This is a genomic window from Streptomyces boluensis, from assembly GCF_009908195.1.
GTDB lineage: Bacteria > Actinomycetota > Actinomycetes > Streptomycetales > Streptomycetaceae > Streptomyces > Streptomyces boluensis.
Genome location: NZ_JAAAHS010000001.1, coordinates 57,672 through 99,049, shown reverse-complemented (window position 1 = coordinate 99,049; position 41,378 = coordinate 57,672). Strand labels below are relative to the sequence as shown.

The window sequence follows — 41,378 nt, the reverse complement described above, 5'->3', positions numbered from 1 at the left end:
GTCCCGCGCCGCCGCCCGTGCCGTCGGTACCGCCCGCCCCGCCCCCGTGCCCTTGGTGCCGCACGTCCTGAGACTCCCTGGGCGGAAGGACCTCAACCAGTGGCCCGATGGTCATGGAGTGAAAGGATCGGGTCATGCATCGCGTTGGCGTTCTGGCTCTGGAAGCCGTCGTCCCCTTTGAACTCGGCATCCCCGCACGGATCTTCGGCGCCGCCCGCGACAGCGCGGGCAACCGGCTCTACTCCGTGACCACGTGCAGCCTGGACGGCCGCCCCGTCCGTACCGAGGCCGACTACGAGCTCACCGTCTCCCACGACGCCTCCCTGCTGGCCGGCGTCGACACCGTGGTCATCCCGCCCTTCCACGCGCTGGGTTCCATCCGCGAGGAAGGGCGCCTGCCCGACGCCCTGCGCGAGGCTCTGGCCGCCATCCGCCCCGGAACCCGGATCGTGGCGATCTGTACCGGCACCTACGTGCTGGCCGCCGCGGGACTGCTCGACGGGCGCCCCGCCACCACTCACTGGCGCGAAGCCGACCGCCTGCAGCGCATGTTCACCACCGTGCGCATCGACCCCGACGTCCTCTTCGTCGACGACGGCGACATCCTCACCTCCGCCGGGGTCGCCGCCGGCATCGACCTGTGCCTGCACATCGTCCGCCGCGACCACGGAAGCGACATCGCCAACGAGGTCGCCCGCTCCTGCGTCGTACCGCCCTGGCGCGAGGGCGGCCAGGCCCAGTACATCAAGCGCCCCGTACCCGGACCCGCTGCCGCCGGCACCGCCCCCACCCAGGCGTGGATCACGGAACGCCTCGCCGAACCCGTCACTCTGGCGGACATGGCCGCGCACGCCAACGTCAGCGTGCGCACCTTCACCCGACGCTTCCGCGACGAGGTCGGCACCAGCCCCGGCCGGTGGCTGGTCCGCCAGCGCGTCGACCTGGCCCGGCACCTCCTGGAGACCACTGACTGGCCCGTCGACCTGGTCGCCGTCCGCGCCGGATTCGGCACCGGTGTCTCCCTGCGTCAGCACCTTCATGCCGCGATCGGGGTCACGCCCCAGACGTACCGCCGCACCTTCCGCCCCACACCCACACCCGCACCAGCAGCCTGACAAGCCGCCGCCTGACAAGCCGCCGCCTGACGAGCCGCAGCGCGATCACCTCCCGGCGCCCTACCGGCGCAGAACGCGGACATCCCAGTCGCCACCACTGACTCCGCGCACCTACCCCCTCGCAAAGTGACCTGCCTCACAACCTGTCACACGTGCCGGACGAGCGGTGTCCTGTGCCCGAACCCCTCGAAACGAAGGAGACACCGTGACTGGGAACACCGATGTGGTCGTGATCGGCGGCGGGTACGCGGGCGTCCTCGCGGCCAACCGTCTGACGCAGCGCGACGACGTGACAGTGACGCTGATCAACCCGCGTCCGGCCTTCGTCGAGAGGGTCCGCCTCCACCAGGTGGTCGGCGGGTCCCACGCGGCGGTCGTCGACTACCGGGAGGTCCTGGGCGAGCGCGTCGAGCTGGTGGTCGACACCGCGGCACGGATCGACGCCCCCGCGCGAACCGTGATGTTGGCGAGCGGCGGCACGGTCGGCTACGACTACCTGATCTACGCGGTGGGCAGCGGCAGCGCCGACCCGGACGTCCCCGGCGCCGCCGAGTTCGCGTACCCGATCGCCACCCTGGAGGAGACCCAGCGGCTGCGGCCGGTCCTCGACGCCGCGCCCGCGACGGCCGCTGTGACGGTGGTCGGAGCGGGTTCGACCGGCATCGAGACCGCCGCCGAGCTGGCCGAGCTGGGCCGCCAAGTGACCCTGGTGTGCGGCGGGTTGCTCGGTCCGTATCTGCATCCGCGGGTTCGCCGCTCGGTCGCCAAGCGGCTGGCCAAGCTCGGCGTGACGGTGCTCGAAGGCTCCGGTACGAAGGTGACAGCGGTGACCAGCGACGCCGTACGCCTCGGTGACGACCGCACGCTGCCGAGCGCGGTGACCATCTGGACCGCCGGGTTCAGCGTGCCGGACCTGGCCACGCGCAGCGGGCTGAGCACCGACACCTTGGGCCGCCTGCTCACCGACGAGACGCTGACGAGCACGGACGACGTACGCATCGTCGCGGCCGGGGATTCGGCGGCGCCGTCGGACCTGCCGCTGCGCATGAGCTGCCAGACCGCTCGTCCGCTGGGAGCACACGCCGCCGACACGGTGCTCGCCCGGATCGCGGGGACGCGGCCCGAGGCCATCAGCGTCGGCTACTTCGGCCAGTGCATCGCTCTGGGCCGCCGCGCCGCCACCGTGCAGATCGCGGCCAAGGACGACACCGCGAACAAGTACTCCATCGGCGGGCGCCTGGCCGCGGGCATCAAGGAGCGCGCTTGCCGGGGCGTCGTCAAGGAACTGGTGGACGAGGCGCGCAAGCCCGGCTCGTTCACCTGGGGTTTCAAGGACGACAAGCGCCAACAGCTGCTACGGGCCAAGCAGAACGAGACCGCCCTCCACCGCTGAACCACTCCGCTGAACCAGCACCGCTGAACCACCACCTCAGCACCGACACAACGACACAACGACACAACGACACAAGGAAAGAGAAAGCCCCCATGAACCTCGCTCTCTGGATCGCGACGGGACTGCTGGCCGCGGTCGCCCTGGTCGGCGGCATCACCAAGGCCTTCGTACCCAAGGAGAAACTGGCCGCGCACGAGGGTGGGAGATGGACCCGGGACGCCGGCGCCGGCTTCGTCAAGACGCTCGGGTTCCTGGAGATCCTGGCGGCGGCCGGCCTGATCCTCCCGGCCGTACTCGACATCGCACCGGTCATAGTGCCGGTCACCGCTGTGTGCTGGATCCTGCTCATGATCGGCGCGATGATCACGCATGGCCGCTTCGGTCAGTACAACCTGGTGGTGCTGAACGCGGTCTATCTCGCGCTCGCCGCCTTCATCGCGTGGGGCCGCTTCGCCCTGGAGCCCTTCACCAGCTGAGCAAGGACATGCCGCCCCGACAGGTGGGCCGGGGCGAGACGGATACCGACGAACGAGGGACCGAGACATGCCCGACCGTGCCACGAACGCGGCGACCGAGACGTTCGTCGCCCACCGCAACCTGCTCTTCACCGTCGCCTACGAGATGCTCGGATCGGCGGCCGACGCAGAGGACGTTCTCCAGGAGACCTGGCTGCGATGGATCAAGGTCGACCTGGACCAGGTGCGCGACCAGCGCGCCTACCTGGTCCGGATCACGACCCGGCAGTCGCTCAACCGGCTGCGCACCATGAAGCGCCGCAAGGAGGCGTACGTCGGCCCCTGGCTGCCCGAGCCGCTGCTCACCACGCCGGACGTGGCGGAGGACGTCGAGCTCGCCGAGAGCGTGTCGATGGCGCTCATGCTGGTCCTGGAGACACTGTCGCCGACCGAGCGCGCCGTCTTCGTGCTGCGCGAGGTCTTCGAGGTCGAGTACGACGAGATCGCGGCCGCCGTCGGCAAGAGCGCTGCGGCCGTCCGCCAGATCTCGCACCGCGCCCGCAAACACGTCGACGCCCGCCGCCCCCGCCAGGTGGTCTCCGTGCGCGAGACCCGGGCGGCACTGGAATCGTTCCAACGGGCCCTGGAAACCAGGGACTTCCAGGGACTGCTCGACGTGCTCGCGCCCGACGTCGTCGTCGTCAGCGACGGCGGAGGCATCAAACAGGCAGCGCTGCGGCCACTCATCGGCGCCGAGAAGGTGGTCCGCTTCCTGGCCGGCGGCATCGGCAGGACCAACGCCACGATCACCCTCGGCCCGGCCGTGGTCAACGGCAGCATGGGCTTCGTCTTCCACCTCGACGGCGAGATCGACGGCGTCATGGCAGCCCGCGTGGAGAACGCCCGCATCACCGGCCTGTACTACGTCCGCAACCCGGAAAAACTGGACCGCGTCGGCTCGGAAACCCCACTCACCTTGCGCTGAACCCGCCCCACTGCCCCGGCCCGCATCCGCCACGCCCTGGCCGAGACCCCATGAAGGAGAGCCTCGGCCAGGCGGTCGATGCCCCCGGTCCACGATCCCGCCACGGCCCGAAGCCGCCTCCCGAAATGGCCCCCCAACGCACATCGGGCCCGGTACTGAATCCTCAGTACCGGGCCTGATTTGCTGTTCCAGCTGTCAGGCTGGCGGGGATTTGAACCCACGGCCTCTTCGTCCCGACTGAGGGCCGAGCGTGATCGTTAACAGGTTGGATCGGGATCTTTCCTGCTCAGGCGCTTGGTGTGGGGTGGCCTGGAGTGGCTTCGGTGGGTCTCTGGGAGAAGGTCATCTCCCAGATTTCTCCCAGACCGGCGGCTGCTCGGTGGCAGGGAGCCACGTGTACCGGGATTGCCTCAGCACATTTGCTGAGGAAGCGGCCCGCCCTCGTACCGCCGCCGTGCCGGAAGGCGCGACGGCGGTGACCAGCCGGTCTAGCTGTGTTGCCCGTTGCGGCGTCGGATCCACCAAGTGAGGGCGGCTCCTGCTGCGGCCAGGGCGGCTGCGATGCCGGCGATCAGTCCGACCGGAGTGCTGTTACCTGTGTCGGCGAGGTCGCCGTCAGGATTGGTCGGAGCGGCAGTGGGCTTGTCTCCGGGCTCCTTCGTGGGAGTGGGCTTGTCGGTCGGTTCCTGGGTGGGCGTCGGGGTCGGGTCGGGCTCGTCCGTCGGCGTGGGAGTGGGGCTCGGCGCGGGATCGTCGCCGAGGTCGCCGGCGCTGTTGCCGCCCATGTAGCTGGTGGTGGTGTCGCGGTGGGCGGTCTCGTCCCGCACCGAGGTCCGCGTTGTCTTGTCCAACTGCGGGTGCTCCAGGCCGAACTGGACCTTGGAGATGTTGCGCTTGGGAGACTTGGAGAAGTCGACGCCACCCATCGACAGGATCCAGACCTTGCCCCCGTAATCGCGCTCGAAGGTGTAGTCGCCGTCGTTGTACGACTTCACGTACTTGTCGAAGACGGTCTTCTTGTCCCAGTCCCTGTTCGCCCCGCGGAGCGGCCAGCGCTTCACATCGTTGCTGTTGATGATCTTGCGGAAGTCGGTGGCCTTGTTCTTGTCCTGCTGGCGGACCCACTCGGCGGCCACGCGAGAGGTGTAGACGCGGCGCAGATCGGCGTAGGAGGGGTCGTTGTTCACGCGGCGTTCCAGCTCGGGCAGGATCATCGACTTGATGAGCGCTTCGGCCTGCTTGGTCTGCGCTTCCGTGATCTTGCACCGGGCCGGAGGCTCGTCCGGGCCGGAGGGCACCTCCATGTTGACCTTCAGGGGCGCGTCCAGGATGTAGATGCCCCCGTCCTGCTCCCGCACCTTCGCGGGCTCAGGGGTGATCCACTGGCGGATGACCGGAAGGCAGGGCGCGCCGTCTGCCGTACGGGGCGCGGCTCGCCAGAAGCGTTCCCCGCGCTCGTACTTGTCGGGGTTCATGGCGTCGGCATAGTCGTGCTTGAGTGTCAGGTCCGATTCGAGCAGGACACGGCCGGCATCAGTCTTGGCGAACGTCTTGTCCATGACGACGTCGGGCTGGACGGGGTTGAGGTTGACCCAGAACTTGTCCGGGGTCAGGGCGAGCCAGGTGAAGAACGCGTCCGAGGCGAGCTGCAGCTTGGCCTTGCCGCCGTACCCCGGGGTCTTGTCGGGGTCCTTCATGTAGTCGGCCTTGAAGGAGTAGTCGACACCCTTGCCCTTGACCGGGTTGCCTACATAGCGCAGTTCCAGGGTGGAGAAATCCACGCCGCCGGGGCCCCGTCCGCCGGGGAACGCGCCACGAGTGCCGGACTTGTTGGCCAGTTCCTGCTGGCGGCGCGCGTCATTCGGTGTCGGTCCCGAGTTGCGAGCGGCGCTGTTGACCGGGCCGCGCCCGCCCTTCTGCGGGTCGGGGTTCATGATCGGGTCGTACTTGGTGTAGACGTTCGGCTTCCCGATCTGAGCCCGGCCGGTCGAGCGGTGCTCACGGGCCCGTACCTGAGTGCGGCTGGTACCGCGCTCCTTCTTGAGCTCGTCGTCCAGTTCCTTGATGGCGCCCTTAGTAGGGTCCTCGGTCGTCATCCCGGTGACGTAGGTGAGGCGGTGGTTCCTGTACTTGGGGTCGCGCAGGATGGTGCGCTCGGCGGCATGCTGATCGGACCGGTGCGCGCCGTTGGACTTGAACTCGGCGAACTCCTTGGTCCGACGGTTGTACGCATCGAAGTCGCGGACCACCTTCTCGCCGGTCTGGGGGTCTTTGACCGTGACCTTGACCTGGCACAACCAGTCGGGCCCGACCAGGTTGAAGTCCTTGACGACCTTTGCCTCGAAGGCCCTGCCACGGGCGTTGACGGCCTGGTTGCCGATGTACTTGACGGTCAGCCAGTCGCCCCACTTCCGCGTGGGATGCGTATTGCTGGTCAGCTGCCGGTAGTAGCGGGCGTAGATCGCCATCGCCTTGTCGCCGGGGTTGCCTGACGCCTTGTACGCCTTGTCCCACTTGTCGACGTCGGCCTGCGTCTTGCCTGCCTGCTTGAGCTGGGCCTGGGTCGGCGCCTTCAGGTCGTCGTAGGCGGCGTTGGCATTCGCGTAGTCATACCCGGTCTCAAGTCCGGCGGGCAGCTCGCTGAAGTTCCCGGAGCCGGGGATCTGGCCGTTGCCGTTGGTCTCCTTGCCGAGCCATTTCTTGTCGCAGCGCTTGCCTCCGGTGATGTCGGCGTGCGCTCCGCTGATAGGCATGCCGGGCAAGCCGGTCAAGGTCACCGCGCACGCGGCTGTGAACGCCATCGCCAGGCGCGCGGTCAGCCGCCCTCGACGTCGCGGTGTCGTGTCTATGACATGACTCACGATGCAGTTGTCCCTCGTTCTGATGGGGGCAGTTGAGGGTCACGGGTTCGTACTGCCGGTGCTGGTGGGCCCCCGTTGCACGCGCCCGGCAGGGTCTCAGCCTAAGCGTCTAAGTGGCTTGCCACTAAAGGGATTTGATGGTGTCTTGCCGTCAACTGCCTTTAGCTTCGAAGAGGTTCGTGTGGACACATGTCGCCCTCGTAGGGTGTCGCGTATGAGTGAACCGATGGAGCAACTGGAGGGGTGGCTGGACGAGCGAGCCACAGCGTTCGGGGAGTGGGTGGGCGAGACCGGTGCGCCAGGAGCGTGGGACTTCAGCCCGCCGTCGCTGGACACGCTCGAGGAGCTTGTCCGGAAGCGCTTCGCGGGCGAGGAACAGATCCTTGCCGAGCGCGGCAGCGCGTTCATCCAGGGCGCGGTGTGGTACGCCGGTGAGACCGTACGGCGGGCGCGCGCAGGCGTGATGTGGGGCTTCGATCCATGGGAGCCCGGCACCGACGAACTGCCGGAACTGTTCGCCTCCGAGCTGGGCGTCGTCACGGACAGCCCGTACCTGGTCCGCTCGGGCCAGGGCAGCGACAAGGGCCGCTATCCCCTCGGAGCAGTCATCAGCCTGGTCTGCACCACGGACGAGGGGGACCATCCTGTCAGAACCCATCTGCGGGATCTGTTGGACGACTGACTGGGCGATCGTGCGCGGGGAGGCATCCCTCGTCGGGCCATGTGCCCGAGGTCGCCGGTAGCGGTCCTCGACCGACTGCTTGGAGCTTGGCACTGAGAGATGAGGACACTGGCGGAGCACTGGGTGCGCGACTGTACCGGGGGCTCTGCCTTAGCCGGCTGTCGGGCAGATCGAACGATGTCGCTCTGTCCGTTTCCTGCGTCGGCTGTGCACAGGCAAGCAGCCGCTTCTCCAGCATCGTGGTGGGCTCTGAAAGTGGTGACAGCGACGGCATTGATCGTCGGTAGGGTCTCGTCGATTGCCCTAGCCCGTACTCAGATCGGATCGCTCGATCTGCTGAAGCATGTGATTCATTGCGCCTTCGCTGTCACCCTCGGCGAGCTGCCAAATCGACCAATGAGATGGCTCGAGCAGAGCGCACAACGTCCAGGCGTCGGCGTCGGAGGCCGGCTTGCACTGCTGATCTGCGTACTCGTAACGGTCCGAAAGGCCGTTGATGCCGGGCGAGTAGAACTTCAGAGTGGCAGCACGAAGATCAGAGACGCGTGCGCTTCGGAGAAGTCCACGAACGTATGCAGGGTCAGTCATGCGGGCAGCAGACGCCGGCATCGCTTGCTGAGGGATCACTGCATCAACCAGAGGAAGCATCATGCTGCATGCTTTGGCCTGGGTTTCGAAGATGCGGCCCATCTCCTCCTGGCTCATCGGCCGACCGAATGCGCTCGAAAGGATCTTCCCAACATCCCGCAACGACGCCGCTGATGACCGGCGTCGAGGATCCAGCTCGGCCGAAGGGAGCAGTTCGCTCAGGAGCGTCTCGACACTCTCGTCCGCTTCCTCAAGGTGCGACGCGAGGGAGACCACGAACTGCCGCATCGATTCCATGGCCTGGAGCCAGTCCCCATCCAGATGTTCACTGGCGTTCTTCTCCCCCTTCGTGGCCAGCTTCGGCATCTTGAAGCCACGCTTTTCCATGCGGTCAAGTGCTTGTTCGAGCTGGCCGCGAAGTTCCTCGGCAGCCTGCGGCTCCGGACTCAGCGCGAGCAGATACCAGCGGACCCCGGGGCATAGATGTCCAGTCTTCGAGCGGGCCAACGCAGCGAGGAACATGGCCTGTTCGGCTTCTTCGTCGGTCACCCCGCCTCGACCGGGTAGCGGGATCAGCTGATCCATCCGGTCACGGCGGAGGCGTTCCTCCGTGTAGCCGCCAGCTCCTACGCCGTGCCGCTCGAGCGCCGTGTGAACCGCAGGTAGCAATTCGAGCAGAGCCTCGGGAGGCTTCTTCGTTCCCATGGGCTCACCCTAGGGAGGGTGGGCAGCGTCCCCTGTGGGATGCAGATTTTTCGACGATCCCCACTCCCTCCTCCTGTGACGCCAAAGTGGCCAGTGGGGCCAGGCCACCTGCAACGGAAGGAGGGAAGGAGTGGAGATCGTCCTCGCCGCGGCTATCACCGCAACCGCGACCGTCTTCGCCGCCTTCATCACTACGAGGAAGAAGTAACGCACTGGGGTCCGCGTTCTCGATGACGCGGACCCCAGTGGCTTCCCCTCTCGCATGGGGAGCCGCGCTGTGAACGCCGAAGGGCTTGAACGACGCCATCTGCTCGGCCGTCATGTTGTGCACCACTTATTCGTTGGCGGCGGCAGAGCCACGGCAAGTTCACGAGCGCGCACGACGGCAAGGCGAGCGGGCGTGGTGATCCGGTCTCCAAAGCTGAGGCCCACTGGAGACCCCGACCAAGATCGGCTCCCAGATTTCTCCCAAACGATCACCGCAAACGCAGCAAGGGCCCGATCCGTTTCCGGATCAGGCCCTTGACCTGCTACTCAGCTGTCGGGGTGGCGGGATTTGAACCCACGACCTCTTCGTCCCGAATGAGGTTCGGTCGGGGATCTTGCCTGCGTAGATGACGTTTCCCCTGGTCAGGAGGTGGTGTCGATAGGTCTCGCAGGGCGCGGCGAGGGCTCGGGGAGCAGGTCGGCTCCCAGATGGCTCCCGCGCCGTGGAGTGTCGGCGTCGCAGCCATCCTGTGGTGCCAGCTGACCCACGGCCTAGGTATTAAGGAGGGCCTGCAAGGTCGTGATGGGTGCTGTTCCGTGATCTCTATCGGTCCAGTTGTCCCTGTTCAGGGACTTGCCAAGCTCGCCGACATGCTGCGCAATCCGACAGGGTGCTCTCCCGTCCGCTCACGCAATGTCGACCCTGCACACGAGGTCAGGAGCTGACTTGAGCCGCTTCTGCATCTCCTCGATGCGACGCCGTGCCGCCTTCGCTTCCCTCTTCGCGTCGGCGCTTCCTCTTGCGCTACGACCCATTCCCCAGCTGGTCAAACCAAGTCGGCGTGCCAAGCGGTGTTGTGGGTCAGGTATCGGTAGCCGACCCACTCCTGTGCCAGGCGCTGGCCGGCGACGAGGAGACCGATCACCTTCGCCCGGTGCCCCGCAGGCATCCACTGGACCAGAGCATGAGCCTCCCCCGCATCGATGGCCCTCTCCTTCGCATCTCGTGCGCGTCCAAGCTCCAGTAGCGCGCCGTAAAGTCGCTCAGTGGGCTGGACCGTTGGAAGGCCCCGCTCGCTGGCGGTCTTGGATGCCGCGTACGGGATGCGGATCCCGCTGAGATCGAGGTCGCCGAAGTAACGGATCTCCGCAATGCCATGCTGGTCTGCAAGTGTGTTGACCGATGCACGGAATGTGCCGCCGAGCCCCCAGGCGACGTACCCCAGACGGTGGTTGTCGGGGAGACTGTGCACGAGAGACCACCAGGTGGCCGAGTTCTCGACCACGAGCAGGATGTCTCCACCGCCGACACGTTGGTAGTAGCCGTCCCCGATTTCGGTCAGGAACGTCTCTGTCAGCAGCGGCGGGTGCGTCGTGAACGTCCGCAGCGTCGTGTGCAGCCGGTCAGAGTCGCCGAAGATCGGCCCCGAGCGCAAGGTGTCGAAGGTCTTCTCCGGCATGGGAAAGTCAGCTTCGCTCCCGTACGTTCCGAAGATCTCCAGAGCCCGTTCCCGGAGCGGCACAGGGAAGAGGTCCGGATCGCTCATCAGCCAATGGTTGACGGCCACGTACGTGGAGCGCTGCTTCGGGGTGGCCGTCGGCCACTCCCTGGCGAGCCGGTAGAGATCGGGGTGCCAGTGCGGCATGGGCGGTGTGGGGGGTCGCGGGGGTGCGGTGGCGCACAGCCAGATCTTGAGAGGCAGGGAAACCCCGTCCCGGGTGCGTTGTTTCATCTGCTCAATCAGGCCTTGCTCTTCAAGTTCGTCCAGCAGCCTCGACATGAGCAGGGGTTCGAATTCGCCGTCCGGATTGCGGTTGTTCACCTTTCGGAATGCGATCCAAATGTCGTCCAGCACGACGCGCGTTCTGCGTGTGCCTTTCCAGCCCGCCGCGGTGGCACTGGCTCTCAGGTGCCGGATGAACTCACTCTGCCTGTGCTTCATGGGTGGGCCCATCCTCCGTCTCTCGCTTGAAGATTCTGGTGGTGGTGACGTTGCCCGTGCCGTCCGACTCGGGCAATGCGTCGAGCGTCTCCTGGATCCGGTCGGTCACGGTCAGATACTTGCGCCCCGCCCGGAGATCGGCGTCGTTGCGCAACCTCAGGATGAGGGGGAAGCGTTTCCGCGTGCCGTCGTCGGACAGCCCTGTGGTGTAGATGAGTTGCACGCCAAGTGCCTCGGCGACCTTGCGTTGGAGGGCGAGCAGATAGTCCGCGTTGGCCCGGCCGATCGGATTGTCGAGGAACAGGACACCCGAGTGTGTGTCCCTCTCCCTTCCCCGGTTGCTCGCCCGCAGGGCGGCCATGGTGCAGTACAAGAGGATGGCCGCCGTGAGGTGCTGCCCGCCCGAGAAGACATCTTTGATCTCGGAGACCCTGATGCGCTCGTTGCGCAGCACGGCGTCGGGCTTGAGCATGTCGATCCGGAACCCTCTGGGCACCGCTGCCCTCACCCCCGCGAGCAGCAACGACATCCCGTCCCTGCGCACAGACCGCCCGTCCGCGGTACGGCCCTTCGCCGCCTCATCGATGACCTCGCCGATGTGCAGGTGTGCGGTGTCGTCCTGGGCCGGGGTGAAGCGGAAGCGAAGGAATTCCTGAGCGGCCCAGTCGTCCAGGCTCGCCGGCAGCCGCGACATCCGCTGAGCCTGGCGCAACAGGGCCAACGCCTTGTCGACCTGGGCCTTGAGGTTCCGCACGATCAATGTGCGGTGTCGCTCCGTCTGGTCGATCTCCTCGTTCAGGGCGCGCAGGCGCGGCCTGAGAGCGTCGGACCACTCCGTGGCACGGGCCGCCACCGTTTCCCAACCTGCGATACGAATCTGTGTCTGCACCCGAACGTGCAGGTCTTTAAACTCCACGGCGCCGGCGTGGTGTGTGAGCCTCTCCGTTGCCGTCCGTAGGGTCTGTTCGTCGGTGTGGGCATTCGATTCGCGTGTCCTACGTTCCTTGGCCAGCCGGGTGGCAAGCTCCTGGGCAGCGTCCGCGTCCCCCTCGTAGGGGGCGATGTCAGCGGCCTCGCCGTCGCCCTCGGACACGTCCTTGGCCAATCCGTCGACGATAAACTGGAATGCCTTGGCGGATGCCTCAGCACCCTCCAGTTGATGCCCGAGGCGGGTGTGCGCTTCCTGTTGGTCCGCCACCTTACGAACGCTCGACGTCTCCTGTCGGTCGGCCTCCTCGACAGCTTCGGCACAGGATTCGATATCGGCCGGGTATTCGGGGAGCTTCACCCGGGTTGTCACGCGCCCCTCGGCAGTTGCCAGTTCGTCCGCACAGCGGGAGGCGGCCACTGCCGCCTTGCGTACCACCCTTTCGGTTTCACGCACCGCCTGGTCTGCGCTCTGCAGAGCCGTCGCCCGTGCCGCTTCGTCGGAGCCCTCGGGGCTCTTCAGCAGTGCGGCTGCCCTGCCGCGGAGTTCCTCGGAGAGCTTGAAGTAGCCTTGCTTCGCTTTGGCGGCGCGTTCGTTGGCTCGCTCACGCTCTTCCAACAAGTCGCTCCCGACCTGAACACGGAGATATCGTGCCGCGGCCTGGTCGTACGTGCTCCGGAGCAAGGCTGAGGAGAGTTCGGGAACGGGATCGGAACGGCGCACGTCCTCGCTCCCGGGCAGTTTGGCCCGTTCGTCGTTGACGAAACGTACGGTGCGTTGGTACTCGTCGGATCTGCGTTGATGCTCTGTGACGAGCTTCTGCAGCTCGGCGGCCTCTTCCTCCGCCTTCCCGGCAGCTTCCTGACGCTCCCGCATCCTCTCCTTCTCAAACGTTGCCTGCTGCGTCCATTCCGGCAAGTGGCCGTTACGGTCGGCGAGTTCCTTGAGGCGTTCGAGCCGTTTGGTGAGCAAGTCCCGCGTCTCACGCAGAGGCGGCAGCTCCTCCTTGAATTTCTGCCGCCGGTCCTGGAGTGTCTCCAGCACTTCCTTGCGTTCGGTTAGCCTCGCATCGACGGCTGTGAGCTCGCGCACCGCGCCCGCATGTTCTTCCGTCAGCGCGGTGATGCTGCCTTCGGGGTAGCGAGTCCGCCAGTCCGTGAGAGCGTAGGTCAGGTTGCCGTCCTGCTCGATGAGGGCCGTCAGCTCTGCGGCCTGAGCACTGCGTACGGCGTGCCGGGCGTCGATCGCCTTATGCTCGACGGCCGCCGCGTCCACGTCGTAAAGGGCGGGGTGAGGTGGCATTACCGCCTCGACGCCGTCTGCCAGCTCGGCCTCGGGGTCGGTAAAGGTCCTGGTTGTCGCAACCGACACGAAGACAGTCGGTTGGGGACGCAGTGCCGTGAGCACTCCCCGGGCCCGGTCGATGTCGTCAGGATCATGGAGGAGGATACCCGCGGCCAGGTGCGGCAGTCGCTCCACGATGTCTCGTCGCCGGTCGGTATCGGGGATAGCGGCGAGGTAGCGCCATCCCGGGACCGCGACCACTTTGGCGTCCTCAAGGGCCTTGCAGGCGTCGGAGACCACTTGAGCAGGCGGCAGGAGGTCGCCCGCGGCCAGGGCGAGACGTGCCTGTGCGTCGATGGACTCGGCGACCCTCAGCTCGGTCCGTTCTCGTTCGGCTTCACGGCGTGCGGCGTTCAATGCCTCCACGAGCGGGGCGACGTCGCGTTCGAGGTCGATGTCCGGCACGTCGAGGACCGCCGCGAGCCGGGGGTTCGTCTCCAAGCGCGCTGTTTGTGCCCGGGCCTCCTCCAGCCAAAGGGAGAGCTGCTTATGGCGCCCACGCAGGTCGCCCGCCTCCGACTCGGCCTTCCGTAACTCCTCTTGCGCGAGGGCCTCTCGGTCTGCGAGTTCCGCCCATTCTCGTTCCAGGTCAGTGACGCGCTGGGCTGTGTTGTCGCGTTCTTCCTGAACGGTCTCCACGGTCCGGGGCAGCGAGGCGGCGTCATGCAGCACAGCGTCGGCGACAGCTGCCTCGATGTCCTCACGCAGACGCGTGATCAGCTGGTCGAATCTGGCGGCCTCATGTTCGGCCGTCGTGGCGTCCCGGTGCGCCGCGCGGGCACACTCTTGTGTCGCGCTCTTCTCCTTCTCCCGCACCGAGGCCTGCTTCAGCTCGTCGGAGGCGCTCCGGGCAGCCTCGTCAGCCGTCGCCCATAGGCTGCGCGCCAGGCGGCGGGCCGCGATGTCGCGCTCTTCCAGTGCCGGGCGTGCCTTCTTCTCCTCGGCGCCGATGAGATCGGTCAACGCCTTGACCTGGGCGATGCTGTCCTCGTACTCATGCACGGTCGACGTCTCTCGCCACGCGTTGACGAGGTCTCGTGCCCGGGATAGTCCCTTCTCCCTCTCTGTCAGCTCCCGCTGAGCCTTCTGGTGCTTCAAGTCGGCCAGGTGACGACGGAGCTCAGCGACGATGGCCTTGGCGCGTTCGGCGGTGGCCGTCAGCTCCTCAAGTTCCACTTCCGACTTGACGAGCTTTGCTTGCTGCTCGAGCACCACGTTGTGCTCGTTTCGCGCACGTACCCGAACTCGTCCGCCCAGTTCCGCGACGTCACGAGCGGCCTGTTCCGCCCGACGCCGCGACTGCCGTGCATTTTCGGCCTGTTGAGCGATCGGACCCAGAAGATCGAGCGCGCCTGCGACGAAGTCCCGCTCAGTAAGAAGCAACCCACGGCCGGCGAGCCGCTCCACATGTTCGGTGACCAGCGCAGCCAGAGCCTCCATCTCATCGGACTTGACGATCGCCCGCAGCAGGAAATCGACGAACTTCACGTCCGAATCAAGCTTGAGCCAGTTCGCCGCTTCACCTTCGTCGACGTTCATCTCCCGCTGATAGCGGAAGAGTTCGGGGTCAAGCTCAAGCAGCTGCAGCCGATTCGTCCAATCGCCCTGATGTCGTGTCCAGTACAGGGCCAGGCTCTGGTCGGCCGCGTACGCTTCCTGGAGCTCGTCCCGGTATGTATCCAGGGTGCACGACTTCGTACCGACCGCCATAGGGAGGGTGCCGAGGTTGATCTCGTCACTCGGTCGCAGGCAGTACCAGCGTTCGCGCAGGTTGTCGGAGACTTCGGAGGCGACCTGGTTGCGCCAGGCCAGCACCTTGCCGGTGAGCAGCAGTTCCCCGGTGAGAGGGTTCATCCACTCCAGAACGATGTGGGAGACGTCCTTGGGCATGACGAACTTCTCCACGACGCGCGAATTGGTTGTGCCCACGGTGTGGCGACGTCCGGGAAGGACGACGGAGAAGACGAGCTTGAGCAGAACGGACTTGCCACCCCCGTTCTCCAGCAGAACCAGACTGGCGGGCGAGGGCCGGTGGGTCGTGGCGCCGGTGTCGAAAAGGGCTCCTTGCTCAGCGCCCACTGGGCGTCCCGCGCCACTGAGGTCCAGAGTGACGTCGTGGAAGCGGGCACCGGCCGGTCCAACTGTTCTTAACCGGACACGAGACAGCTCGTACATGGATACGGTTCTCCTAGTCGTACAGAGTCTCGGCATCGGTGGTGCGAAGCGTTCCGGTCCCAGTGATGGGAGGCAGCACCCCCAGTTGCGTCAGTTCCTCGTAGGCGCGTGTACTGGCCAGTTCACGCACATGAACCTGGTAGCGGTGGGTGGCGAGGAAGATCTTCTCCCCGTCCTCGGAGTCGGTTCTGCCCTGGTGGAACATTCCACGGTCCACTAGGTGCACGAGAGCCCGACCAATGATGGTGAGGGTGGCTGATGCTCCGGATCGTCCGGCCTTGGTGGGGGCGACTTCGGGCCGGCGCTCGTAAGCCCGCCAGGCTCTCTCTAATTGCAGTGCATCGGCCGGTGGGTCCTGCGACTCCTCGTTCTCGGCGACGCGTTCCGCCAGCACCCGGCACATCGACCGCACGAGCCTGTCGATGGACGACACCCGGACCTTGCCCTGATAGCCGTCATCGGCCAAGTCTTCGGGCCGAGGGAAGGTCAGGGCCGCGACAGCCAGGTGCGTGATGCCGTACAGAATGCGTTCGGCCTCACGGCTCTCCCGCATCCGCACCTGCCGGGCGTACTGGTCCATGCGAGTCTCGAAGGCTGATCCCGGTAACGCGGTGTGCACCATTCCGGCGCGTGTGGTGACCGCGATGACCCTCAGCCCCATCCCCGCCGCGTACCGAGCGACGAGCGTCTCGAAGTCCGGATCCTCGGCGTAGCGCTTCACCAGCGCCGCGTAGGCACTGTCGCGCACAGGCAGGACCTTGGGTCTGAAGCCGTAGCCGATGAGCCTGCCCGCGGCCTCCGCGTCGTCGGCGATGGTCTCGAAGGTCATGATCGTCCGCTGTTCCTCTCCAGACGGTCGGCGTCCAGAGCCGCTCGATCGAACGCCGCAGACGTCAGCAAAAGGTCGTCGCCCTCGAACCCTTGACTGTCCAAGGGGGTCCCTGCCGATACGGCTAGCAGGACGCGGTCGGCCCCTTCGCTTAACGCCGCACCCAGTTGCGGGCTGAAGGCCCGCAACGCCAACAACACCAGCAGATCGGGAAGTTCTGGATCAAGCGCGGCGGCCTCCTCCAGCAGTTCAGACAACGGTCGTGCCTCGTCGGTCAGATCGAGCAGGGATTCGGCGACGCGCTGCTGCTCTTCGGTGTACCCGCGCACTTCCACGACCGGGACGAGCTCCGGCTCCTCCTCCTCGCCCGTGAATCGGGCTCGTTCGGGTGACGGAGCGAGCAACGCAGGAACCAGCGTGGCCAGACAGAGTTGGTCATCAACCGTCGGCCCCACGGAATGCTCGTAGAAGGACCGCACCGGACGGGAAGCATCGGCCAGTGTGAGCCCGAGCACTGGTTGAAGGAGGTCGCCGTACACGTCCACCGGAGCTCTGAGGGCGGTGCCAGAGAACTGTTGGCGGTCCTGTTCGTTGAGAAAGAGTGTGCGAGCGCCCCGCAACCGGGTCTGCAGCCGGGTGTGCCGGCGAACGCAATCCTCCAAAATGTCTACGAGGTCGGCGGCCCGTCTCTTGCGGACCGGATCCTCAGACTGGTCACGTTCGGTAGAAACGGACCGGACGATCGCGGACTCCTCCTGGAGCCGGTGGTCGACGTGGTCCAGAGCCTCGTTGAGGAGTTCCGGTATCTCGTCCGACCAGTCGACCGTCGTCACATTGCGGCTTGTGGCGTCGAGTTGGGCACGGATGATCTCCGCGTACTGGATGGTGCGGATGCGGGCCTGCTCGGCCACGGCCTTCGCGTCGGCCAGCCGCCCTCTGCCGATGAGATTGCGCAACCTCACCTCGGCGGCGATCTGAGCTGACTCCACATCGGTGTCCAACGCACCGATCAGAACGTTCAGCGCCTCGTTGGAAGCACGCAGATACAGGTCCCCATTGCTGTCCGAACGCTCCTCGATCAGCTTGAAGTCCCACTTCCTCAGCGCATACGCGCCCGCCCCGTCCACCTCTCCGTAGTAGCGACGGAAGCCTCTGTCCGTGTCGCGAACGTTGATCAGGGAGTCGAGCACCCATCGGGCGACCCGCATGTGCTCATCGGCCGGGCGGTCCGGAGCCTGCCAGCCGACGAAACCCGCAGCCCTGAGCAGGACCTGCTCGTGGTTCGCCCCAGTGTCGTAGTCCATCGCGATAGCGACGTGATCGATGATCTGCAGAGCCACCTCGGCCATCTGGTACTGAGCGCTGTTCAACCAGAGTTGCTTCGCCTTGCGAATGTCGAGGTCGTGCAAGGGTGCCGTGCAGGCCAGGGCCTTGAGCCTGCGCGTGAGCCCTTCGTCGGCCCACAGTTTCCGATCGCCCCCGTGGTCATTCATGGCGTCACTAGACATGCTCGCAGCTGGCGGATGCCACCTGGTCCACACGGGTTGGCGAGAATCGCAGAGGTGCCCCTCGTTCAAGACCTGCCAGTAACTTCTGACCCTATGGGCTCATTTACTGCGGATTTCCTCATGGCGAGCCCTCACACTTGTCCATCACCCCTCAAACGACACCTCGGCATATTGACTGAATCACGACCTATCGGGATGGAGGTTCAGTTGAGGCGTTCTGCAAGAACGAGCTTGCCTTTCGGCGCGGTGAATCCAAGCAGCACCTCTCGCGACCGGCCTCAACTCCATCCGTCTAGGCGGCACGGCGCCATCGAAGTGCTGCTTCAAGCGAACAAGGTCCGCCGGAGTCGCCGACTGATTCTGGGTGGTCACAAGAACCTGCTCAAGAGCTCGATATGGGAAGTAAGGGCACAGTCCAGGGCCGTCACTCCGCGGACCAGCGACTCGTTGAGCGGCTGACCTGATACCCCTACTCGTACGCCCACGCGCGGCCAGTCTGCCTGTACTCCTCCACTGGAATCGGGGCGACTCCAGCCCTCATCTGGGCTGTGTACACCAGGCCGTCGAGGTGGTCGATCTCGTGGTGGATGAGGCGGGCGAGGCCGCGTTCGTACACCGTGGTGACGGTTTCGCCGGTCAGGGCCGTGGTCTCGACGGTGATCTTCAGGGGGCGGGGGACGAGGCCGCGGACGTCGAAGAAGCTCAGGCAGCCCTCGTACTGCTCGTCCAGCTCAGCGGAGCGGTCGATGATCCGGGGGTTGAGCAGGGTGACGGCGGGTGCGTCACCGGGCGGTTGGACTACGGCGGCGGCGCGGCCGATACCGATCTGCGGGGCGGCGATGCCCATGCCCTTGGCGAAGGGGTGGACTTGGCCGATCCGTTCCATCGCGGCGAACAACTCGTCGGTGATGCGCTCGGCCTCGTCGCGCTCGGCGGGCAGGGTGAAGGTGCGGGCCGGTTCGGCCAGGATGCCGACGCCGTGCTGGACGACTCCGAGGTCTCGCATCTGCTGGCTGGGCTGCACGTCAATCACCTGAAGTCCCCTTGCGCCGTGTTGTGTTCGGGCCGTGCCCGGAACCTCCACTCAAGACGGTACCGAGCGTGGAGGGCGGGCGTGGTCGTGATCCAGGTGAATTGCCTCAGTCCACCGTCGTCGCTGCGGACGGGCGGGGTCCGCAGCGACGAGGCTTCGGCCGTCATGGAGGTCTCGGTGCCCCACACGACGGGGTCGAGAGCGGCGGGGAAGGCCAGTTGGACTTCGAGTTGCTCGGTGGGCAGACGGATGGCCCGCTGGAACCAATTGCCCAGGCATGGGCCTGCCGGTCATCTCGCCCCACCTGGGCTCCAACGATCGAACCGGCTGCAGTCGCCGCCGGTCTGTCCCTGACACCTTCACGCAAGACCCTCGGACACAAAGCAGCGCCCGAACTCACCGGAGTGGGATCCGGCGTCGTGCGGCAGGTCGGACGGGGCCACCGCCGACCTGCACGCTGCAGACCGTGTGGGACTCGAACCTCCAATCAATGGAACCCGGAAAGATCACGTCGGGCGATATCGGCCTCCGGCCCGCCGTCTGGATCGCCTGCTCGGTGTGGTTCATGGTGGCGCGCCGTCTGGCCAAGACCGGCGAATCCGCTCACGTTGCCGCACCGAGCAGGCCCTTCAAGGCGCCTACGAGTGCTGACGGTGAGGCCGTGCCCCGACCACACAGCTCTGACACACCTGCATCAATCGCCTGAAGGCAACAATGAGGGTTGTCCTTCTCGTATGCCGCCCTCCTAGGGGAAGGACTGACCTCCTACTTACTTGTGGTTGCGGGATGAATGGCCAGTCCAGACGGTGTACAAGCCGCCGAGAGCCACGGCGAGAACCGACATCCCCTCGGCGTCGATCGACCGACTCATGATGAGCACTACACCGACCGCGAGAACGCCGATGAACGCTGTGGCGTCGGCGCCGAGTTGCGTAGGCTGGGTGGGCATCAGTGTTCCTCCAGAACGCTGTGGTTGGGCGCGAGGACGGTGGATGCTTGCCGGCGCTGCCGTCCTCGCCTCCGAGCACCGGGCGGCGCTCGCTGGGAACCATTCTGAGCGGGCCATCGGAGGACGGGCGGGGAGAGCGATGACGTCTTGGTCCGACTGATCCGCGCGCGTGCGCGCACGCGGAGTGTGGATGGTCGGACCAAGACGTCATCGCCTGCGGTAGGGGGACGACTTTGACGGAGACGACGCAGAACCAGCAGCGGGGCAGGAAGCGAGCTGAGAGGCTCAGAGTCCTCGTCCGGGAGCGGGGGCTCCCGGAGGTTCTCGCCGCGACGGAGAAAATGTGGTCCAACGGCCACGCGCCCAACGAAATTAGCCTTCGAACTCTTTATGTCCGCAACCTGGATATTCCAGACGTGGACCTTTGGGTCCCGTTTCCTGTCTCTGCGCAGCTCAGATTCGGACCCGAGGTAGACGAACGCAAGCGTCCTGCGTCCCACGTGCTGCCCCCTATGGCGCGCCTTATCGTGTCGCAAGGGGTGGCGCTTCAGTTTCATTTGACTTCCCTGTTTATCGCGCACTGTCAATCCAGCCCGGGTCGGACGTGGGATAACCAGATTCCCCTCAGTGGGCGCACCCCTGATTCGGTGAATTGGCTGGACCTTATGGCCGTGTCTGCCAAATCCAGCGGGAGTTCCGCCCAGGCTTCGGCCTACACGCGGAATAAACTTCGCCAGTTCCGCTCGGCCCTCGGGCTACTGGCCCGAAATCATCTTGTCGACCTGGGGGAACCTGGATCGGTGAACAGGTATGAAGGGTTTCGGCTCCTGTCGGAGGACGCCAGTAGCTCATCGGTGGGTGCAGTCGAGTATCGCGTCCCCCGTGGTGACGAAGATGCCTTGAAAATCCCCTTTCAGTTTTTCACGCGGGGGTGGGTGCATGTGCTAACGAAGAGTGAGATCGCTGCCTTCCTGATGTGTCGTCAGCTGACCTCCGAAGAGGAGTATCGGTCCATTTCGTGGAAGGAGCGGGCCGGCCTTTTCGGGCTGTCGCGCGACGTTTATGACGCCATACAGGCCCTTGATGCATACCGACTTATCAACATCATGAGGCCAAGAGACCGTAGGGAGGACGGTACTTGGCGCGGATTCAGTAGCGGCGGCCAGCCGTTCTCAAACCAGATTCGCCTGAACCTTCGCGGTCTATGGAAGCCGGCTCACGAAGTCGTCGAAGCAGCCGTTATGAAGACTGCTGCTCTAGGTAAATGGTCCAGACCCCTCGGTGGGTAAGACAGGCATACACACCGAGGCGTTGCGTGCCATCGTGCCTACCGGTCGCGGTTGTCGGGTCTGCACCGACGGGACTCCCCGGTGAAGCGGAGGCATTGGACCCGACGCGTTGCCGATGACGCAGCTCACCGGTGGGACTTGGGCGCCGCGGTGGGGCTGATCCGGGTCTCGGCTGCTTCGGCTGGCTCCTGAAAGAGGTCCTCCCAGTCCGTGTGCCGAAGCCACGTCTCGCCCATCAGGTGCACGGTCCACCACACGAGGTCTGCCCAGCTGCGGCAGCGGTGGACCTCGATGGCGTACGTCGTGGCGTCGGGCGACGGGTTGCACGCGGAGTGGTGGACCTGCCACCAGGCGGGTTCGGGGTAGGACATGAGACTGCCCGCAGAGAAGCTGCCGTCGGCAGCCCACTTCCGCAGCCGGTTGTGGACGCCTTTCCAGGAGCCGAACTCCTCGGGCAAGTCCATCCAGGGACAGCCGGTGCGGTAGTTGAAAGCGATTGCGTCGATCACCTGCCGGTGATCCCGCCACCGACCGCCCCGCCTCGGCGCCCGGTCCGGGAGCAGTGGCTCAATCCGCTTCCAATGCACGTCAGTTAAGGCCACACGCAACCAACGATCAGATGATCCGAAGGAAGCGCCCTAGCTGTATTGGCCAGCGGTGTCAGTGGCGCGCTCTATGCTTCCTCGCATGCTCATCACCGTACGTTGTCCCGAGGGGCCGACTGAGAGCGAACTGCGCTCGCTGGCCGTCTGGTTGGAGAGTGACCGGTCCGTGGGGCGGTACTTAAACGCAGAACTGACGACCGACCGCCCACGTGTTCCGGGCCAGCAGGGCGACGGGATCGACATCCTCTCTCTAATATTCAGCAGCGGCTTCAGTGCCGCGTCACTTGCTGCTGCCATCGCCTCTTGGCGTGCTACCCGCCCGCAGCCGCCTATGTTGGTTGTCGAGCGTCCCGGCGGCACGCGCATAGAGATACACGGGACGAGCCCGGCCGAGTCGGAAGCACTGGTGCGCAGACTTCTGGGGGACGATCAAGCAGACTCCGACTCGTGACCGGTCTGCCCGACCCAGCTGGAACGCGGGTTCTCCTCGTCGGCGCCAGCAGGTTCACCTCCTTGGACGCCCTGCCAGCCGTGGCTGGCAACCTCACCTTGCTGCGCGAGCTGTTCATCAAGGAGTGGAACCTCCCTGCCGCCCACTGCACGCTGCTCCAGGACCCTTCCCTGCCGCGCGACATATCCCGGGCGGCACAGGAAGCGGTCGATGCGGCCACCGACACCTTGCTCATCTACTACGCCGGACACGGCCTGATTGAGCCGAGGACCGGGAAGCTGCACCTCGCCACAGAGACGACTGACGGCAACTCTGTCCATGACACCGCCATGCCCTACGACTGGATCCGCTGGCCCGCCGAGAAGAGCCGGGCCCTACGCCGGATCGTCGTACTCGACTGCTGCTACAGCGCCCGCGCGTTCGGGGTCCAGTCCTCTACGGCGGCCCTGGAGGTCGACGGTACCTACCTGCTGGCCGCCGCGGCCGAGACCGCGGTGGCGCTCTCGCCGCCCAACGAACCGCTGACGGCCTTCACTGGCGAATGGGTCACCCTGATGCGCGACGGGGTGCCGGGTGAGGGTGAGTATCTCGACCTCGACACGCTCTTCACACGCCTGCGCACTCGTCTGGTGACGAACGACCGCCCTGAACCGCACCGGCTGTGTCGTAACCAGCTGGGGCAGCTTCCTTTCATCCGTAACGCTGCCTACAGCACGCGGCCTCAGCCGCGGCCCGGGGGCGGCATGCCGTCCCCGCGTTCGGATCGAACCGAACTCTCGGTGGCGGAGATCTATACGGCGCGCAGCTTGGCCGACACCCTGCAGGCCATTGCCGACGGAGCGGTATTTGGTCTTGGGTACGGGGTGGCCGCAGTGAATCTCGTACGTCCCGGCGGCGAGCTGGTCGTCGCCGCCTTCTCCGGTAACTCCGACGCCGAGGTTCTGCTCACCGGCAGGGTCGGTTCCCGCGAGTCGTGGGAACGTCGGCTGACCATGGGCGAGGACTGGGCTGGCCTGCGTTTCATCCCGCACACCGAAGGGTGGGTGCTCATCGACGATGACGTTCCCCAGTGGCACACCGAGGGCGCTGCACCAGACTTCGAGAACGCCTGGCATCCCGAGGACCGCCTCTACGCGCCCATGCATCAGTCAAACGGCGAACTCGTCGGGGTGATCTCTGTGGATCTGCCATCCGACGGCTGCAGGCCAGATAACGAGGATCGGGTGGCCCTGCGCACATACGCCTTCCACTCAGCCATCGCTATAGGTAACGCGCGGCTGCGCGCCTACATGCAGCGAGCTCTCGTACGCCTGGAGCGCGAAGCGCAGACCCTGCGCGCCAGCGAGGAGTCGTTCCGGCAGGCGTTCGAGTACGCGCCGAGCGGCATGGCCATCGCCGAGATGAGCGGCGACCAGCACGGTCGACTGCTCCATGTCAATGATGCCCTGTGTCGACTCCTCGGTCGTCCCGCCTCCGCGATGCGCCGCTACTCCTTTACCGACTTCGTACACCCCGAGGACCTCGTAACCCTCCTCCGGAGCAGCACGGAGGGCGGCCGTGCCGAGCTGCGCCTCGGTCGCCGCGACGGCACGTACATTCGGGTCTCTATGCGCCATTCCGTTGTCGCCACCGTTGAGGACGGGCCTCGATTCCTCCTCACTCACATCGATGCCATCGAAGAGCGCGAGTGGCGCGGAGCGTAGCTAGCTCACCACGCCGCCACGACGACGCGCTGGATGGAGTCCCCCACCGCATTGCGATCTGCCGGCCAGTCAACTTGAAGGGATGCACCCCGTCTCCCGTCTCCGCAGTAGATGGCTGGAGTCAGCTCACGTAGCAGCCGCGATCGTCGCTGCCATGGTGGCAGCGACGGGTGCGGCCAAGGTGCTCTCTGCGCTGGGTGTGAGCAACGATTTGACCCCGTGGCTGACCGCGGGGGCTGCGATTTTGGCAGCCATCCTCGTAGCTGGTTGGGGGCGAGTGTCCCGCATGATCGAAACATTGCCGGGGTGAGGCGTGCCCACCCAAGGTGACGGGGCTCGACGTCGCTCCGTCGTATGGCTGCAGCTTCTTGATAGTGCGGCTTTGCGTACTTCGTGCCTGCTACTGCTGCGCTCGCGTATCGTCCGTCGAGTGGCTGATGCAACCGTGGCGGACCGGACCTCCATCCCCAGCAGCGACCTCACCGAGCTGACCAGCGCTTTCGGCCTGGGGCAGGTGCGAGAGCAGCGGTATCTCGCCGATGGGCTCATGAACAGGAACTGGCGGGTGGACACCGCCACCGGGTCGTTCGCGCTGAAGCGGGTCACCGATGTTTCTCGTGAGCGGCTCGACCGGAACCTTGGTGTTCTGGCTGCTCTGGCCGATGACGGAGTTCCTGTGTGCGCTCCGATCGCCTCTGTCACCGGTTCGCTGGTCGTCGAGGTCGGCGGCGGTGATTGGTGTCTGTTTCCGTGGGCGGAGGGTGAGCACCTCCGGGGTGTCGATCTCGCGTTGCCCAAGGTCGCCTCGCTGGGTGCGCACCTGGGCCGCCTGCATCTCAGCCTGAGCCGTGCCTGCGAGCGAGGGCTGCTCCCTGCGGCGCCGGACGTGGTCACGGCTGAGGTCACGACGCCAGATCGTGCGGTGGAGAAGTCCATGCGTCTCGCCACGGCTGTGGCGGTCAGGGGCCACGGCAGTGTCTTCGACGCGGCGGCCTCGGCTGCTCTTGAGGAGCGCCGGAAGCTGATCGACGCGCACGCCGGGCACCGCCCGCAGGGTGCGAGTCCTGAAGGCGGGCACGGGTGGACGCACGGTGACGTGCAGTACCGGAACCTGTTGTGGGCCGACGGGGAACTTGCAGCCGTTCTGGACTGGGACCGTGTTGGTGTTCGCCCGTATGCGGAAGAGGTCGTACGGACGGCGCAGGTGCAGTTCGGGGTGGGCGGGGTGTTCGATCTCGGCCGGGTGTCGGCGTTCGTGGGCGGCTACCGCTCCGTGGTGCCGCTGGACTCGTCCGCACTGGTGGACGGAGTGCGTCGGCTGTGGTGGAAGCGGATGACCGACTTCTGGCAACTGGAGTTCCATTACGACCGCGGTGACGACTCGTGCGACGAGCTGTTCACCGCGGACGAGGCACTGCTGCACTGGTGGACGGACCGGCTGGATCAGGTCGAGGACGCGTTCACCGCCCGGTAGATTCCCAGGCTCCTGAGGTCCGGCAGGCGAGGGCGAGCGAAGCGCGCGGCGTGCTGGCGGGCGAGCGCCCCCAGGGCGTGGTGGTCGGTGGTGCGGATGGCTTCCGTCCACACCTGCGGATCCGCTGTGTGAGCTAGAACGATCCCGGCCGGACCGATGGCCTCGGGGATGCCGCCCCGATCGGTGCCGATGGTGGGGGTGCCGTGCAGCGCGGCTTCGATGATCACCCGGGGGAAGGCGTCCTCGACCACGGACGGCACCAGCAGTAGTCGGTGGCTCCGATAGAGCGGGGTCATGTCGTAGACCCGCGGCACGTAGGTCACGTTGGGGTAGGCGGCGAATTCGTCGGCGGTGTTCCACCAGCCCTCGACCAGGGTGAAGCCCTGTTCCGGCATGCGGCGGATGAGCTGGTGCAAGGGGGCGGAGCCCTTTGCCGGGATCGGGTTGACCATGAGCACGGACTCGGTCCGCGACACATCGGCACTCGGCTGAGGGGACGTGAATGGCGGGTAAAGGACTGCGAGTTGGGTCCCTTCGGTCCCCGGCGCTCGTTTGCGGACGAACTCGGAGACCGCCAGGCCGAGGTGCGGGCGGCCGTCCAGTACGCCGAAGCCGGCCCTGGAGACGGAGTGCAGGATGCCGGCGACCAGCGCGGTCGGCCGGGCTTGTGCGGCGAGGTCGGCCGAGCCTTCCTGGGAGGTGAACACCACGTCGGGACGCACCTGGGACAGCAGGCTGAGCAGGGCTGCCGTGGCCTGTCGCTGCGGTACGGCTATGCAGTCCACCCCGTTCCAGCGGTAGCGCAGCTCCTCGCCCTTCTCCTCGTACGAGGTGTGGTTGGTGTCCAAGAAGACGCGCAGTTGAGGGAGTTGGGGGGACTGATCCCAGGGGGCTTCGTGTGACCCCAGGTAGATGACGCGCCAGCCTGCCGCCGCGAGTTCTTCGGCGAGGAGCTGTTGGGTGACCTCAGCGCCGCCGATGAGGAGCGGGGGCGGGGTGCGTCGCCAGGCGAAGAGGGCCGTGGGCATCGGTCGGTCACCTCGTCCAGAACGTGACGAGGGATTCCACCGCGTGCGCGACGGCGGCCGGGCTGGTGTCGGCGGGTATGACCGTCATCTCGCGTGCGACCGGCGGCTGGGCGCCGGAGACGAAGTAGTCGCGGGCGTGGGTGAGGAATGCGGGGTCGTGGAGGAAGTAGTCGGACTCCGCCGCTGCGTGGCCGGCCAACTTGCGGCGCAGGCTGAGCACTTCGGACGGTACGTCGAGGTAGAGGGTGTGGTCCGGTCTCAGGAACGGCAGCGCCTGGAGCCGGTCGCGGAGCTGGTGGTGGACGGCGTACCCGAACATCGCGTCGAGGGCGTGTGCGTGGGCGAGGAGAGTGTCGACGGAACGGTCGATGAGCACCACGGGCTTGGCGCTGGCTCGGGCGGCATGTACGCGAGCGTTCTCGACGCCCATGAACCTCTCGAACGCGGCGAGTTGAGCGACCTCGGAGCCGGGGAAGGCCGGCGGGATGTCGTCGCGGTGGGCTATGTGCCGGACGTAGCAGTCCGAGACGAAGGCCCGCTTCTCGATGCCGCAAGCGCGTAGGTGGCTGATCGCCGTGGACTTGCCCGCGTACGAGGGGCCCTCGATGGCGATGACCTTCACGGCGACTCCGTCCGGTAGAAGCGCTCCGCGTAGGCCCCGCCGGTCGGGAGGTCGGCGGCAGTGGTCCAGGCGTGCCGGATGGGCCGGTACATCTTCCGCTCCGGGCGCATCTGCGAGCCGTGCATCCTCAGGACGGTGGTCTTGTCGAGGATCACGGTGCTGATGTCGACCAGCTCGGGGGGCATGACCGGGCCGGTGCGGGCGCGGAAGAGGTGCTGGTCGCATCCGGCGAGCGCGTACGTGGACCAGAACGCGAGGTCTTCCCAGAACCACCGGCATCCGAGGCGGACCGCGGCGTCATGGACGAGGAGGTGGTCGGGGTGGCGCGTGACGGCGGCCGGAGCGAGCAACTCGGCTTCGGGGCGCGCCTCGACGATCTGGCGCAGTTCTTCCGTGATCTGGTCGAGGCGGTCCTCGCTGTAGGGCCGGTACGGGGGCTCGGCGTCCTTGTGGCCGAGGAGGAGTCGGGTAGCGCCGAAAGGGGCCAGGGCTGCTGCGCCTTCCCTGTTCCGCAGGTCGGATACGGCGTCCTCGGTGCTGTAGGTGTCCTCCAGCGTGGGGTGGACGCTGGTGGAGCGGGTGAACACCGTGGCCACGGTGAGCGGGCGGGGGCTGGCGAGGAACGTCCCGGAGGCCGACAGGGCGAAGTCGTCGTGGTGCGGCTCGATGGCGAGGACCGGGCGGCCGGTGGGGCTGCGCCTCTCGATGAAGTGGGGTCGGCCGCCGTGCGGGGCCTTCAGCCCGATGACGTGGTGGTCATGAGCTCGGTGGCGTTCGGCGAGGTGGTCGGTCCATGTCTGGTGGGCTCGGTAGAGGTCGTCGGGGAAGGTGTAGATCCCTTCCGCGTCCGGCACGGGAACGGTGATCGGCAAGGTCATGGCGGGCTCCGGGCTAGCGGACGGTGGTCTCGTACCAGTGGCGCCACATGCGCGGGGAGCTCAGCCGCAGCCGGGCGGTGACGGGGTTCTGCCACCACAGCATCCGGAGGATGGACCACTCGTCGTAGCGGCGGGTGGAGGGGCGTACGCGCAGGTCGTCCAAGACCTCGACTGGGGCGGCGGTGGCGCGACCGTGGGCACGCAGGCGGGCGAAGAACTCCACGTCCTCGCTCATGAACAGGTCGTCGCGGTATCCGCCGACTTCCTTGAACGCAGCGCCCGTGGCGAACTGGGCGACGCCCTGGGCTCCGCCGTGGCGGGTGCGGTAGTGGTCCCAGTACGCGCACAGCAGCCGGGCCCCGAGCCGCTTCGGGGTGTAGAGGGGTGGGATGGCGCCGCCCACGGCCCCGCTGTCCATCGCGTCGGCCGCGGTGGTGATCGCCTCCAGGGGCAGGGCTACGTCGGCGTCCGTGAAGAAGAGCCGCCGACCGCGTGCAGCGGCCGCACCGCTGTTGCGGACCCTGCCGATGTTGCGGACGTTCTCTCTGATCACGCGGACGCCGAACGTCGCGGCCATGTCCGCGGTGGCGTCGGTGGAGGCGTTGTCGACGACGATCACTTCGCCCTGTTCACCGCTGGTTTCCTGCCAGCGTGCGAGGGAGGCGAGGACGGTGGGGAGGTAGCGGGGCAGGTAGGCGACTTCGTTGTGGGCCGGGATGACGACTGTCAGTCCGAGGGCGGTCATGACGGACTCCATTCCGTGAGCGGTCCGTTGAAGAAGTGCGGTGTCCGGTGGGTGAGTTCGGCCAGGCGGACCGACCACAGTGCTCGTTCCGTGCCAGGGGTCGCGTGGGCCCAGGAGCGGACGGTGACGAAGACCGTCCACGCGGACAGGAGGGTCTCGTCGAGGGCGAGCGTGTAGGCGGCGGTGAGCGCGTGCCGCTCCCAGGGCGCGTGTGCGGCTGTCATGACGAGGGCGTGGGCGATGTCGGACTCGCGTCGGCCAGGGGCGGAGTCGGTGAAGTCGACCAGATGACGGGCCTGTTGAGACCCGGACGGGATTACGTTGTCGAGGTGAGGATCGCCGTGGCACCACACCGTCGGAGCCGAATCAGGTGTGTTGGCGATGACGGAGATGGCCGGTGCTATCCGGTCGATCAGCTCGCCGGGACAACGGCGGGAGAGGGAGGAGACGGCGTCGACGAACGGCCTGCGAGGAACCGGCTTCGCGACCGGCACCCGGTGCAGACGGGAGAGGAGGCCGCCGAGCTCCTTGAGTGCCTGGTCGCGTGGGACGCGACCGGAGCGTACGGCCGCACCGAGGGTGCTTCGGCCGAGGTCCGCCGTGATGAGGGCGCTGGCTCCCTCGCTGTTGGTGGTGCCGCAGCCGAGGATCTTCGGTACGGGGACGGCTGCGGCGGCCGCGCGCATGGCCGTCGCTTCAGTGAGCGCGTTACGGCGGGCGGTGTGTGCGTAGAGCTTCACGATGACGCTTCGGCCGTCGCGGACGCTCGCCCGGTACACGGCGGTGCGGGAACCGGCCTTCAGGCGCTCGGCGCTCCTTGCGGGCAGGCCGAGAAGCGCGGAGCAGACGTGGGAGACCATCGGCGGGGGCGCGGTCATGTGAGCCCCGCCGGCTCAGGGTGGGCAGCGCCCAGGGCACGTACGTGCCGCAGGGTGCGCCGCAGGACCGTGCGGTACTCCCGTACGTCCTCCGTTCCGGGGCAGTCCGATTGCCAGGGCTTCTCCGGGCCGACGAAGTGGACGAGGGCCGCCGCCGGATCGGAGCGGAGCGGTCTCGTGACCACACGGCGGACCCAGTTGCCGCGTTCGAGGAACCGGCCGACTTCGAACCGGTTGTACGCGGCGTCCACCGGGCGCACGCGGCCTGTACGCAGGAGCCAGAGATTCAGCGCGTCTTGGTCGTTGTGGAGGATGTGCTGACGCTGCGAGAGCAGGGCACGCTCGATTCCTCGACGGATGCCGGGCAGGTCCCGCGTGTGGGCCCACAGCAGACCGGCGTTGTAATACGGGAGGCCACGGTGGTGAGGCCAGCGCTGTGCCGCACCGGGCAGAGCTGGGCCCACACCGACCGTCGGGTTGAACTCGTCCCGCACAGCGCCGACTTCACCGGGGCAGACAGTGCCGAGCGGGGTGCTCAGGTCACCGCGTACGAGGGTGTCGGCGTCCACGTAGATCAGGTGCGGGCGGCGGAGGAAGGCCGCCGTGAACTCGAACCGCAGGTAGGTGGCGACGGTGATGTACGCGGTGTCCGCCATCCGTGAGGCGCGCAGTGGGCGGCGATGGTCGAGGTCGAAGGAGCGGAAGCCGGCGCGCCGGGTGAGGTCCGCGAGGAGTGCGGCGTCGGCCGGGGTGAGGTCGAGCGTGAGGATGCGAAGGGCGGCGCCTCGCCGGGCGCTCGGGGTGAGGCTGTCGGCCAGCGCCGTGATGGTCACGAGGCCGGGGGTGAGGTAGTGCCGGTCGATGCAGAGGCCGAACGCGTACACAGTGGCTCCGCCTTCCGTACGGGGAGGGTGAGTTCAGCGGTTCAGCCGGATCAGCGGTCGCTCTGCTCGCGGCGGAGGCGGGCGCGCACAGCTCGGGGTTCCAGGACCTGGAGGGAGTCGGGGTCGTCGGTCTCCCACTGGGGCGTCGTCCCCGACGGCGGTCGCAGGATCCAGACCTCGGCGTGCCTGATGTCGGTCACGATCGCTCGCTGACCCGTCTCGTCCTCGACCAGGTCGCCGACCTCGGCTCGCGCCCGGCTCACCCGACCACTCCTGACATGCGGTGTCCCCAAGGCGACCAGATGAAGCCGGCTTCGAGCAGGACACGGCGGCGCTCGAACTGGCCGGGAGTCCGATGCGTGGGTCCGGAGGTCGCTTCCGCGAGGAAGCCGCCGCGGTCGCGGATCAGGACGTTGAGGGCCGTGAACTGCGCGGCGTCCGCGGCGACATGGGTGCGGACTCCGACGACAACACCGCGGATGATGCCGGTGGACAGAGCGCCCGCGATGGCGGACCAGCCCGGTCGGCTGTCGAGCGGCACGGTGGGGTCGTCGTCGGTCCACGCGCCGGCGATGTGCCAGTGGCGGGCGTCAGCGTAGTGACGTGCGCGTCGCTCAGCCTCGCGTACGAGGCCCGTGGCAGAGGCGCAGGAGTAGACGGCGACGGGAACGTGCCCGTGGCCGCCGGACTGGGTGTTCGGCATGTCCCCAAGCCTGATTCTGAGGCTGAGCAGAAGACAGGCACGGCCCGTAGCAGCGAGGGGAGTTGGGAGCAGGGGTAGCTGCCACGCCCCGGTCGATCCCTCCGGTGAGAGCCGGAAGCACTGTCACGCGGCGTGGCAGCCGTCCGAGCCCGCACCCGCTGACTGCCACGGTGCGTGGCAGTCAGCGAACGCCGAGCGAGACACCCGCAGCGTTCGCGAGCGAACGCAGGCGTCCGACGGACACACCGGTGAGACGAGAGATGATCACGCCGGGCAGCATCTGATGCCGCACCCAGCCTGGCGCCATGGTGCAGACGGCTTCGAGTGTGCTGGCGGCCTGCTCCCACCGTCGGCTCTCAACATGGGTCAGGGCGACGTCGAGTCCGTAACGGGCTCGCGTGGCGAGGGGCACGGTGTCGTCGAGCCGGACCGTGTCCATGAGCCGCAGCGCGCCGCCCGTGTCGCCGAGAGCGACGGCGATGCTCATGGCCTGTGTGGCTGCGTAGAGCGGGCCGTAGGGCTGGGCATGGCGCCCGCGGGCGTGTTCGGTGCCCAGACGGGCACCGACCGCGTGCGCCTGGGACAGGTATTCGTGGGCGGTGTCCGGATCGGCACCGCCTCGGGACGCTGCCACGGCGGCGTTGGTGACCAACTGCCCGTAGACCGACAGCCGGTCCGGGTCGTGCTCCGACATCTTCGGCTCGATCCGCTCCGCCTGGGCGACGGCGAGCGCGTAGCTCTGCGAGGTCCGCCCGTCCCGGAGGTTCACCCAGGCCGTGGTGGCGGCGAGATGGGCGTCGCGCAGGTCATCACCGGCCTGTACGGCGATCTGGCGTCCGTAGGTGAGCGCGGCGTAGGCGAGGTCCCGCGAGCCCCACACATTCGCTGCCATCCCCGCGGTCTGGAAGACGTCCGCCAGCACGCCCGCAGCAGCCTCCTTGTCGCCGCTGCCGGCCGCGTCGTAACGGGCTCGCGCCTCGGGCAGCAATGCACCGAGCAGCGCACCGAGCTCGGTGTACCGGCCCTCCCAGTAGGCGGCGTCGGCCTGCTGGACGACGGCTCGCAGCTCGTCGATGGTGCCCGGCTCGGTGTCGGCGGGGATGCCGATGGCGGCATCGTGGGCGGCGGCCGACAGGGTACGCAGAGCTGCCCGCTCGTCGCGGTCCATGGACCGGCGCGGAGCCTGCTGGCCAAGGAGCACGGCGATGTCCGTACCGAGCGCGGACGCGATGGACAGCAGGGAGGGAAGGGAGGCAGTACCGCCCTGTTCCAGCTTCCGGACCACGCCCACCGACACGTCAGCGGCCTCCGCCAACCCCTCCTGAGTCATGCCGCTGCGGAGGGTCTTGAGTCGTTCAGCCGTGGTGTATTCCGACCATTGCATGACAGCAACTCCCCATCCCCGACAGGTCAGTCATGGACGGTACCCACGTCAATCAGCCACCGACACCCAAATCCCCGAAGGGAGTTGGGTACTGGCTGAAAGCGGCCCCTACGCGACCAGGTCGGCGCTCACGCCGAGGAGCCCCTGCAACTCGGCGACCGTGTCCGACTCGCTTGTCGCGAGCACGGTGGTGATGCCCAGGGCCTCGGCGGGCGGGAGGTTCACCGGATGGTCGTCGACGAACACGCAGGCCGATCCGGGGAGGCCGAGGCGGTCAAGCGTGAGCTGGTAGATCGCCGGGTCCGGCTTGGCCATCCCGACCACCTCGGAAATGACGTGCACGTCGAACAGGTCCCAAATGGCCATGTGCTCATAGGGGTTGAAGGGGTCGAGCCCGAAGCTGTTCGACAAGAGTCCGAGCCGGTAACCCGCCTCTTTGGCGGCCCGTGCGAGTGCGGCCATGCGCTGTGCGCCGGGTACTTCGGCCCAGGCTCGCCCCATCAGGTTCGACGGTTCGACGTGCGCGCCGAGCAGGCTCGCGGTGCCCTCGTTCCATGCGGCCTGGCCGATCTGCCCGATCTCAAGCGCTGCGTAGAGCCGTCGGCCCTCGGGGTTGTCGTTGAGGGTGGAGCGCCATGCTTCGGGGTGCAGCCCTTCCGATTCGCACCACGCGCGATGCGTGGCCTGTGGGTCGGCGGTCAGTACTCCGGCGAAGTCCAGGATGAGTCCGCGCTGGGCGTTCCGGTTGGCATTGACCGTGGGCTGCGGCATGGTGCGTGCTCCCTTTCCCTGGACCTCATGGGGGACGCTACAGCGCGCTGGGGGGCATGGTGACGAGAAGGCCACGTCCCACTTCCGACGGTGTGTGGATGTGGTCAACGCCGTCTCGTCGGCGACCTCTTCTGGGACATGCAGTGCACAGGGCCCTTGGCAGTTCGCGTTCCTAGCGGCGATCCACCATCTCGGCGGTGCGGAGTCGGCGACCTTGCCCGGCATGTCGAGGGTGACCGACAGTTCCGGGGTGGGGCCTCCAGGAGCTCGATGCGTTACGACCTCACAGTGGCCACGCGCGATCCCGTGAACCCGTCGGCTCCCTCCCCTGTCGGGGGCCACAACTGAACCACCGAGGCGGCCGCACCTTGAGCGACCGATCGTGAAAACAGGAGGGCCCGACGGGCGTCTCCGTCGGGCCTTCACTGGGGCAGGTCCCACTGAACGAGAGCGCGCGATCAGCGCCGTCGTGCCGGTGCGGGCTTCGGTGGCGGGACGGGGGCGGTTGACGCGTCCCGCACCGGTTCGTGCGATCGTCGGGAGGACCTGCTGCGGGCCAGTGCCGCGCGAGCCCTGGCGCTGGGTACCGGCTTCGCGCTGAGACGTTCGATGCGCCAGGTCAGGACCCGTGCAGGGTGGCGGGCATCATCCATGGCGCGCTGGTCGGCGGCTTGCCGAAGGAGCTGCTGAGGGTCGTGTCCTGCCTGCTCGGCGTCGGTCAGTACGGCGGCGAGTGCCTCGAAGGCCGGGTCCTCCAGGATCTGTTCGATGTGGTCGGGCGCGGCTTGCCGTATGTGGAGGGTGTGCCGCTCCACGACGTGCTGGGCCGGGCGGCGCTGGGCGCGTGTGGCCAGAGGCTCGGCCGCTGCTTGGTCGTAGGCGGCCTGGAGGTGGCGCAGAGTCTGCTGGGCCGCGACCACCTGCTGGTCGTGATGGCGGAGCTGGTGCCAACGGGCGGCAGCGATCACCGCGAGGATCGCGGCGTCGAGGAACATCGCAAGCAGGGCACCGTCGCCGGGAGCGGATTCGCGGAGCATGGCACGTACGGCGCCACGCAGCGCGCGGGCGTGCTGGTGCTCGGCCTGGATGCGGGACCGGGTAGACCGCTCGAACTGCTCTGCCGCCGACCGGAGTTGAGGGAGAATGACCTGTGGTGCGACGAGGGGCAGGGCATCCAGGGCTTCGCCGAGGGCGGACAGGTGGGCCTGGGCGGTTGGGTCGTCCTCGTGCTCCAGGCGGTGCGGGATGCGTTCCGTGGCGGCGGTGGCCTGGTGCCAAGGGTTGGGCCCGCGGCGCTCCTGCTGTTCGGTGGCGTCGAGACGCTGCCGGATCTTGGGGAGCGACAGGTCCGGGGAGAGCGCGGAGCCCGAGTACCAGATGGGTTCCTGCTTCCCGTTGGTGTCGTCCTGGAGGGCGACGGTGTAGCCGCGTATGTCCCCGGAGGGGAAGTGCTTGACGTCGACGAGGATGCCGTCGGTCAGCTCAAGGAGGCGGACGAACTCCTCGGTGCTGGTGGCAGCCGCCACCGCGGTACGGACAGTGGTGCGCAGGCGTTCGCGGGCAGTGCCGGGTCGCCCGGCTCGCTTGGCCTTCTCCTGTTCGGCGCGGGTGGGGCGCTTGGCGGCGGTGCGATCCCCACGTACGACCTGAAGCAGTCCGTACTCCCTCTCAATGGTGGCGAGTTTGCGGTCGGCGGTGAGGTAGTCGTTCCAGTGGCGGGCGGTGCGCAGGTCGGCGCGGACGGTGGTGGCGGCGATGTGGATGTGGTCGTCGGCGTGGCGCACGGCGACCCAGCGGCAGCCATCGGGATCACCGGCGGGAGCGATGCCGGTGGCGGCGACGACGCGGCGGGCGATGTCGGCCCACTCGTCGTCGGTGAGGTAACGGTCGGTCTTGGCGGCGCGGATCGAGCAGTGCCACATGTGGCGTTCGGGCGCACGGCCCAACCGCTCGGCCTGCTCGACGTGCAGGTCGAGGTCCGCCACCAGCTGCCGACGGGTCACGTCGGGGTCGCCGGCCGTGCGTCCGGGGTCGGGGGCGAAGCCGTCCCAGGAGGCGACCAGGTGCGGGTCGGTGTGGCCCTTCTTGCGGGTGTCGTAGAGGTAGCGGAGCAGGCCGGCGGTGTCCCTGCCTCCGGTGATCTTCGCGATCACCGGGCCGTCGCCTTCCTGGCGGTGGATACGGCCTGGTTCGCGGCTGCGGCGATGGTCTGGACGGCGGAGGTGGTGTGCTCCAGGGTGCGGTCGGCCAGGGCGAGCAGGGCGATGTCCGTGGGGTGTGCGGTGCCGTCGGAGTTGAGCTTCTTGGCGATCTGGTTGACGTTGCGGCCGACGCGGGCGACCTGCTCGCGTAGCGCGTTGAGTTCGTCGATGTAGTCGTCGAGTTCGGTGCGCTGGCCGGGCAGGGCGAGGTCGCCGTCGATGTAGGCCATGACGGCGGTGGCCACGAGGTGGGCGCCGGAGATGTTCAGGGAGCGGGCCTTGGAGAGGATCTTGGTCTTCTCGGTGGTGCTGTAGCGGGCGTCGACGCGCTGCTTGCGCTGGACGGAGTCGCGGGTGCGGCGGCGGGCGACGCGGTGGAAGGCGGCTTCGTCGGCGGCACGCGGCAGCGGCAACTCGGTGTCGACGGTGGGCTTCTCCGACGTGGGTGCCCCCTGGCGCCCGCGTGCCTCCGCCACCCCCGGGGCGGAGGCTGCCCCGGGGAACCGGCCCTTGGACGGTCCAACGGGATACCTTGCTCCGCTGTTTTCGTGCGTGAGGTCGGTGGTCATCTGCTGCTTGGGGGTGGGGGGTTGGCGGGATTCGTCGTGCATGGACTAGTTCTCCAGTGTGGGCAGGGCTGTTGGCGGAGGAGCGGGTCGTCCCCGTACCGGCGAAGCACGGGGACGACCGGCGAGGGCTGAGGACGGCTCGTCCGCAGAGTCAGGCGGCGTCGGCGCCGGTCGCGATGAGCTCTGGCCGCTGCGCGGTGGCTGCTGCGTCGAGTTCGGCCTGGACGAGGTCCTTAAGCAGGTCCGCTTCCTTGCGGCCGATGGTGAGGTCGCGTTCTCGGAAGGTGGCTTCGATGTGGCGGCGGGAGGCGCGGCCCTGTCGTCCGAGCGGTGCCGTGCGCGCGATGGCGAGCCTCTCGGCGGAGACCTCATCGGGCACGGGCTCTTCCGACGTACCGGCCCCTTGCGGTGCATCAGCCACTGCGGCGGAACCCGGAGCCACATCAGCCACGTCCTGACGGCGTACGACGATGTAGAGGTGTACGGCTCCGGCCAGGGCGAGCGGGGCGATGGCGGACAGGCCGCCGACGGTGACGTCGTCGAGCCGCAGGCCAACGCCGTTGCGGGCTTGCTGGTTGAGGCGGACCGCATGCAGGGCGTTGGCCCAGATGCTGGTCAGGGTGGCTGCGCCGACGAGTAGCCACACGTAGACGCGGGAGCGTGTCGGGGCGGTGCGGAGCATGAGCAGCGCGCCGACGCCGATGGCGATGAACCCGTCGATGACGAGCGGGAAGGCGTAGGTGAGGAGTCCGCGGATGTGGATGGCGACGGCCATCTGACGCAGGGCGTCGTAGGAGAGGGCGAAGGCGAACGCGGCGAGCAGGGCGATTCCGGCGCGGATCGCACCGGTGCCACGGACGGCGGCGCTCCAGGCGTTCATACGGGCGAACAAGTGGGGGTACTCCAGGTGGGCTTGGGGGCGGCCTCGGCGCAAGGGAGGGCAGGGCGTGGCCGCCGTGAGGTGCTGGGACTCGTACCACTCGTCGCGTGCCTGGTCAGTACAGGTACGAGTGGTGCGGTGATGTCGAGACGACTCGTTGCGGGCTGTTCACTCGTCCCCGCGCTGACCTGCGCGGGGACGAGTGATGCGAGTGGCGTCGAGTCAGGCTGCGGTGCCGGGCAGCGGCACGTCCGCAGGTGGGGCGGGCCCGTCAGCCGGCTTCGGCTCGGGGCAGTAGCGCGCCCACGTGTCGAGGAATTGGTTGCGCGCGAAGCCCTTGGCCTGAGTGCCGTCGGGGAAGCGGCGGTTGGCCGAGCCGATCCCGTACGGCTTCAGGAGCAGCTGCAGGCCGCGCGGGGTCAGGCCGTTGGCGCCGTACTCCGCCCACGGTGCTTCCTTGTCCGCGTTGAGGGACTCAAGGAGGTGCTTCGTGCCCAGCATGGCCGGGTCGCCGACGGCGGCGAAGGCGCGGCGGATGCCGACCAGGAGGCGGGTGCGCAGGCCGCCCTCCTCGTCCTGACCGGCCTCGTAGTCGGTCATGGTGCGGCAGGCGGTACGGGCCAGCATCGGCCAGTCGCCCCCGGCGAGGTCGGCGATGATGACCAGGGGTTCCCAGGTGTCTGCCGCGCGGTCCTCGACCGGCATCGGTGGCTCCGTCTCCATGGCCTGCGCGAACAGCGGCTGGAGCCAGGTGTGGAGGCGGTCGCGGATCGCGTTCAGGGCGGGGGTGTCCCGGCCGGTGCGGAAGGACGCCACCTTCTCGCCCGCCGCGCGACGGCGCATCCGGATGACCACCGCCCGGTCCTGGATCGTGTCGGGCAGGTTGCCGATCCCGGCGAGGGCGGCCATGGCGAAGGTGGGGAACTCATGCACCTGGTGCTCCGGCCCGGACACCCGAAGTGTCGGTCGGCCGCGCTGGTGCCCGGCGTTGATGAGGCCGCGGACCTCCTCGTTCTTCTCCGCCGCCCTGGGGCTGCTGAAGAGGGTGTCGGCCTCGTCGACCAGGAGCGTGGGCGGGTCGTCCCCGTCGATCGACCGGAAGATCGCCGCCGCGCTGGCATTGACCGTGATCAGGCGGTTGTGCACCGTCTCGGTCACCATGTCCAGGAGCCTGGACTTACCGCACCGTTTCTCCGGAGCCACGATCGCCAGGCGCGGCGCGTGCTGCCACGCGGGCTGCAGATGGGTGGCGGCGACCCACAAGGCCACCGCAGTGAGCGCCTCTTCGCTGGGCATCGCCACGTACCGCTTGAGCTGCGCCCGCAGGTCATCCAAGATCTCCGCCCCCTCGGTCAGGGGCTCTGCCGGGACCGCACTGGCATGGCCGGCCTCGTCTGAGGCATCGGTAAGGGATGGCGTATTCGGCTGGACATCGGCCATACTGGGCATCAGCTCCTCTGCTTGCGGGCCATATGGGACGGCAATCCCGGTCTCCGCAGGTTGATCGCTAGGGATGGCGGTTGAGAGGTTTGCGCTTGAGCCCCCGGCATCGCCGGGGGCTTCTTTCATGTGACGTGCGGGCGTGCCGACTCCTGAGGTCGGTGGGGTGGGATGCCACCACTATGCCACATGAATTGCAGATCGCAGAAGCATTCTGCATCTCGCAGTATCAATGCTACTGTTTAGGCTGTACTGCAAACCGCAGTGCATCGCTACGAACGGAAGGAGGTGCCGGTGGCGGAGGAAGAACCGTCCGAGGGCGTCCTGCTCAGCGGCGAGGCGAACGTCGCGACCCGCATCAGGGTGGAGCGCGAGGCGCGCGGCTGGAGCACCAACGCCCTGTCCGACCGGCTCAACGAAGCCGGCTTCGAGATGAACCCGTCCGCGGTCTGGCGGATCGAAAACGGGAAGCGCCGCATCAACCTCGACGATGCCATCGGCTTCGCCGAGGTCCTAGGCATCGACCTGCGCAATCTCGTCGGGCCACCGCAGCTGGCGGCGAAGGCCCGCGCCATGGAACTCATCGACGAGGTCGTGGATGCATTCCGCGCGACCCAGAGAGCCAACATGGCCTTCACGAAGGCGCGCGACGCGCTCGACACCTACCTCGCCGAGCACCCCGACATCCGCGAGGAAGCCGACCTCATGGTCCAGAGCGCCATGGCGGAAGAGGCCAGCAAGACCATGCTGAAGATGCACGGTCCTCAGCCTGGTCGCGACGACACCCAATCCGCCGACGAGGCATAGCCCTCGGCGCCCCTCCCGTCCTGGCCCCGCAAACCCCCAGTACGGGCACTCACTCTCATCCCTAGCGATCGACCGGCGGTCGGCGTTGCCGCGCCCCATGCCCGCCAGAAGAGGACCCACCCCTTGCGCCAACCCGCGATAACCCCTGCCTCCGCACCGACGGCACACGCAGAGGTCGGCCCGCCGCGCCTCTACGTCCCCGAGGAAGTCGCGGCCGTACTGGGCTGCTCCGCCTGGTGGGTCAAGGACCGAGCCCGCCGTCGGCTCATCCCGTTCACCCGCGTCGGCCGCGCGTACCGCTTCACCGGCGAGCACCTCGCGGAGATCATCCGCATGAACGAGGCCCGCCCTGCCCTGCCGCAGCAACAGGCAGCGAAAGCGGCTCCGGCCGCCAAGTCCCCTGCTCCGCAACATCCTTCGTCACCCGCCGCTCCCGCGGCTCGTCTCCGCGCCCGGCCGCCACGCCGAGCCCGGCAGAGCCAGTTCGGGACCGCGGCCTAGCACGACGACGAAGCAGGGGAGGGACACATGGGTTTCGGCGAGAAGCGCGGAAACTACTGGCGCGGCCGCTACAAGATCGCGCCCGGCAAACACCTCACCGTCGTCGGCGAGGACGGCAAGCCGATCAAGTTCGCCAACAAGGGAGAGGCCCAGCGCGCCGCGAGCGAAGCCGAGAACAAGTACCGGCGCGGCGAGTGGCGCGACCCGAAACTCGGCCAGGAGACCTTCGGCGAGTACGCCAGCCGCTGGTACGCCGCCCAGGATCTGGCCGCCTCGACGATGCAGAACTACAAACGCCACATCGAGGAGCACCTGCTCCCCGACTTCGAGGACAAGGCGCTCGCGGCCATCCTGCGCACGGACGTCGAGCTGTGGGAGAAGAAGGAGCGGGCCGCGTACGCGGCTTCGAGCGTCAAGACCTGGCGCTCCACGCTCCACCTGATCTTCGAGGACGCGATCGACGAGGGCCTGCTCACGTCCAACCCGGCCGTCCGGCGACGCGGACGCGGCAAGCGCGCAGGCCGCTCCCGCGACCGAGGCCCGGAAAAGGTCATCACCGACGCGCTCGGCATCCTGCTCACCGCCGAGCGGGCGGCCCTGCTCTCCGGCCGCGACGATGAGTTCATCGCCACGGTCCTCAAGGGCTACACCGGCAAGCGCTGGGGCGAAATCGTCGGCCTGGAAACGGAGTTCGTACGCCCCGACGCCTTCCGCGTCGAGTGGCAGCTGTACGAACTCGACACCGGCGAACTGGTCCGCTGCCCGCCCAAGGACGACAGCTACCGCACCATCGATGCGCCGGACTGGCTGTCTGCCCTCGTCATCAACCACATCGCCCGTGCGAAGCCGAACCCCTGCCCCTGCCACGGCAGGACGTACGTCTTCCGAGGCCAAGGTTCGGCGCGCACCGGCGGCCACCAGGGCGCGAAGCTCACCGACGTCGCACGCCGCTCCGGAGTCTCCACGGGCACGGTGTCCAACGTCCTCAACCGACCCGACCGCGTACGCGAGGACACCCGCGTACGCGTCCAAATCGCCATCGAAGAGCTCGGGTTCATACGAGGCGGCACCACGTCGGAAAACGCGGCCCACTGGCGCCGAAACGGCTTCGCCACCTGGCTGTTCACCCCGGCGGTCTCCGGCTGGTACCCGAAGAAGGCACCACAGGAGGCCCGCCCGGTACCCGTCCTCGCAGAGCCTTGGCCGGGCATCCCGGCCCGAGGCCGAGGGGCCACCACTCGGGCGGATGCCTGCTGGCTCCCGATCGCCAAGGGCCTCACGCCCCACGGCCTGCGCCACACCCACCGCACGATGATGGAGGACCTCGGCACCGAGAAAGTCCTCATGGACGAACGCATGGGCCACATCGACGGCTCGGTCTCCGCGCGCTACGCCCACGTCACGCCGGGCATGCGCAAGCGCCTCATGGCCGGCCTGACCAAGCAGTGGGAAGCGGCGCTTGATGCGCGCCTCGCGGTGTGCCCGACGTCGCCGGTGCGCGCGCTGAATGACCTACTGCGAGCGAGGGTTGCTGCCCTCCAGTAGTGGCTCCCCTGGGAGCCGGATCTCGAAGTCGGCTCCCAAACGGCTCCCAGATCGCCCCCGCAACGCCAATCAGGCCCGGTGCTGATCTCTCAGCACCGGGCCTGACCTGGTGTTTCGGCTGTCGGGGTGGCGGGATTTGAACCCACGACCTCTTCGTCCCGAACGAAGCGCGCTGCCAAGCTGCGCTACACCCCGATGTCGCTGCGTTGTGTGACCACGTCGCGGCGACATCGATTACTTTAGCGGACCGTCGCCCGTAGACGAAATCCGGTTTTCGCGGGGCCGGAGGGTCGGGCGGATCCGGTCCAGGCCGACGATGG

Annotated in this window: 34 protein-coding genes, 1 tRNA gene and 2 pseudogenes (1 of these 37 only partly in view); 12 read left to right on the top strand and 25 right to left on the bottom strand. The window is 67.5% G+C overall.

Annotation, left to right across the window (positions count from 1 at the left end):
• Positions 1 to 134 precede the first annotated feature (134 nt).
• The 4 genes from GUY60_RS00415 (at position 135) to GUY60_RS00400 (ending at position 3,948) form a co-directional block, all read left to right on the top strand.
• Positions 135 to 1,115 carry a GlxA family transcriptional regulator gene (locus tag GUY60_RS00415; protein ID WP_161692785.1) on the top strand — a complete coding sequence of 327 codons (981 nt, stop codon included), beginning with the start codon at positions 135 to 137 and terminating at the stop codon, positions 1,113 to 1,115.
• Between the two features lie 205 nt (positions 1,116 to 1,320).
• Positions 1,321 to 2,508 carry an NAD(P)/FAD-dependent oxidoreductase gene (locus GUY60_RS00410; RefSeq protein WP_161692784.1) on the top strand — a complete coding sequence of 396 codons (1,188 nt, stop codon included), beginning with the start codon at positions 1,321 to 1,323 and terminating at the stop codon, positions 2,506 to 2,508.
• A 92-nt stretch (positions 2,509 to 2,600) separates the two neighbouring features.
• The gene (locus tag GUY60_RS00405) at positions 2,601 to 2,984 is read left to right on the top strand and encodes a DoxX family protein (RefSeq protein ID WP_161692783.1); all 384 of its coding nucleotides are present in this window, start codon (positions 2,601 to 2,603) and stop codon (positions 2,982 to 2,984) included.
• Between the two features lie 67 nt (positions 2,985 to 3,051).
• On the top strand, positions 3,052 to 3,948 hold the full coding sequence (locus GUY60_RS00400; protein ID WP_161692782.1) for an RNA polymerase sigma-70 factor: 897 nt from the start codon (positions 3,052 to 3,054) through the stop codon (positions 3,946 to 3,948).
• A 488-nt stretch (positions 3,949 to 4,436) separates the two neighbouring features.
• Here GUY60_RS00400 and GUY60_RS00395 read toward each other — a convergent pair whose 3' ends face one another.
• On the bottom strand, positions 4,437 to 6,701 hold the full coding sequence (locus GUY60_RS00395; RefSeq protein WP_161692781.1) for a hypothetical protein: 2,265 nt from the start codon (positions 6,699 to 6,701) through the stop codon (positions 4,437 to 4,439).
• A 322-nt stretch (positions 6,702 to 7,023) separates the two neighbouring features.
• Between GUY60_RS00395 and GUY60_RS00390 the strand changes: the two genes are divergently transcribed.
• On the top strand, positions 7,024 to 7,491 hold the full coding sequence (locus GUY60_RS00390; RefSeq protein ID WP_161692780.1) for a hypothetical protein: 468 nt from the start codon (positions 7,024 to 7,026) through the stop codon (positions 7,489 to 7,491).
• 303 nt (positions 7,492 to 7,794) lie between these two features.
• Here the strand turns inward: GUY60_RS00390 and GUY60_RS00385 are convergent, their stop codons facing one another.
• From GUY60_RS00385 to GUY60_RS00350, 8 genes are all read right to left on the bottom strand, one after another.
• Positions 7,795 to 8,784: a hypothetical protein gene (locus GUY60_RS00385; RefSeq protein WP_161692779.1), complete on the bottom strand. Its 990-nt coding sequence runs from the start codon at positions 8,782 to 8,784 to the stop codon at positions 7,795 to 7,797.
• Positions 8,785 to 9,818: 1,034 nt separating this feature from the next.
• On the bottom strand, positions 9,819 to 10,934 hold the full coding sequence (locus GUY60_RS00380) for a hypothetical protein (RefSeq protein ID WP_161692778.1): 1,116 nt from the start codon (positions 10,932 to 10,934) through the stop codon (positions 9,819 to 9,821).
• On the bottom strand, positions 10,915 to 15,381 hold the full coding sequence (locus tag GUY60_RS00375; protein WP_161692777.1) for a coiled-coil domain-containing protein: 4,467 nt from the start codon (positions 15,379 to 15,381) through the stop codon (positions 10,915 to 10,917). Before GUY60_RS00375 ends, GUY60_RS00380 begins: the two co-directional genes overlap by 20 nt.
• Before the next feature lie 13 nt (positions 15,382 to 15,394).
• On the bottom strand, positions 15,395 to 16,210 hold the full coding sequence (locus GUY60_RS00370) for a hypothetical protein (protein ID WP_161692776.1): 816 nt from the start codon (positions 16,208 to 16,210) through the stop codon (positions 15,395 to 15,397).
• Entirely contained in the window at positions 16,207 to 17,703 is a 1,497-nt protein-coding gene (locus GUY60_RS00365; RefSeq protein WP_187369895.1) for a hypothetical protein, read from the bottom strand. Before GUY60_RS00365 ends, GUY60_RS00370 begins: the two co-directional genes overlap by 4 nt.
• Before the next feature lie 484 nt (positions 17,704 to 18,187).
• Positions 18,188 to 18,751: a peptide deformylase gene (locus GUY60_RS00360; protein WP_161692775.1), complete on the bottom strand. Its 564-nt coding sequence runs from the start codon at positions 18,749 to 18,751 to the stop codon at positions 18,188 to 18,190.
• A gap of 769 nt (positions 18,752 to 19,520) precedes the next feature.
• Positions 19,521 to 19,700: a hypothetical protein gene (locus tag GUY60_RS00355; protein WP_161692774.1), complete on the bottom strand. Its 180-nt coding sequence runs from the start codon at positions 19,698 to 19,700 to the stop codon at positions 19,521 to 19,523.
• 1,414 nt (positions 19,701 to 21,114) lie between these two features.
• Entirely contained in the window at positions 21,115 to 21,576 is a 462-nt protein-coding gene (locus tag GUY60_RS00350) for a transposase (RefSeq protein WP_161692773.1), read from the bottom strand.
• 100 nt (positions 21,577 to 21,676) lie between these two features.
• On the opposite strand from GUY60_RS00350, the gene GUY60_RS00345 reads away from it, so the two are divergent.
• The 4 genes and pseudogenes from GUY60_RS00345 to GUY60_RS00335 all read left to right on the top strand — a co-directional run bounded on the left by GUY60_RS00345 (position 21,677) and on the right by GUY60_RS00335 (position 25,222).
• On the top strand, positions 21,677 to 22,045 hold the full coding sequence (locus GUY60_RS00345) for an effector-associated constant component EACC1 (protein ID WP_161692772.1): 369 nt from the start codon (positions 21,677 to 21,679) through the stop codon (positions 22,043 to 22,045).
• A pseudogene (locus tag GUY60_RS40035) lies at positions 22,042 to 22,665 on the top strand (caspase, EACC1-associated type); the annotation flags it as partial. The gene GUY60_RS00345 and the pseudogene GUY60_RS40035, both read left to right, overlap by 4 nt.
• Before the next feature lie 123 nt (positions 22,666 to 22,788).
• Positions 22,789 to 23,864 (top strand): annotated as a pseudogene (locus GUY60_RS39865) (PAS domain S-box protein); the annotation flags it as partial.
• Between the two features lie 290 nt (positions 23,865 to 24,154).
• Positions 24,155 to 25,222 (top strand): phosphotransferase, encoded by a 1,068-nt coding sequence (locus GUY60_RS00335; protein ID WP_161692797.1) that lies wholly within the window; start codon positions 24,155 to 24,157, stop codon positions 25,220 to 25,222.
• On the opposite strand, the gene GUY60_RS00330 is transcribed toward GUY60_RS00335, so the two are convergent.
• The 14 genes from GUY60_RS00330 to GUY60_RS00265 all read right to left on the bottom strand — a co-directional run bounded on the left by GUY60_RS00330 (position 25,192) and on the right by GUY60_RS00265 (position 38,214).
• Complete coding sequence (locus GUY60_RS00330; RefSeq protein WP_161692771.1) at positions 25,192 to 26,250, bottom strand: glycosyltransferase; 1,059 nt, start codon at positions 26,248 to 26,250, stop codon at positions 25,192 to 25,194. The genes GUY60_RS00335 and GUY60_RS00330 overlap by 31 nt on opposite strands.
• Before the next feature lie 7 nt (positions 26,251 to 26,257).
• Positions 26,258 to 26,872 carry a hypothetical protein gene (locus GUY60_RS00325; protein ID WP_161692770.1) on the bottom strand — a complete coding sequence of 205 codons (615 nt, stop codon included), beginning with the start codon at positions 26,870 to 26,872 and terminating at the stop codon, positions 26,258 to 26,260.
• Positions 26,869 to 27,750, bottom strand: a complete 882-nt coding sequence (locus GUY60_RS00320; protein ID WP_187369894.1) for a PIG-L deacetylase family protein — start codon at positions 27,748 to 27,750, stop codon at positions 26,869 to 26,871. Before GUY60_RS00320 ends, GUY60_RS00325 begins: the two co-directional genes overlap by 4 nt.
• 13 nt (positions 27,751 to 27,763) lie before the next feature.
• Positions 27,764 to 28,495: a glycosyltransferase gene (locus GUY60_RS00315; RefSeq protein WP_161692769.1), complete on the bottom strand. Its 732-nt coding sequence runs from the start codon at positions 28,493 to 28,495 to the stop codon at positions 27,764 to 27,766.
• Positions 28,492 to 29,373: a phosphotransferase family protein gene (locus tag GUY60_RS00310; RefSeq protein ID WP_161692768.1), complete on the bottom strand. Its 882-nt coding sequence runs from the start codon at positions 29,371 to 29,373 to the stop codon at positions 28,492 to 28,494. Before GUY60_RS00310 ends, GUY60_RS00315 begins: the two co-directional genes overlap by 4 nt.
• On the bottom strand, positions 29,370 to 30,257 hold the full coding sequence (locus GUY60_RS00305) for a glycosyltransferase family 8 protein (protein ID WP_161692767.1): 888 nt from the start codon (positions 30,255 to 30,257) through the stop codon (positions 29,370 to 29,372). Before GUY60_RS00305 ends, GUY60_RS00310 begins: the two co-directional genes overlap by 4 nt.
• A 50-nt stretch (positions 30,258 to 30,307) precedes the next feature.
• Positions 30,308 to 30,520, bottom strand: coding sequence for a hypothetical protein (locus GUY60_RS00300; protein ID WP_161692766.1), 213 nt, complete (start codon positions 30,518 to 30,520; stop codon positions 30,308 to 30,310).
• A complete protein-coding gene (locus GUY60_RS00295) occupies positions 30,517 to 30,960 on the bottom strand; it encodes a hypothetical protein (RefSeq protein WP_161692765.1) in 444 nt (147 codons plus the stop codon). Before GUY60_RS00295 ends, GUY60_RS00300 begins: the two co-directional genes overlap by 4 nt.
• A 181-nt stretch (positions 30,961 to 31,141) precedes the next feature.
• The gene (locus GUY60_RS00290; RefSeq protein WP_246234084.1) at positions 31,142 to 32,290 is read right to left on the bottom strand and encodes a helix-turn-helix domain-containing protein; all 1,149 of its coding nucleotides are present in this window, start codon (positions 32,288 to 32,290) and stop codon (positions 31,142 to 31,144) included.
• A 162-nt stretch (positions 32,291 to 32,452) separates the two neighbouring features.
• A complete protein-coding gene (locus GUY60_RS00285) occupies positions 32,453 to 33,115 on the bottom strand; it encodes an HAD-IA family hydrolase (protein WP_161692763.1) in 663 nt (220 codons plus the stop codon).
• 458 nt (positions 33,116 to 33,573) lie between these two features.
• Positions 33,574 to 35,268, bottom strand: a complete 1,695-nt coding sequence (locus GUY60_RS00280; RefSeq protein WP_161692762.1) for a relaxase/mobilization nuclease domain-containing protein — start codon at positions 35,266 to 35,268, stop codon at positions 33,574 to 33,576.
• Positions 35,265 to 35,792, bottom strand: coding sequence for a plasmid mobilization relaxosome protein MobC (mobC, locus tag GUY60_RS00275; RefSeq protein ID WP_312866130.1), 528 nt, complete (start codon positions 35,790 to 35,792; stop codon positions 35,265 to 35,267). Before mobC ends, GUY60_RS00280 begins: the two co-directional genes overlap by 4 nt.
• 244 nt (positions 35,793 to 36,036) lie before the next feature.
• Positions 36,037 to 36,765 carry a DUF2637 domain-containing protein gene (locus GUY60_RS00270; protein WP_161692760.1) on the bottom strand — a complete coding sequence of 243 codons (729 nt, stop codon included), beginning with the start codon at positions 36,763 to 36,765 and terminating at the stop codon, positions 36,037 to 36,039.
• A 222-nt stretch (positions 36,766 to 36,987) separates the two neighbouring features.
• Entirely contained in the window at positions 36,988 to 38,214 is a 1,227-nt protein-coding gene (locus tag GUY60_RS00265; protein ID WP_376771133.1) for a DUF3631 domain-containing protein, read from the bottom strand.
• A gap of 285 nt (positions 38,215 to 38,499) precedes the next feature.
• On the opposite strand from GUY60_RS00265, the gene GUY60_RS00260 reads away from it, so the two are divergent.
• The 3 genes from GUY60_RS00260 (at position 38,500) to GUY60_RS00255 (ending at position 41,058) form a co-directional block, all read left to right on the top strand.
• The gene (locus GUY60_RS00260; protein WP_312866129.1) at positions 38,500 to 39,012 is read left to right on the top strand and encodes a helix-turn-helix domain-containing protein; all 513 of its coding nucleotides are present in this window, start codon (positions 38,500 to 38,502) and stop codon (positions 39,010 to 39,012) included.
• A 123-nt stretch (positions 39,013 to 39,135) separates the two neighbouring features.
• Positions 39,136 to 39,513, top strand: a complete 378-nt coding sequence (locus GUY60_RS38655; RefSeq protein ID WP_246234082.1) for a helix-turn-helix domain-containing protein — start codon at positions 39,136 to 39,138, stop codon at positions 39,511 to 39,513.
• Positions 39,514 to 39,540: 27 nt separating this feature from the next.
• Entirely contained in the window at positions 39,541 to 41,058 is a 1,518-nt protein-coding gene (locus GUY60_RS00255; protein WP_161692758.1) for a tyrosine-type recombinase/integrase, read from the top strand.
• Positions 41,059 to 41,179: 121 nt separating this feature from the next.
• On the opposite strand, the gene GUY60_RS00250 is transcribed toward GUY60_RS00255, so the two are convergent.
• Together GUY60_RS00250 and GUY60_RS00245 are read right to left on the bottom strand one after the other, a co-directional pair.
• A tRNA-Pro gene (locus GUY60_RS00250) sits at positions 41,180 to 41,253 on the bottom strand.
• Between the two features lie 39 nt (positions 41,254 to 41,292).
• Positions 41,293 to 41,378, bottom strand: partial view of a Pr6Pr family membrane protein gene (locus tag GUY60_RS00245; RefSeq protein ID WP_187369893.1) — the 3' portion only. Its footprint extends 694 nt past the window's final position; only the last 86 of its 780 coding nucleotides appear in the window; the start codon falls outside the window, past its right edge — the gene reads right to left on this strand; the stop codon is at positions 41,293 to 41,295.

Bases quoted from the DNA above. Each gene is read 5' to 3' on its own strand.
- GUY60_RS00330 (WP_161692771.1), bottom strand. From the start codon at position 26,250: ATGCCCACGGCCCTCTTCGCCTGGCGACGCACCCCGCCCCCGCTCCTC.
- GUY60_RS00295 (WP_161692765.1), bottom strand. From the start codon at position 30,960: ATGCCGAACACCCAGTCCGGCGGCCACGGGCACGTTCCCGTCGCCGTC.
- GUY60_RS00365 (WP_187369895.1), bottom strand. From the start codon at position 17,703: ATGAATGACCACGGGGGCGATCGGAAACTGTGGGCCGACGAAGGGCTC.
- GUY60_RS00415 (WP_161692785.1), top strand. From the start codon at position 135: ATGCATCGCGTTGGCGTTCTGGCTCTGGAAGCCGTCGTCCCCTTTGAA.
- GUY60_RS00355 (WP_161692774.1), bottom strand. From the start codon at position 19,700: ATGCCCACCCAGCCTACGCAACTCGGCGCCGACGCCACAGCGTTCATC.
- GUY60_RS00370 (WP_161692776.1), bottom strand. From the start codon at position 16,210: ATGACCTTCGAGACCATCGCCGACGACGCGGAGGCCGCGGGCAGGCTC.
- GUY60_RS00310 (WP_161692768.1), bottom strand. From the start codon at position 29,373: ATGACCGCGCCCCCGCCGATGGTCTCCCACGTCTGCTCCGCGCTTCTC.
- GUY60_RS00405 (WP_161692783.1), top strand. From the start codon at position 2,601: ATGAACCTCGCTCTCTGGATCGCGACGGGACTGCTGGCCGCGGTCGCC.
- GUY60_RS00375 (WP_161692777.1), bottom strand. From the start codon at position 15,381: ATGTACGAGCTGTCTCGTGTCCGGTTAAGAACAGTTGGACCGGCCGGT.
- GUY60_RS00390 (WP_161692780.1), top strand. From the start codon at position 7,024: ATGAGTGAACCGATGGAGCAACTGGAGGGGTGGCTGGACGAGCGAGCC.
- GUY60_RS00385 (WP_161692779.1), bottom strand. From the start codon at position 8,784: ATGGGAACGAAGAAGCCTCCCGAGGCTCTGCTCGAATTGCTACCTGCG.
- GUY60_RS00315 (WP_161692769.1), bottom strand. From the start codon at position 28,495: ATGACCGCCCTCGGACTGACAGTCGTCATCCCGGCCCACAACGAAGTC.
- GUY60_RS00285 (WP_161692763.1), bottom strand. From the start codon at position 33,115: ATGCCGCAGCCCACGGTCAATGCCAACCGGAACGCCCAGCGCGGACTC.
- GUY60_RS00255 (WP_161692758.1), top strand. From the start codon at position 39,541: ATGGGTTTCGGCGAGAAGCGCGGAAACTACTGGCGCGGCCGCTACAAG.
- GUY60_RS00320 (WP_187369894.1), bottom strand. From the start codon at position 27,750: ATGACCTTGCCGATCACCGTTCCCGTGCCGGACGCGGAAGGGATCTAC.
- GUY60_RS00345 (WP_161692772.1), top strand. From the start codon at position 21,677: ATGCTCATCACCGTACGTTGTCCCGAGGGGCCGACTGAGAGCGAACTG.
- GUY60_RS00380 (WP_161692778.1), bottom strand. From the start codon at position 10,934: ATGAAGCACAGGCAGAGTGAGTTCATCCGGCACCTGAGAGCCAGTGCC.
- GUY60_RS00270 (WP_161692760.1), bottom strand. From the start codon at position 36,765: ATGAACGCCTGGAGCGCCGCCGTCCGTGGCACCGGTGCGATCCGCGCC.
- GUY60_RS00400 (WP_161692782.1), top strand. From the start codon at position 3,052: ATGCCCGACCGTGCCACGAACGCGGCGACCGAGACGTTCGTCGCCCAC.
- GUY60_RS00265 (WP_376771133.1), bottom strand. From the start codon at position 38,214: ATGCCCAGTATGGCCGATGTCCAGCCGAATACGCCATCCCTTACCGAT.
- GUY60_RS00395 (WP_161692781.1), bottom strand. From the start codon at position 6,701: ATGCCTATCAGCGGAGCGCACGCCGACATCACCGGAGGCAAGCGCTGC.
- GUY60_RS00290 (WP_246234084.1), bottom strand. From the start codon at position 32,290: ATGACTCAGGAGGGGTTGGCGGAGGCCGCTGACGTGTCGGTGGGCGTG.